We start from the raw sequence: 53,352 nt of genomic DNA on the forward strand, positions 1-53,352 counted from the left end.
CACCGTAGAACGTCTGGAATACGATCCGAACCGCACCGCGTTCATCGCCCTCATCAGCTATGCTGATGGCGAACAGGCTTACATCCTGGCTCCGCAGCGTCTTGCTGTCGGCGACAAGGTCATCGCCTCTGAAAAGGCTGTCGACGTAAAGCCCGGCAATGCGATGCCGCTGCAGTATATCCCGGTCGGCTCCATCATCCACAACGTGGAAATGAAGCCGGGCAAGGGCGGTCAGATCGCCCGCTCTGCAGGCACCTATGTTCAGCTGGTCGGCCGCGATGCCGGCATGGCAATCCTTCGCCTGAACTCCGGCGAACAGCGTCTGGTCCCGGGCTCCTGCCTGGCCACCGTCGGCGCCGTTTCCAACCCGGACCACGGCAACATCAATGATGGCAAGGCGGGTCGTACCCGCTGGCGCGGCAAGACCCCGCATAACCGCGGTGTCGTCATGAACCCGGTCGACCACCCCCACGGTGGTGGTGAAGGCCGCACGTCGGGTGGTCGTCACCCGGTATCCCCGTGGGGTAAGCCCACCAAGGGTAAGCGGACTCGCTCGAACAAGTCGACCGACAAGTTCATCATGCGCTCGCGCCACCTGAAGAAGAAGTAAGAGAGGTAGTCAGAAATGGCTCGTTCAGTATGGAAAGGCCCGTTCGTTGACGGCTATCTTCTCAAGAAGGCTGAGAAGGTTCGTGAAGGCGGTCGTAGCGAAGTGATCAAGATGTGGAGCCGTCGCTCCACCATCCTGCCGCAGTTCGTCGGTCTCACTTTCGGCGTCTACAACGGCTCGAAGCATGTGCCCGTCTCTGTCAATGAAGACATGGTCGGCCACAAGTTTGGTGAATTCGCTCCGACCCGGACCTATTACGGTCACGGTGCGGACAAGAAGGCGAAGAGGAAGTAACGATGGGCAAGGCAAAAGCCGAACGCCGGCTGAAGGACAACGAGGCGCAAGCCATTGCGCGCACGATCCGCGTCAGCCCCCAGAAGCTCAACCTGGTTGCCGCGCTCATCCGCGGCAAGAAGGTCGAGCGCGCTCTCGCTGATCTCGAATTCTCCCGCAAGCGCATTGCCGGCACGGTCAAGAAGACCCTGGAATCGGCAATCGCAAACGCTGAGAACAACCATGACCTCGACGTCGATCAGCTGATCGTCGCCGAAGCCTATGTTGGCAAGTCGATCACCATGAAGCGTTTCCACGCTCGTGGCCGCGGCCGCGCATCGCGCATCGAAAAGCCGTTCTCGCACCTGACGATCGTCGTGCGCGAAGTCGAAGCCAAAGGGGAGGCCGCATAATGGGTCAGAAAATCAATCCGACAGGTTTTCGCCTGGGCATCAACCGCACTTGGGATAGCCGCTGGTTTGCGGACAATGCTGAGTACAGCAAGCTGCTGCACGAAGACCTGAAGATCCGCGCCTACCTGATGGAAGAGCTCAAGCAGGCCGGCATCGCCAAGGTCGTCATCGAGCGTCCGCACAAGAAGTGCCGCGTTACGATCCACTCGGCTCGCCCGGGTCTGATCATCGGCAAGAAGGGTGCAGACATCGAGAAGCTTCGCAAGAAGATCTCGTCGATGACGAACTCGGAAACGCACCTCAACATCGTTGAAGTGCGCAAGCCGGAAATCGACGCAACGCTGGTTGCTCAGTCGATCACCCAGCAGCTCGAGCGTCGTATCGCTTTCCGTCGCGCGATGAAGCGCGCCGTTCAGTCGGCCATGCGTCTCGGTGCCGAAGGCATCAAGATCACCTGCGCCGGCCGTCTCGGTGGTGCTGAAATCGCTCGTACCGAATGGTACCGTGAAGGCCGCGTTCCGCTTCACACGCTCCGCGCCGACATCGACTACGGCACGTCTGAAGCTGAAACCGCTTACGGCATCTGCGGCGTCAAGGTTTGGATCTTCAAGGGCGAAATCCTTGAGCATGATCCGATGGCGTCTGAGCGTCGTGCACTCGAGGGCGATGCCCAGGGTCCGGCAAGCCGTGAACGCGGTGATCGTGGCGACCGTCGCCGCGAGAACGCTTGATTGAACGCTGGCGAAAGATAAGCTCGGAGAAGTAAGAAAATGTTGCAGCCAAAGCGTACAAAGTACCGCAAGCAGTTCAAGGGGCGCATCAAGGGCGTCGCCAAGGGCGGTTTTGATCTGGCATTCGGCGAATTCGGCCTGAAGTCTCTCGAACCCAACCGCGTGAATGCTCGCGAAATCGAAGCAGCCCGTCGCGCCATCACCCGCTACATGAAGCGTGCGGGCCGTGTATGGATCCGCGTGTTCCCTGACGTTCCGGTCACGGCAAAGCCGACCGAAGTTCGTATGGGTAAGGGTAAGGGTTCGGTCGAATACTGGGCATGCAAGGTCAAGCCCGGCCGAATGATGTTCGAGATCGACGGTGTGTCCGAGGAGATCGCTCGCGAAGCGCTCCGTCTCGGTTCGGCCAAGCTCTCGGTCAAGACGCGCTTCGTACAGCGCATTGCAGAGTGAGGATTGAGCCCATGAAAGCCGCAGACGTCCGCGCCATGAGCGCCGATCAGCTGAACGATGAGCTTGCGAAGCTGAAGAAGGAGCAGTTCAACCTGCGTTTCCAGAAGGCCACCGGCCAGCTGGAAAAGTCTTCCCGCATCCAGGAAGTTCGTCGCGATATCGCACGCGTAAAAACCATTGCCCGCCAGAAGGCGGCAGAAGCCAAGGCCTAAGGACCAGAAGAATATGCCGAAACGCATTCTGCAGGGCGTAGTTGTCAGCGACAAGAACGACAAGACTGTCGTTGTTCGCGTTGAGCGTCGATTCGCACATCCCTTGCTTCAGAAGACCGTCCGCCGGTCGAAGAAGTACAAGGCTCATGACGAAAACAACCAGTACAAGACCGGTGACGTCGTTTCCATCGAGGAATGCGCACCGATCTCCAAGGACAAGTGCTGGACGGTTATCTCCGCCCAGGCTTAATTTGACGAGTTTCTGCGCAGGGGCTTGCACCTTGCGCAGAATCTTGTATGAAGCAGGCCACTGGCTGGGAACGCCCCGTTACGGGCGTTCCTTTTGCTTTGAGCGCACGGAAGGTCCCGTATGGGAAACCACCCTGTATTTATCTTCCCGCGCACTCTCGAAATTTATCATAAGCCTGGATAGGGGGCGTATGCCCAACCGTTCGGGTTACAACAAGAAGGCGACCTGACATGATTCAGATGCAGACTAACCTCGACGTCGCGGATAATTCCGGCGCACGTCGTGTCATGTGCATCAAGGTGCTGGGCGGCTCCAAGCGCAAGTACGCTTCGGTCGGCGACATTATCGTCGTCTCGATCAAGGAAGCGATCCCGCGCGGCCGCGTCAAGAAGGGCGATGTGATGAAGGCGGTTGTCGTTCGCACCGCCAAGGACATCCGTCGCGCTGACGGCAGCGTCATCAGATTCGATAACAACGCTGCTGTTCTTATCGACAACAAGAAAGAGCCGATCGGCACCCGTATCTTCGGACCGGTTCCGCGCGAACTTCGCGCCAAGAACCACATGAAGATCATCTCGCTGGCTCCAGAAGTACTGTAAGGGAGCGGGAAGCGATGAATAAGATCCGCAAGGGCGACAACGTCGTCGTACTCTCCGGCAAGGACAAGGGCCGCACTGGCGAAGTCCTCCAGGTTCTGCCGAAGGAAGATCGCGCCGTAGTGCGTGGTATCAACATGGTGAAGCGCCATCAGCGTCAGACACAGACGCAGGAAGCCGGCATCATCAACAAGGAAGCATCCATTCACCTGTCCAACATTGCCATCGTCGGCAAGGATGGCAAGCCGACCCGCGTTGGCTTCCAGGTCGTAGACGGCAAGAAGGTGCGTGTGGCCAAGCGTTCGGGAGATGTCATCGATGGCTGAGGCAAAGTATGAGCCGCGGCTCAAGACCGAGTATGTAACGCGCATTCGTGCAGCGCTGCAGGAGCAGTTCTCGTTCTCGAACGAGATGCAGATCCCGAAGCTCGACAAGATCGTCATCAACATGGGCGTGGGTGAGGCAACTGCCGATTCCAAAAAGCCTTCTGTTGCAGCTGCCGATCTTGCAGCGATCGCCGGCCAGAAGCCGGTCATCACCAAGGCTCGCAACTCGATCGCAGGCTTCAAGGTCCGTGAAAACATGCCGATCGGCGCAAAGGTTACCCTTCGCGGCGCACGCATGTACGAATTCCTGGACCGCCTGATCAACATCGCGCTTCCGCGCGTTCGCGACTTCCGGGGCCTGAACCCGAAAAGCTTTGACGGCCGTGGCAACTTCGCCATGGGCATCAAGGAGCACATTGTGTTCCCTGAGATCAACTACGACAAGGTTGATCAGATGTGGGGCATGGACATCATCGTTTGCACGACGGCAAACACGGACGACGAAGCTCGGGCTCTTCTGAAAGAGTTCAACTTCCCGTTCCGCACGTAACCGTAACGACGAGCGTAGAAGAGGAACTTCCATATGGCGAAGACAAGCGCAGTTGAAAAGAACAAGCGCCGCCGCAAGTTGGTCGGTCAGCACGCCGCTAAGCGGGCCGCGCTGAAGGCGATCATTATGAACCAGTCGCTCTCGATTGAAGAACGGTTCAAGGCAACCTTGAAGCTGGCAGATCTGCCGCGCGATGGTTCCAAGACCCGTGTCCGCAACCGTTGCGAAGTGACCGGCCGTCCGCGTGCGTTCTATCGCAAGCTCGGCATGTCCCGTATCGCACTCCGCGACCTCGGCAATTCCGGCAAGGTGCCGGGCATTGTCAAGTCGAGCTGGTAAGGAGACGCGCAAATGACGATGACTGATCCGTTGGGCGATATGCTCACCCGCATCCGCAATGGCGCCGCACGCCGCAAGAGCTCGGTTAACACCCCGGCCTCGAACCTGCGCGCCCGCGTTCTCGACGTTCTGCAGGCCGAAGGTTACATCCGCGGCTACAGCCAGGTCGATTACGGCAATGGCAAGTCCGAGCTCACGATCGAACTGAAGTACTACGAAGGTGCTTCGGTCATTCGCGAAATCGGCCGTGTCTCCAAGCCGGGCCGCCGAGTTTATGTCTCGGTTAAGTCCATCCCGCAGGTCGCGAACGGCCTCGGCATCACCATCCTTTCGACTCCGAAGGGTGTGATGGCCGATCACCAGGCTCGCGAACAGAACGTTGGTGGTGAGGTTCTCTGCTCTGTCTTCTAAGACAGCGCAGGGGAACTCCATAGCGAACAGACAGGATAAAAACTATGTCTCGTATCGGTAAAAAGCCCGTTCCGGTTCCGGCTGGCGTGACCGCCACTGTCGAAGGCCAGAAGGTCTCCGTCAAGGGCCCGAAGGGTGAACTCTTCTTCGTCGCGAATGACGAAATCTCCGTGAAGCTCGAAGACAACGCTGTTGTCGTACAGCCGGTCAACAACTCCAAGGACGCTCGTTCCAAGTGGGGCATGTCCCGCACGATGGTCGAGAACATCCTGAAGGGTGTCAAGGACGGTTACGAGCGTAAGCTCGAAATCAACGGCGTCGGTTACCGCGCGTCGCTGCAGGGCAAGAACCTGCAGCTGGCCCTCGGCTTCAGCCATGACGTCGTCTATGAGCCGCCGGTTGGCATCACCATTGCTGTTCCGAAGCCGACCGAAATCGTCGTGTCCGGCATCAACAAGCAGCAGGTCGGTCAGGTCGCCGCCGAGATCCGCGAATATCGCGGTCCGGAGCCCTACAAGGGCAAGGGCGTCAAGTATGCCGAAGAGCGGATCGTCCGCAAAGAAGGCAAGAAGAAGTAAGGATCGCGCGAAATGGCAAGCAGAAAAGAAGCACTTGTTCGCCGTGCGAACCGCGTACGGCGTCAGATCAAGGCGGTGGCCAATGGCCGTCCGCGTCTGTCGGTACATCGCTCTTCGAAGAACATCTACGCTCAGATCATCGACGATGTCGCTGGCAAGACCCTTGCGGCTGCCTCGACCCTCGATGGTGGCCTGAAGGCGGAGCTCAAGACCGGCGCCGACACCGCAGCAGCAGCTGCCGTCGGCAAGCTGGTTGCCGAGCGCGCAACCAAGGCTGGCGTCAAGGAAGTTGTCTTCGATCGTGGCGCCTACATCTATCACGGCCGCATCAAGGCCCTGGCAGAAGCTGCCCGCGAAGGCGGTCTCTCCTTCTGATCAAATTTCCGCCCGGGCTTGCGTCCGGGCGGATTTCCGGCTTAAACGCCGGTCACACCGGATTCCACCTTGACCCGCAAGGGCAGGGTGGAACTTTGCGTAATCTGCCGATTGCACCCGGAAAAGAAAAAGGAAAAGGACAATGGCACAAGAAAAGCGTGGTTCGCGCGATGATCGCCAGAACCGTGAAGAGCGCGATAGCGAATTTGTCGACAAGCTGGTCGCCATCAATCGCGTCGCCAAGGTAGTTAAGGGCGGCCGTCGCTTCGGCTTCGCAGCCCTCGTCGTCGTCGGCGACCAGAAGGGCCGCGTTGGCTTCGGTCATGGCAAGGCACGTGAAGTGCCGGAAGCCATCCGCAAGGCAACCGAGGCCGCCAAGCGCGAACTGATCTTCGTTCCGCTGCGTGACGGTCGTACCCTGCATCACGACGTCAACGGCCGTCATGGCGCCGGCAAGGTTCTGCTGCGCGCTGCCAAGGCCGGTACCGGTATCATCGCCGGTGGTCCGATGCGCGCCGTGTTCGAAACGCTCGGCATGCACGACGTCGTCGCCAAGTCGACCGGTTCGTCGAACCCCTACAACATGGTTCGCGCGACTTTCGACGCCCTGAAGTCTCAGGTTCATCCGAAGGACATCGCTGCTCAGCGTGGCCTGAAGTATGCTACCCTCCAGGCTCGCCGCGCTGCCTCTGGCAACGCTGCTGACGAATAAGAGGAGTCTGATCCATGGCCAAGGCTACGAAGAAGACTGAAGCAAAGACGATCACGATCGAGCAGATCGGTTCGCCCATTCGCCGTCCGGCAGTCCAGCGCGCAACGCTGGTCGGTCTGGGCCTCAACAAGATGCACCGGGTCCGCACCCTGGAAGATACGCCTTCCGTTCGTGGCATGATCCGTGCTGTCCAGCATCTCGTTCGCGTCGTCGACGAGAAGTGAGACGGGGGAAGTCATCATGAAACTGAATGAAATCAAAGACAACGAAGGCGCCTCCAAGGACCGTATCCGCGTAGGTCGCGGTATCGGTTCCGGCAAGGGCAAGACCGGTGGTCGCGGTGTGAAGGGTCAGAAGGCTCGTTCGGGCGTTGCCATCAACGGCTTTGAAGGCGGCCAGATGCCGATCTATCGTCGCCTGCCGAAGCGCGGCTTCAACAACATCTTCGCGTCGGAATACGTCACCGTATCGCTCGGCCGTATCCAGACCGCGATCGATGCCGGCAAGCTCGACGCCAAGTCGACGATCGACGCAGCAGCCCTCAAGGCTGCCGGTGTGATCCGTCGTCCGAAGGACGGCGTTCGCATCCTCGCCGACGGCGAGCTGAAGGCGAAGATCTCGGTCGAAGTCGCCGGCGCCTCCAAGGCTGCTGTCGAGAAGATCGAAAAGGCCGGCGGTTCGGCCAAGCTGCTCGCAGCTGCCGCAGAAGCCGCTGAATAAGTGACGAAACGATCGCCCGGGGTGCTTCACACCGGGCGATTTTGCTCCCATATGTGAGCCTCACGATCCCAGGACGGAATGGACGTCGTTTCGTCTTCCGGGTCATCTGGAAAACAAGGGTGTGAGGCATGCGGTTGCTCGCCAACTTCTCCCCGCGCCCTGTTTTCTGAAAGAACAGTTTGAACGAACAGCCTGCGGCCGCGACAGTCGCGCCGGTCGAGGTTTGCGGAGAATTTCATGGCTTCTGCAGCGGAACAACTGGCCTCGAACCTCAACTTCTCGACTTTCGCCAAGGCGGAAGATCTGAAGAAGCGCCTGTGGTTCACTCTGGCCGCATTGCTGGTCTATCGCCTCGGCACGCATATTCCGCTGCCTGGCCTCAATCCCGAAGCCTATGCGGCGGCCTTCCAAGGCCAGTCCGGCGGCATCCTCGGCCTCTTCAACATGTTCGCGGGCGGCGCTGTCCAGCGCATGGCGATCTTTGCCCTCGGCATCATGCCATATATCTCTGCCTCGATCATCGTGCAGCTGATGACCTCGGTCGTGCCCGCGCTTGAGAACCTCAAGAAAGAGGGCGAGCAGGGCCGCAAGATCATCAACCAGTACACCCGCTACGGCACTGTGCTGCTCGGCGCCCTACAGGCTTATGGCATTGCAGTCGGTCTGGAATCGGGGCAGGGCATCGTCGTCGAGCCGGGCATCTTCTTCAAGGTTTCGACCGTTCTGACGTTGCTCGGCGGCACCATGTTCCTGATGTGGCTCGGCGAACAGATTACCTCGCGCGGCATCGGCAACGGCATTTCGCTGATCATCTTCGCTGGCATCGCAGCAGGGCTGCCGACCGCGATTGCCCACACCCTCGAACTGGGTCGCACCGGCGCCATCTCGACCCTGCTGATTCTTGCCGTTATCGTCGTCGCCATCGGCGTCATCGGTTTGATCGTCTTCGTCGAGCGTGCCCAGCGCCGCCTGCTGATCCAGTATCCGAAGCGTCAGGTCGGCAACCGCATGTTCCAGGGCGACACCTCGCACCTGCCGCTGAAGCTCAACACCTCGGGCGTCATCCCGGCAATCTTCGCATCCTCGCTGCTGCTGTTGCCCGCGACCGCCGCAGGCTTTGCCGGCGGCGCCCAGATGCCCGCCTGGGCAACCACGATCATCGCCTCGCTCAGCCACGGCCAGCCGGTCTACATGTTGATGTACGCCGCCCTGATCGCCTTCTTCGCCTTCTTCTACACGGCCATCGTCTTCAACCCGAAGGACACGGCCGACAATCTGAAGAAGCATGGCGGCTTCATCCCGGGCATCCGCCCCGGTGACCGCACCGCCGAATACATCGATTACGTCCTGACCCGCATCACGGTCATCGGCGCGATCTACCTCGTCTTCGTCTGCATTCTTCCCGAACTCCTCATCGCACGCACCGGCATTCCATTAGCCCTTGGTGGTACGTCGCTTTTGATTGTTGTCAGCGTCACCCTTGATACTGTAGCACAGATCCAGGGACATCTGATCGCCCAGCAATATGAAGGCCTGATCAAGAAGTCGAAGCTGCGTGGAGGAAAGAGGGGACGATGAGACTGATTCTGTTAGGACCGCCGGGCGCGGGTAAGGGGACCCAGGCCCAGCGGATCGTGGAGAAGCACGGCATCCCGCAGCTCTCCACCGGTGACATGCTGCGTGCCGCGGTTTCCGCCGGCACGGAGGTTGGAAAGCGCGCCAAGGCCGTCATGGACGCCGGCAAGCTGGTTTCCGACGACATCGTCATCGCCATCGTGTCCGAACGCATCGATGCGCCTGACTGCGCCAACGGCTTCATTCTCGATGGCTTCCCGCGCACGCTGGTTCAGGCGGATGCGACCGAAGCCATGCTGTCGGGTAAAAAGATCGAGCTGTCGGCCGTGATCGAGATTCGCGTCGACGACGAGATCCTGGCCGATCGCATCGCCGGCCGTTACACCTGCGCCAACTGCGGCGCTGGCTACCACGACGAAAACCTGAAGCCGAAGGTGGAAGGGGTCTGCGACAAGTGTGGTTCCACGCATTTCAAGCGCCGTCCCGACGACAACAGGGAGACGGTCCGCACCCGCCTCCAGGCTTATTACAAGGAAACCTCGCCGCTGATCGGCTATTACCACGCCAAGGGTAAGCTGCATTCGGTGGACGGCATGGGCGAGATCGATGCCGTCACGGCCGAGATTGAAGCCATTCTCGCCCGGGTCTGACCCGAGCGGTTCCAAGAATCTTCGTGGGATCGGTTGCTTTTGTCGACTGATTCCGCTAAAGACCGCGCCAACTCGCGACATGACTGCGATCGGCGCGTTCTTCCTGCGACGGAAGACGGGTTCGATCGTTTTGACGTGTTGAGAACCCGATTTGTAATTGCGGCTCATTCGGGCCGTGTAACGAGACACCACTTGCCGGATGGCAACTGGAAGCAAGGAGAATAGGCGTGGCACGTATCGCTGGCGTCAACATCCCGACTGCGAAGCGCGTTGTTATTGCGCTGACCTATATTCACGGGATCGGACCGAAGTTTGCACAGGAAATCATGGAAAAGGTCGGCCTGCCCGCTGAAAAGCGCGTACACCAGCTGACCGACGCCGAAGTTCTGGCCATCCGCGAAACCATCGACCGCGACTATCAGGTCGAAGGCGATCTTCGTCGCGATACCGCGATGAACATCAAGCGTCTGATGGACCTCGGCTGCTACCGCGGCCTGCGTCATCGTCGCGGCCTGCCGGTTCGCGGTCAGCGCACGCACACCAACGCCCGCACCCGCAAGGGTCCGGCGAAGGCGATCGCTGGTAAGAAGAAGTAATTTTTCGCGGCATTCGGAAAAGGGCAGTGGGCGTCAGGGTGACCTGGTGCCCACTGCCTTCATCCTATTGCCTCGATTGGTGTAGCCGCTGGCATTACGGCGGTGCTTAGATCAACTGAAAGGAAGACCATGGCCAAGGAAGCCACACGCGTTCGCCGTCGCGAACGTAAAAACATTTCGTCGGGCGTTGCTCACGTTAACTCGACCTTCAACAACACGATGATCACCATCACCGACGCACAGGGCAACGCCATTGCCTGGTCGTCTGCTGGTGCCAAGGGCTTCAAGGGTTCGCGTAAGTCGACCCCGTTTGCTGCCCAGATCGCTGCTGAAGACTGCGCCAAGAAGGCCCAGGAACACGGCATGAAGTCGCTGGAAGTGGAAGTCTGCGGTCCGGGTTCGGGTCGTGAATCCGCTCTGCGCGCCCTCCAGGCTGCCGGCTTCATGATCACGTCCATCCGCGACGTGACCCCGATCCCGCACAATGGCTGCCGTCCGCGCAAGAAGCGTCGCGTCTAATCATTCTTCGTCTTGCCGGGCAGGCGTTTTCGCCTTCCCGGTGCTTCTCATATTCGGCCGTCACGATTGAATGGTGATGGCGAACGGAAGGTAAAATCATGATTCAGAAGAATTGGCAGGAACTGATCAAGCCGAACAAGGTGGAATTTTCCTCCTCCGGCCGCACCAAGGCGACCCTCGTCGCCGAGCCGCTCGAGCGTGGCTTCGGCCTGACGCTCGGCAATGCTCTGCGCCGCGTTCTCCTGTCGTCGCTTCGTGGTGCAGCGGTTACCGCTGTCCAGATCGACGGCGTTCTGCACGAGTTCTCGTCTATCCCGGGCGTTCGCGAAGATGTCACCGACATCGTCCTGAACATCAAGGAAATCGCCATCAAGATGGACGGCGACGATGCCAAGCGCATGGTTGTCCGCAAGCAGGGTCCGGGCGTTGTTACCGCCGGTGACATCCAGACGGTCGGCGACATTGAGATCCTGAACCCCAACCATGTCATCTGCACCCTCGATGAAGGCGCAGAAATCCGCATGGAGTTCACGGTCAACAACGGCAAGGGCTACGTCCCGGCCGAGCGTAACCGCGCGGAAGATGCACCGATCGGCTTGATCCCGGTCGACAGCCTCTACTCGCCGGTCAAGAAGGTGTCCTACAAGGTGGAAAACACCCGCGAAGGACAGGTTCTCGACTATGACAAGCTGCTGATGACCATCGAAACCGATGGTTCGGTCACCGGTGAAGATGCAGTTGCTTTCGCAGCCCGCATTCTCCAGGATCAGCTCGGCGTCTTCGTCAACTTCGACGAGCCGCAGAAGGAAGTCGAAGAAGAGTCGGTCACCGAACTCGCCTTCAACCCGGCTCTGCTCAAGAAGGTCGACGAACTGGAGCTTTCGGTCCGTTCGGCGAACTGCCTGAAGAACGACAACATTGTCTACATCGGCGATCTGATCCAGAAGACCGAGGCAGAAATGCTGCGCACGCCGAACTTCGGTCGCAAGTCGCTCAACGAAATCAAGGAAGTTCTCGCTTCCATGGGCCTGCACCTCGGTATGGAAGTACCGGCATGGCCGCCCGAGAACATCGAAGATCTCGCGAAGCGTTACGAAGACCAGTATTAATAACAGTGAAGGCAGCCTCTAAATCTGCCTTTCCCCGTCAAACTGCGGGCGAATGCCCGTATGTGTCAGGAAACGGCAGCCTCTGAGACAGAGCCTGCACTTAAAGGAGAATAGCCATGCGCCACCAGAAAGCCGGCCGCAAGCTGAACCGTACCGCCAGCCACCGTAAGGCGATGTTCGCCAACATGGCGGCTTCGCTCATCCTGCATGAGCAGATCGTCACCACCCTGCCGAAGGCGAAGGAAATTCGCCCGATCGTCGAAAAGCTCGTCACCCTCGGCAAGCGCGGCGACCTGCATGCTCGCCGTCAGGCGATCTCGCAGATCCGCGACGTCTCCGTCGTTGCCAAGCTGTTCGACGCCATCGCAACGCGTTACGCCACCCGCAACGGCGGCTACCTGCGCATCATGAAGGCCGGTTTCCGCCAGGGCGACAACGCCGCCATGGCCGTCATCGAGTTCGTTGAACGCGATGTCGACGCCAAGGGCGCAGCTGACAAGGCCCGCGTCGCCGCTGAAGCCGAAGCTGAAGCAGCGTAAGTTTCCTCCCGTAAGGGAAGGATGAAAAAAGCCGGGTGAGCGATCACCCGGCTTTTTTGCGTTGGTTGCGTGGGTTTCTTGATCAAGCCGCGAGACCGTGAGCCACCGGCTCGTCGCTCCGCCAAAGATGGAACAACCGGCATCTCCCGGTGTTTGCAAAACGGCACACAGGAGATTTCATGACGGCCGCAGCCAGCATAGACAGTTTTGATTGTATCATCATCGGCGGTGGCCCCGCTGGCCTTGTGGCGGCAACCTATCTCGCGCGTTTCCGCCGGAACGTGCTCGTCCTTGACGCAGGCGAAAGCCGTGCGAAATGGATCCCGCGAACACACAATTGCCCCGGCTTTCCCGACGGCATCAGTGGCGTGGACTTGCTGGACCGTTTGCGGGCGCAGGCCCGGCGTTATCAGGTGCCGCTCGAAAAGGCGTTGGTAGACCGTGTCGAGGAGAGCGAGGCCGCAGGCTTCGTAGTCACCTTGGGCGAGCGGACTCTCACCGCGCATCATATCCTTCTGTCAACCGGCGTCGTCGATCATATCCCCCGCGTGCCTGATGTGGAAGATGCGATCGCCCGCGGCGTGATCCGTCTCTGTCCGGTCTGCGATGGTTACGAGGTCATCGACCGTCGGGTGGGCGTGCTGGGGTCCGGAAGCCATGCCTTGCGCGAGGCAGGCTTCCTCAAGGCCTTCACCGATGACGTGACCATCATCGCCGACAATCCCGCAAGGCTGCGCGAGGAGGCAAGCGAAAACGGGGATACCGGCGCATTCCCGGTCCTGTCTGGTGTCGCTGGCATGCGAGTGTCTGACGCCGGTTTCGAGGTGACAACAGAGCAGGGGAGGCGTGAGGTCTTCAACAGTGTCTATCCGGCCCTCGGCTGCTCGATCCGCTCGCAACTCGGGACAAGTCTCGGCGTCCACCTCGACGATCTCGGCCACATCACGGTGGACAATCATCAGGAAACCTCGAGAAGAGGCATCTACGCAGCCGGCGACGTTGTCCACTCGCTCAACCAACTGGCCGTCGGTTTCGGTCAGGCCGCCACGGCAGCAACGGCGATCCACAACCGGTTGAGGGAAGGTTAGTCCGGCTCCACCGAATCAGCCACGCGCTCGCCGCGAATGGCAGATGCATTTATGGGGTGGAGCCCAGGCGGCCTTCGCCAGCGTCGTCATGAGCGATCAGAGATCACAGATCACAGTGGTGGGTTTTCAGCCTCCAGAGGACGAGCTCGGCAAGCCAGGACCCGCTCCCTCAGAAACGCCCGCTCCGTCTCGTTGCCGCTGAGCCCAGCGGCCCGCCCGAACGCTTGCCCGGCGTCTTCCATCCGTCCCAACCGAAACAGGAAGTCACCTTTGGCCGCATAGAACGGGGAATAGACAGCAAGCTGCGGCTCCGCCTCGATCTCCGCCAGCAGCGCCAGCCCCGTTGAAGGTCCGAACGCCATGGCATGCGCCACCGCCCGGTTCAGCGCCACCACGGGCGAGGGGACGCGGTCCAGCAGCCGGTCATAGAGCGCAGCACTCAGCGCCCAATCGGTCTCGGCAAACCGCGCCGCCCGCGCATGTACGGCGGCGAGCGCCGCCTGCAGCGCATAGATCCCGTCCTCTCCACCCAGTCGCTTCACCGTCGCCAGCCCTTCGAGACCGCGCTGAATCAGCAATCGGTCCCAAAGCCGGCGGTTCTGCGTTTCCAGCGTCTGCGCGCTGCCATCAGGTGCCAGCCGCGCCTTGAAGCGCGAGGCCTGCAGCTCCATCAGCGAAAGCAACCCATGTGCTTCCGGCTCCCCAGGCGCAAGGCCCACCAGGATGCGTCCCAGCCGCATCGCCTCGTCGCAAAGCTGCGTCCGCATCAGATCTTCGCCCCGGCTTGCCGCATAGCCCTCGTTGAAGATCAGGTAGATCACCTCCAGCACCGAGGCGAGGCGGGCATCGCGCGCCTCGCCCACAGGCACTTCGAAGGTAACATCGCCCTCACGCAGGATCTTCTTTGCCCGCACTATCCGCTGCGCCACCGTCGTTTCCGGGGTGAGAAAGGCCCGGGCGATTTCCTCCGTCGTCAGGCCACCGATGACCTTCAGCGTCAGCGCCGTGCGCTGGTCGCGGGAGAGGAGCGGATGGCAGGCGGTGAAGATCAGCGACAGCCGCTCGTCACCGATCTCGTCGTCGAGTGCGGCCTCGATGGCCGCATGCTCGTCTCTGCGGCCGGTCTCGATGTCATGGGAAAGCGAGGCTTCGTGCCGCGCCATCATCCGCCTCCGGCGCCAGAGATCGACGGCCCGGCGTTTCGCTGTCGTCATCAGCCAGCCGCCCGGATTGGGCGGGATGCCGGAGGTCGGCCATGTCGCAAGTGCTGAAACCAGCGCCTCCTGCGCCAGCTCTTCGGCAAGGCTCAAGTCCCCGACATATCTTGCGAGCCCCGCAGTGAGCCGGACTCGCTCCATGCGATAGATACCCTCGATCTCCCGGCCAATGATCTCGCCCCTCTCGGGCGAAACCGCAATCGCATCTCCGTCTCGTGTCATGAGGCGGAGTATGGACTGGCTGCCCGTCCGGTCAACCGAAGACATCGCGGTCAGGCGTCGACGCTGGTCGTGTCGCCCGCTGCGGCCGCCGGGTCCATCCAGAAGATCTCCCAGACATGCCCGTCCGGATCCTCCACCGAGCGGCTCCACATGAAGCCGTGGTCCTGCGGCGGGTTGGGATCGGCGCGTCCGCCGGCGTGACTTGCCGCACCCACCACCCGGTCGACATCCGCATGCGCCTCGACGGTCAGCGCCAGAAGCGTCTGGCTCGTCGCCTTGGCGTCTGCAATCGGACGGCTGGTGAAGGTCCGGTAGAAGTCGTGTGTCAGGATCATCACTCCGATCGTGTCGGTCAGCATCATGCAGGCCGCATTTTCATTGGAGAATTGCGGGTTCTTCGTCGCTCCCAGCGCCTCGTAGAAGCGGGTGGAGACGTCGAGATTGCTGACCGGCAGGTTGATGAAGATCATCTTGGCCATGAGGACTCAGCCCTTCGACTTCTGTTGCGCCGCGAGCCCTTCGGCGGCGCGGTCGTGGCTCGCCTGGCCCTCGGGCGTGGCGATCTCGGCGAAATCCTCCATCTCATAGAACGGCCGGATCTCGATCTCGCTCGGTCCCATCATCGGATTGGGGCAGCGTTTGACCCAGGCGACCGCCTCCTCCATGTCCTTCACCTCCCAGATCCAGTAGCCGGCGACCAGCTCCCGTGTCTCGGCGAACGGTCCGTCGATCACCCGACGGTCCGGCCCGTCGAAGGCGACCCGCTTGCCCATCTTCGACGGCTTCAGCCCGTCGCCCGAGAGCATGATGCCGGCCTGGACCAGTTCCTCGTTGAACTTGCCCATATCCTCGAACAGCTTCGGCGGCGGCATGATGCCTTCTTCGCTGTCTTCCGTCGCCTTGACCATCACCATCACACGCATGTCGTCTCTCCTCTCGTTCTGAAGGACCGCTTTTGCGATCCTGCCCCTCAACGAACGAACTAACCCGATTTCGACACGGCATGCGAAAAAAATCTTTGCCGGCATCTGCTGTTCCAGCAGCGGTTCACTTCGGAATGTGGATGGTCGCCCGAATGTGTTTGAGCGAAGCAACGATCGTGAAGGTCATGATAACCAGCAGCGTCCACGAGCTCCATTTGCCCAGATGCACCGTCGACCAGGCCCCGAGCTGGTTCGGATAATGCCAGATGGTGAAAAAGGTCGAGATATTCTCCGCCACCCAGATAAAGAAGCCGATCAGGATGAAGGCGATGAGCATCGGCATCTGCCGGTCGCGGTCGAAGGGCCGGAAGATCACCGTCGTGCGCGCATAAAGCCCGATCGCGAGTGCGGCCAGATACCAACGATAATCGCCGATATAGTGGTGGGTGAAGAAGTTGAGATAGATGGCGAGTGCCACGAGGGTCGCCATCCAGTAGGGTGGATGATGGCGGATGCGCACATCGAGGAGCCGCCAGGCCTGGATGATATAGCTGCCGACGGCCGCATACATGAAACCGGAAAACAAGGGCACGCCGATGACCTTCGTATAGGCGAAGTCCTGATAGGACCAGGAGGGATTGGCACCTGATGTCTTGAACGCTTCGAGCACGAAGCCCACGACATGGAACAGGCAGATCGCCTTCAGCTCGTCCGTGGTCTCGAGTTTGGTCCACACCATCCAGATCTGGATGGCAAGCGCGATGATCAGAAGTACGTCATAGCGTGGAATGCCGAAAAGCCCGGCCCGTGGCACGGCGAAGATCGAGACGAAGAACAGCCCGGCAAAGAGGCAGGCCCGCGCCTCCTTGATCCCGAACAGCAGAAATTCGACGACGAAGCGCCTGAAGCCGGTGAGGTCCGGATGCGGCGTGTGATCGATCAGACGTTGGTCGAGCCTGCTCAAGAGATCGGTTCGCCCGTCCGCCACCAGTGTCATCGCCGACCGCCTTCGCTGTTGCATTCCATTGCAACCTCACTACTAAGCGCTCATGGACGAAATCAAGGCATCGACGTCACTTCGGATGCGCCGGCTGGCGACGGCTGTCGGCATCATCGCTTGTGGCGTTACACTCCGTCTCGGCGGCTACGAGATCGGCCTGCCGTATTTCCTGGTGAAATACGGCGGCTCGACCCTCTGGGGCGCCATGGTCTTCTTCCTGGCTGCCACCCTTCTGCCACGGCAACCGATCGGCCGCCTGGCGGTCCTCGCCTTTGTCGTCGCAGCCCTCATCGAATTCAGCCGCCTCTACCACACACCATGGCTCGACGAATTCCGGCTGACACTCGCGGGCGCGCTGCTGCTCGGGCGGATCTTCTCCTGGTACAACATCCTGGCCTATGGCCTCGGCATCGCATTGGCCGCCTGGCTTGAACGGCGGCATCTCGAACGGTCGCCGTTCGGCGCAGCCTGAGGCACGCGCGCGACCGCTCAATACCGCGTCGTCAGATCCGTCAGCCAGAGCGGCGAGAGTTCGACCAGCACCGTCTCCACCCGCTTGTCGAACCCGCTCACCACCAGCACCCCCGTCACGAGCAGCAGCACCCCGAACAGCGCCTTGCCGCGCTGCCCGATGGTCATCAGCTGTCCGCGCGTCCGCTGGATGGCCGCCTTGGAAAGGGTTCCGATCAGCAGAAGGGGAAGGGCTGCCCCGATCCCGAAGGCCGTCATGGTGATCACCACCTGGCCCAGATTTTCGCCGCGGGCAGCAAGCAGCGAGGCGGCCCCGAGCGTCGGGCCGACGCAGGGGCTCCAAACCGCACCGAGCAGCAGGCCGACGAGAAACTGTCCCTTCAATCCGCTCTCATCGACGAGGCCGAGTTTGCCCTGTGACCAGTTCGCCGCCGGTCCCGCCGCCATCGCAAATCGGGCCTGAGCGGCCGGCACCAGAAGCAGCACGCCCATCGCCATCAGCAGCAGGCCGCCGGTGACACGGAACACGGTGAAATCGAGCCCGATCGAAAAGCCGACCAGCGCCACGAACAGCCCGATCACGACAAAGGACAGGCAGAGCCCCGCCGCCAGGGCCACGGGACCGAAACGATGCCTGTTCACCGCAGCACCCAGCACGATCGGTACAAGCGGCAGCGTGCAGGGATTGAGCAGCGACAGCACGCCGGCAAGAAACGCGAGAATGCCGCCGCTCAGCATGATGTCACCGCGTCAGGGTCGTCGCGAACAGCGCCTCGACGGATTGCGGATTGGTGTCGCCCACGGTCCGCTGCGTCTCAGTCGCCCCATTGAAGGCGATCAGCGTGGAGCGGCTCTGCGCCCCGAGACTGCGCATCTCGTCCTTCTGCGTATCGACATCCACCTGCAGCACCAGCACATCGGCAAATTCCGGCTTCTTCGCCAGTTCGCCGATGATCCGCTGCTGCGCCTGACAGGTGCTGCACCAGCTCGCCGTCACATCGACCACGACAGGCTTGCCCGCCGATTTGGCCGCTTCGAAAGCAGCCGTCTCAAACGGCTTGATCTCGAGCGCCTGCGCCATGCCGGCGGCCAGCGTTACACAGACGGCAAGCGTCGCAGCCGCCAATCTCTTCCCATAGGTCATGCGCATGAAAAACCCCTCCCTTGGTTGTCTCAAAAGATGTCTTGTTCGTCTAAAGCGATTGGCCCGCCCGAGCCGCCGCTTACCGCGCCCGCACCACGCCCCGTTTCGCCCGCCTTCGCTCCATGATCCGTGGCCGCACCAGCCGGTAACCGAGCAGCACGATCGCCACCACGATGTAGAAGGCCGGCTCGGCCGAAATCACCTTCAGCGACAGCGCATAATGCAGCACCGCGACGATCAGCACCGGATAAACCAGCTTGTGCAGCGTGTTCCAGCGCGGCCCCAGCCGCCGGATCGAGGCTCTGTTGGAGGTGACCGCCAGCGGGATCAGCATCAAAAGTCCCGCCATGCCCAGCATGATATAGGGACGCTTCAGGATGTCGCCGGCAATCGACGAGAAGATCAGCCCGCGATCCAGCGTCAGATAAACGGTGAAATGCGCCAGCACATAATAGAAGGCGAGAAGCCCGAGTGCGCGCCGATAGGCAATGAGGTTAATGCCGAACAGATCGCGCAACGGCGTGACAGCCAGCCCCAGACAGAGAAACCGGAGCGCCCAGAGCCCGAGGAGATGCTCGAAAGCCCTGACTGGATCGGCCCCCAGCCCGCCGAAGATACCGAGATAAAAGGCATACAGCCCTGGCGTTAGTCCGACCGCATAAAGCGCCCAGATGGAGGCCGGCTTGTAGTGGGCGGGCAGGGCAGGGAATGCGAGCATGGCCATCAGTAGAATTTCGTCAGGTCCATGCCGGCGTAGAGGTTCGCGACCTCATCGGCATAGCCGTTGAACGGCAGCGTATCGATGCGCGCGCCGCCGAACAGCCCGTCCGCCTCACCGATCCGCCGTTCCGTGGCCTGGCTCCAGCGCGGATGATCGACCGCCGGATTGACGTTGGCATAGAAGCCGTATTCGGATGGCTGCAGCTTGTTCCAGGTCGAGGGCGGCTCCTTGTCCGTCAGCGTGATCTTGACGATCGACTTGATGCCCTTGAAGCCGTACTTCCAGGGCACCACGAGCCGGATCGGCGCGCCGTTCTGGTTCGGCAGCGTTTCTCCGTAAAGTCCGGTCGCCAGGATCGCCAGCGGATGCCGCGCCTCGTCGAGCCTGAGGCCCTCGACATAGGGCCATTCCAGTGCCTGGAAAATCCCGGCCTGTCCCTGCATTTCCTCAGGTCTTACAAGCGTCTCGAAGGCGACATACTTCGCGGAGCCGAGCGGCTCGACCCGATCGAGCAGCGCGGAGATCGGGAAGCCGATCCACGGGATCACCATCGACCAGGCCTCGACGCAGCGCATCCGGTAGACGCGCTCCTCCATCGGGAATTCTTTCAGGATGGTCTCGATGTCGATGACCTGCGGCTTCGCCACCATGCCCCCGACCTCGATCGTCCAGGGACGGGTGTTGAGCGAGCCGGAATTGCGCGCCGGATCTTCCTTGCCCGTGCCGAATTCGTAGAAATTGTTGTAGCTGGTCACGTCCTCTTTCGAGGTCAGCTTGTCGTCCACCTTGTAGGCGCTCGGCTTGGCCGCAAGCGGCTGGATGAGCTGCGCAGCGCTCGCAATCGAGGGCAGGGCGGCTGCGCTCACGCCGCCTGCTGCCGCAGCGATGAACTCACGGCGCTTGAGATAAAGCGACTTCGGCGTGATGGCGCTTTCGGCGATGGGGGTAGGGCGGTAGCGGGACATGATCGACCTCGTAAAGCTCCGGAATGCCTTCGATATGACATAGGAGACGGACCGCAGGAAAACAGAGTTTCACTGTCGGGGAAAGAAGTCGTGCGGGAACAATTTCGTGTAGGCTCTGACAGAACGTGACGTGTAAGAAATCCCGCTCCGGCGCGACTGAGGTTACTCGCACCAGCTCAGCTTGTGTCCTTCCCAGCGATGCGCAAGCCCCTGGGCAATCAAGGTATCGCCGATCGACTGGCCGTCCTGCATCACCACGCGCAGCTTGCGGCCATACTTGTCGGTGTCCCGCCGCTCTTGTTGCTCGAGTGTCAGGCCCGTGCCGTTCAGTGTCTCAAGCAGCGCCACCTGCGCCTGATGCCCGAGCTGCCGTTCGCGTTCGCAGGCGGGCTGGCTGATCTCCGGCGTATTGATGTCGGAGATCCGGTATTTCACCCCCTCGTACCAGAAGGTGTCGCCATCGACGACGCAGTTGATGCGGGTCGCCGAGGCGCAGATCGAAAACGTGGCATGGATGGGATCGGCCCGGGAAGAAATCGAGCCGGTCGTGGAGAAATCGATCAGGCTCGCTGCATCCGCAAGGATCGTCGCAGGAGCCAGCCGCGGAGCCGGGATCAGACCCGAATAGATTCCGATCCCGCCAATGAGCAGAATGGTCGCCAGCCGCAGGGGAATGAAGTCGGTCGGCCGCCTCTGTGAACGGGGTGGAGGCGGCGGTCCGGCCAGTTTCTGCCGGGCATCCTTGAGCAACAGCACGCGGGCGGGTTTCCGAGTCATCATGACGCCTCCTTCTCGCCGTTAAAGAATAGGTGAGAGGTCTTGCGTCGGGCTTAATGCGATCACTCAAATGCGATTGGTTGTGCGGACTTGAACCGCCCCAACCAGACCGATTTGCCGAAAGCTACCAGTGGCAGGATGGCTGCCTTGGCTTGAATTTTTCCAAAGAAGGGTGTTGCGCACCCAACCACCATACGCACGCCCGCAGGCTCATCTCAATCACTGAAATGCCGATGAACGCGGCCGCCGCGTGAAGGGCGGGTGCGGACCTCGCCGGCAAAGCTGCCGGCAAACGCTGTCAGCCGACTTCGGCTCCGAAGGACTGGTTGTGCCCGCCATTGCAGTCCCATTGCACGAGCCGCTCGCCCGGCCGTTTCGATGAGTTCGGCACGTCGAGGCAGCGGTTGCTGTTGACGTTGCGGAAGAACAGTCCTGTTGGCCCCGGAGTGACATGCCAGAGTTGGTTGGCCTGGCCGGTGCAACTCCATTGGATCACATCAATGCCATTGCCGCGCTGGCCGCCGCGCACGTCGAGGCAGAGCCCGCTGTTCTGGTTGACGATCTGATAGGCCTTGCCCTTCCGGTAAAGCATCCATTGCTGGTTTGCATTGCTATGGCATCCCCACTGGATCAGCTGGCCACCCGGTCGGGTATCGTTCTGGAATATGTCGAGGCAGAGCCCGCTCGCCATATTGCGCAGGAAGATCGGATAGTTCGGCAGCGTCTGCGCGCGCGCTGGCATAAGACCAGCAGCAAAGGCACTGAGGATCAGGAGAAGGCGAATGGTTCTGGTCATGTAAAATCCCTCGGACTCGCAAGTCCGGTGAGCTTAGAGCGACGACGGATCCCGGCTCTGTCCAAACTTTGCAGCTTGTCCAGTTGTCGGCAGAAATCACGTTTCAGAAAGCGTACCGCTTTTCCACCATCTGATGGTGATTAAGGCGGGCATATCGGCTAAAACGGCACCAAATGAATTCACGTCGTCATGCCATCTCCGCCGGCAGGGCGAGTAAAGACTAACGAGGATCCACCCATGCCCGCCTATCGTTCGAGAACAACCACCCACGGCCGCAACATGGCCGGCGCGCGCGGCCTCTGGCGCGCCACCGGCATGAAGGATGGCGATTTCGGCAAGCCCATCATCGCCGTCGTCAACTCCTTCACCCAGTTCGTGCCCGGCCACGTCCACCTGAAGGATCTCGGCCAGCTCGTCGCCCGCGAGATCGAAGCGGCCGGCGGCGTGGCCAAGGAGTTCAATACCATCGCCGTCGACGATGGCATCGCCATGGGCCATGACGGCATGCTCTATTCGCTGCCGTCGCGCGAGATCATCTCCGACTCGGTCGAATACATGGTCAACGCCCACTGCGCCGACGCCATGGTCTGCATCTCCAACTGCGACAAGATCACCCCCGGCATGCTCTCGGCCGCCATGCGCCTCAACATCCCCGCCGTCTTCGTCTCCGGCGGCCCGATGGAAGCCGGCAAGGCGATCCTGCAGGGCCGCAAGGTGGCCCTCGATCTGGTCGATGCCATGGTTGCAGCGGCTGACGACAAGATCTCCGACGCCGATGTCGATGAAATCGAAAAGGCAGCCTGTCCGACCTGCGGCTCCTGCTCGGGCATGTTCACCGCCAACTCGATGAACTGCCTGACCGAAGCCCTCGGCCTGTCGCTGCCCGGCAACGGTTCGACGCTGGCAACCCATGCCGACCGCAAGCGTCTCTTCGTCGAGGCCGGCCACCTGATCGTCGATCTCGCCCGCCGTTATTACGAGCAGGACGACGAAACCGTCCTGCCCCGCACCATCGCCTCCAAGGCCGCCTTCGAAAATGCCATGGCTCTCGACATCGCCATGGGCGGCTCGACCAACACGGTCCTGCACATCCTGGCCGCCGCCCATGAAGGCGGCATCGACTTCACCATGGACGATATCGACCGCCTGTCCCGCCGCGTCCCCTGCCTCTCCAAGGTCGCGCCCGCCAAGCAGGACGTGCATATGGAAGACGTCCACCGCGCCGGCGGCATCATGCGCATCCTCGGCGAACTCGACCGTGGGGGCCTGATCAACCGCGACTGCCCGACCGTGCATGCCGAAACGCTTGGGCATGCCATCGACCGCTGGGACATCACCCGCACCAATTCCGAAACCGTCCGTGAATTCTTCAAGGCGGCTCCGGGCGGCGTTCGCACAACCCAGGCCTTCTCCCAGGCCTCGCGCTGGGACGATCTCGACACCGACGGTGAAAAGGGCGTCATCCGCTCGGTCGAACATCCCTTCTCCAAGGATGGCGGTTTGGCCGTCCTCAAGGGCAACATCGCGCTCGACGGCTGCATCGTGAAGACGGCCGGCGTCGACGAGAGCATCCTGAAGTTCAAGGGCCCGGCCCGCGTCTTTGAAAGCCAGGATTCGGCCGTCAAGGCGATCCTGTCGAACCAGATCGTCGCCGGCGATGTCGTCGTCATCCGCTACGAAGGCCCGAAGGGTGGCCCCGGCATGCAGGAAATGCTCTATCCGACGAGCTATCTGAAGTCCAAGGGCCTCGGCAAGGCCTGCGCACTCGTCACCGACGGCCGCTTCTCCGGCGGCACCTCGGGTCTCTCCATCGGCCATGCTTCGCCGGAAGCCGCCCAGGGCGGCGCGATTGGCCTGGTGCGCGAAGGCGACCTGATCGACATCGACATCCCCAACCGCACGATCAACCTCGTCGTCGACCCGGCAGAGCTTGAGCGCCGCCGCGCCGAACAGGATGCCAAGGGCTGGCAGCCCGCCGAAAAGCGCAAGCGCAATGTTACGACAGCACTCAAGGCCTATGCCGCGTTTGCGGCCTCTGCCGACAAGGGCGCCGTGCGCCAGTTGCCGGAATAAGCTGAGACCATAAAGGCAGGAGGCGGTCACCCGCCTTCTGCCAGGACTTCCCGTTTGACCGTGATGCAGCCTTGGCTGCAATCGGCCGCAGAGACGCAGCTTTCCTGAAGTCCCTCTCGCCCTGAAGTTTCCACCGCGAGGAGCCCCGATGACCGTCCCCTTCAGCCTTGTCGGCATCGACCATGTCGTCTTCATCGTCGATGACATGGAAAAGGCGCTCCGCTTCTATCACGAAGTCCTAGGCTGCCGACCGGGTTACAGCTATCCTGCGCTTGGGATGGAGCAGGTCTGGTGCGGCGCGGCCCTGATCGTGCTCTGGGACATCACCCATCCGGGCGGCCAGAAGGCCGCCCCACCCGTGTCGGGCGGCCGCAATGTCGACCACATCTGCATCGCCACCGGCCCCTTCGACCATGACGAACTGCGCGCCCATCTCGCCCGCCGCGGGGTGACGATCGACCGGGAGGCCATGCACGGCGGCGCCCGCGGCATGGGCCACTCCTTCTATGTGAAGGACCCCTTCGGCAACACGATCGAGATCAAAGGCCCGGCGGAATATCCAGACGGCCGGGTCTGAGGTTTACTCTCTGCCCCACCGTCACGCCCGGCGGCGGCCAAAGCGTTCCCCTTTGTCCGTATCCGTCACCCTCGGGCTTGTCCCGAGGGTCTGCCGAGCGATGACATTGAACGCGGTAGATGCTCGGCACAGGGCCGAGCATGACGAACCCGCACTTCGCACCGCCTCGGATCATAGTCGCCATTCCGCATGCGAGGGCGTACCGGGCAAGGTGCATTAATCCCGGTAACTCGGATCTTCCCTATCCAGACACGACTTCAGGTAGGCGAAATGCTTTTCCGCCATGCCGCGGTACGGAATCCAGCCATCCGAGGTGCCCTGCGCGATCTCGTCCGACAGCACCGCCAGCGGCTTGCCGGTCGACAGTGCCAGCACCATCGTCTGCGCCGCCTTCTCGAAGAAATACAGATCCTCAAACGCATCTGCCACCGTCTCGCCGGCAACCGACACCCCGTGATTGCCCATGACCAGAACCGCCTTGCCCCGTATCATCTCCGCAAGCCGCTCACCTTCCTCCGCCGCATCCGCGATGCCACCAAACGAGAGGTCGTAGCCGATCCGCCCGAAGAAACGCGCCGTGTTGTTGTCGAGCGGCAGAAGCGTCGGGTCCTTCAGGCAGGAAAGCGCCACGGCATAAGGCGAGTGGCAATGCAGGATGACGCGCGCCTCTGGCAGCATCCGGTGCAGCGTACCATGCACGGTCCAGGCCGACGGGTCGGGCGCGTTCGGCCTGTTCATCACGTCGGGATCATCGGCATCGAGCAGCAGCAGATCGCTCGCCTTCACCGTGGCGAAATGCTGCCAGCGCGGATTGAGCAGGAATTTTCGCCCACTGGTCGAAACCGCCGCGCTGAAATGATTGCCGACCGACTCGCTCCAGCCGAAGCGGTGACAGAGCCGGAAGGCGGCCGCGAGGTCCTGACGCAGCGTTTTCAGCGCTGCGTCGTCGAGCATGTCGTTTCCGGAAGCCGCGATATTCATGCCTTGAACCGTCCTTCCGTCGTCAGCGCCCGATAGGTCGAGCGCATTTCTTCGCGGTCGGCATAACAGCCGCGCAGATAGCGATCGCCGCTGGTCGCCGAATAGGCCATGCGCCCATGCACGATCCGATGGTTGTCGAACACCATACATTCGCCGGCCTTCATCAAAAACCGCATCATGAACCTGTCGTCCTGCAGCATCTTTCCGAAGCGGCAGAAGGCCGGATAATAATCGTCGAGCACGGTCTGCGGCAGGTCGAACAAATCGGCCATGTGCTGGCTGATCGTGAGCCCCGAGACCTCGCCGTGTTTGTCGAGCTCGATCACCCGCTGCCGCGAGCGCATGTCATAGGTGTCATGCTCGCAATAGAAGGGAATGTCGATTTCCGACAGCAGCTTGAAGCCATCAGGATCGATCTCGCGGAAGGCATTCGCCACTGCCACGCCGTCCGAATAGATGCTCATCCCGCCCTCGACGGTATTGGCCCGGCAATGCAGGAACTGGATGCCCGGCGCATGCTCCTCCGCAGGTGTGTCGGTGTGAAGCTCCAGTGCCTTTGCCGTATAGGCGGTGTTCGTCGGGTTGATGTGTGTCTTCACGTCAAAATATTCGCCGAAGAAGGTTGGCCGCACATGCCCCATCAGCTTGACGGTATCGGTCAGCCCCTGATCGCTGTCGGGCATGCCGGTCACGATCGTCAGCCCCTCGACGATCATCGCTTCGAGCCATTTCGCCACCATCTTCGGGTCCTGCATCAGTTCCGGCTGCGAGAAACGGGGAATGTCGGGATAGTGGTCGCTGAACCAGGCCTTGCGCGGCAAGTCGGCCGGATCCGGCCGATGTTTGCCCTCCGTGTAGAGTGCGAGCAGCGAAAGCGGAAAGCGCGACACATGGTTTTCGCCCGCCCAGCGGATCACAAGCGCATCACCCTCGATCTCCGCACGATCAGCCCGCGGTGCCTCCGACAGATGAAAGATGTCGAAGCTGCGCTCGCGCGTCTTGCTGTCGAAGGACGAAGGACAATTGTCGCGCAGCCAGTAGTAATTGAAATAGGCCTGTTTGCCGTCGGCGAGCGGCACATGCAGGCCCTTCTCGGCGAGTGTGACGGACCCTGTCGCAACATGCATGTTCATGGCGGATTTCCTTAAGTCTGAACGACCAACGAGCGGATCGGATTTGACGATCATCATCCGACTTTGCAGGCGAGACCAGACCGATTATGCTTATGCTGAGTTAAGCTGGAGGTTAAGTTGAGCCGTCTTCCGCCCCTGCGCCTTCTGACCACCTTCGAAGCCGTCGCCCGGCTCGGCTCGATGCGTGAGGCGGCAAGCGCCTTGAACGTTACCCAGCCCGCCGTGACGCAAGCGCTGAAGGCGCTGGAAGACCATGTCGGCGCCATCCTGATTGACCGCTCGACGCGGCCAGCAAGGCTCACCGAAGCCGGCCTTGAACTCGCCCGCGCCACCCGCGATGGCCTCGACCTCATCGCCGACACGATCGAGGAAATCCGCACCAGCACCGGCCTAGAAGATCAGCGCCTCACCGTCGCCTGCACCATGGGCCTCGCCACCCACTGGCTGATGCCGCGCCTCAGCGATTTTTACGCCCGCCATCCCGGGCTCTTCGTCAATGTCCAGGTCCCGCCCACGGACCTGCCGCAGATCTGGCCCGGCACCGATCTCGTGCTGCGCTACGGTCGTGGCACCTGGACCGACGGTGAGACGCTGCGCCTCTTCAACGAAACCGTCTGCCCCGTCGGCCGTCCGGCTCTGGTCGAGAGCCTGCTGGCAAAAGGCGAGGGGCTGGAGACCGCCCCGCTCATCCATGTCCGCACCGTCGAGGCCCGCCACTGGGAAGGCTGGACCGATTATCTGGCGCGGCGCGGCCTGCCCAAACCACGCGGCCCGTCCCACATCTTCGACAACTACGTCCAGGCGGTTCAGGCAGCCCTCGACGGCCGTGGCCTGATGCTCGGCTGGCGATCCATCACCGACACCCTCGTCGCCGACGGCAGCCTGAAACCCTGGCCCGAAGGCGCGGTCGACCTTGGCACCGCCTACTTCGCGACAGTGGCACCTGCGGCGGCAAAACGTCCGGCGGTCAAGGCCTTTGTGGCCTGGTTGGGGGAGGGGACGGAGAGCGCCCTTGCGAAATAAGGAAATTAGGCAACTAGGTAAATAACGCGGGCCGCGAGTAGAGGGCTGGCTACGAAGTCGGGCGCGTTTTCTGAAAACTGTCGAGCGCCTTCACCCTCTGCCACCAGTCACCGAGGTTGCGGCGTTCAAAAAACATCTCCCGCACCTCCGGGACCTCGAGCGCATAGTTGATCATCGACGCCAGATAGAGGTCAGCCAGCGTGAGCGCGTTTCCACACATCCACCGCTGGTCGGCAAGCAGGTCGGCGAGAACATCGAGTGAGATCCTGGCGATGGCACGCGCTTTCTCCACGCGGCCTCCATCCGGCGCTTCCCGTCGCTTTGGCTTTTCGATGCATTCGACATAAAGCCCCCAGACCATCTGCGGATACACATAACCATCCGCAATACTGACAATCTGGTTCATGCGGGCGCGTGTTTTGGCATCCGCAGCCTGAAGCGGCGGCCCGTCGAATGCCTCGTCGATATAGCGGGTGATGGCGCCGGTCTCGTAGAGGTGGAAATCGCCGTGCGCGAAGGCCGGTATCTTGCCGAAAGGGTGCCGGGCCAAGTGGTGATCGGGTATTCCGTCTTCGGCAAAGATATCGACCGGCACCAGGTCATGCGCCACACCTTTTTCCAGAAGCGCAAGGCGGGCGATGCGCACGTAAACGCTGTAATCGGCACCATAGAGCTGAGGTCGTGTGCTGCTCGCAGTCTCCGTCACCTTCGCTCCTCATGCGTCGATTGCTGCATCTTCTGAACTGCGGCCTTTAGAGGGTTTAGGTGCCGTTCCAGCACCGACCAGATCACGTCATCCGCAATCTTGTGATACTCGTGCCGGAGCACATTCCCGATGCCGTGGATTTGTTTCCAGGGCATGTCCGGTGCTAACGTGAGCAGGTCGTCCGGTATATGCCGCGATGCTTCGGATATGATTTCGAGAGCCCGTTGCACGGCGAGCCTGAGCAGCCAGTCCTGCTTGAAATCTGCAAGCGATTTGCCGGCGGTGTGTTTTTCGATGCCTTCGATTGCATCCAGGATCTCTGCGAAGACTGCGTCTACCCTGCGTCCGGTCATCAAAACACCCGCAGCGCGGACCGCTCGATATCGGCGCGCAGCATGGGGTGCAGGCTGTTTCTTGTGGTAAGATCTACGGCAATCGAAAGTTCCTGCTCCAGAAACTGCTGGATGCCGATGAGTTCGATCAGGGAAAATTTCTGGTCTGGATCATGATCAATGAACAGATCGAGGTCGCTCGTCGGCTTCGCCTCATCGCGGGCCGTCGAGCCGAATACGAAGAGCGCAGTCGCGCCCATGCCACGGACCGTTGGGGCAAGCCGCTTGAGATGCGATATGGCTTCAACCTGTTTCATGCAAGGATGTTAGCACACGGCACGTTGTCCGTCACTTCGGCCGCTGCACGCCCTCATACACCGTCGCGAGCTGCGCCATCCGCGCCGCATAAGCGGCCGTCAGGCAATCGACATCGCCTTTGCATTCGCCGCGCTTCGTCAGCCATTCGATCTGCTGGTCCTGCAATTCGCCACGCGCGCCCATGGCGAGCAGGCCGGACAGGAGCTCGAAGGTCGTCACCATCTTCACGTCCATGTCGTTGAGCGACAGTGTCTGGCAGATCGCCGCCTCGTCTTCGGCGAGGTCCGGCTTCTTGCAGTCGAAGCTTGCGGCATGAGCGGGCAGGGCGCCCGCCACCATGGGCCCGGCAAGCAGCGCGAAAATCAGCGCGCGGGTGGCGGCTGCATGGGGATCGGACATAATGACCTCGTTCTGGTTCGGCAACGGAGGCTGAACGCCCCTGGCGCGGTCACGTTCCGTGCGCCGTGCGCATGGCAGCCTCTCACGATGCGGTGAGGCAGCGTCCGAGGGGCTTTGATCGTTCTGATGGCGTCCCTAAGTTGCACGGGATGAACAGAAGAACCCTCCTCGCCGCGGCGGCAGCCCTCCCGTTCTGCGCGGCTGCCCGCGCCTTCGCCCAATCGACAGACTCGGGCGCATTGTCCTCCGCCGATCTCGACGTGATCCGCCAGCGCATCGGCGCTCTGCTCGCCGAGGCCCGCCGCCTCGAGACCCTGGAAACCGTCATCGTCACCCGCAACGGCGAACGGCTCGGCGAGCGCGCCTATGGCGACAGCTCGCTCACCGGCTCCACCAACATCAAGTCGGCTTCGAAATGCGTGGTCTCCGCGCTCGTCGGCATCGCCATCGACAAGGGCCTTCTCGATGGCGTCGACCAGAAGATCGAAACCGTCCTGCGCTCGGAATTCCCGAAAAATCCCGATCCACGCCTGTCGAAGATCACCATCGGCCATCTCTTGTCGATGCGCGCGGGCCTCGACCGCATGTCCGGCCCGAATTATGGCCGCTGGGTCGCAAGCCGCAACTGGACCCGCTTCGCGCTGGCCGCCGACTTCATCGACGAGCCGGGCGGTGGCATGCTCTATTCCACCGCCTCCACCCATCTGCTTTCGGTCATCCTCACCAAGGTTTCAGGCAAGCCCACTTTGGCGCTGGCGCGAGATTGGCTTGGTCCGTTGAAGGGTTTCCGCATCGGCGCCTGGGACCGCGATCCCCAGGGCTATTATCTCGGGGGCAATCAGATGGCCATGACGCCGCGTTCGCTCCATGCCTTCGGCGAACTCTATCGCCGCGGCGGCGTCACCGAGGACGGCACCCGGCTGATCTCTGAATCCTGGGTCCGCGAAAGCTGGATCCGCCGCACCAACTCCGTCTTCAACGGCGATGGTTATGGCTATGCGTGGTTCCTGAGGGAGATGAATGGCGAGCAGGTCAACTATGCCTGGGGCTACGGCGGTCAGATGCTCTACATTGCCCCGAGCCTCGGCCTCACCGTCGCCATGACGTCCAACGAGGCAGCCCCATCGGCCCGCACCGGCTACCGCGACGAACTGCACGGGCTGATGTCCAGCATCATCGGCATCGTCAGGACTTGAGGCGTCGCTGCTTTATCCCCATCTGCGATCACACTTCCTTGGTTCTGCCTATTTCAGGACGCAGGAACCGTGTTTAGAACATCCATGATCCATTGAAGGGTTCTTGCATGCCGCGTCTCAGCCGTTTCCTCTCCTTTGCCCTTGTTCTGACCGTTGCCGCAACGCCGCTGGCGGGTACCACCGTGCTTGCTCAGGACAAGGTCGTGCCGCAGAACCAGCTCGACATGCAGATGTCCTTCGCCCCGCTGGTCAAGCAGACGCGCGGCGCGGTCGTGAACGTTTATGCCGAGCGCATCGTCCAGAGCCGCTCCAATCTCTTTGCCGGTGATCCCTTCTTCGAACAGTTCTTCGGCCAACGCATGCCGAACCGGACGGAAAAGCAGTCCTCACTCGGCTCAGGTGTCATCGTCGAGGCGAACGGTACGGTCGTCACCAACAACCACGTCATCGATGGCGCCGACGACATCAAGGTCGCACTCGCCGATGGTCGTGAATATCCAGTCAAGGTGGTGCTGAAGGATGATCGCCTCGATCTCGCCGTGCTAAAATTCGATGCGCCTGAAACCATGCCGACTCTGCCGATCGGCGATTCCGATTCAACCGAAGTCGGCGATCTCGTGCTGGCCATCGGCAATCCCTTCGGCGTCGGCCAGACGGTGACATCAGGCATCGTCTCTGCGCTCGCCCGCAACCAGGTGACGGAAGGCGATTTCGGCTTCTTCATTCAGACCGATGCCGCAATCAATCCCGGCAATTCCGGTGGCGCGCTGGTCAACACCAAGGGCGAACTGATCGGCATCAATACGGCCATCTTCTCGCGCGGCGGCGGCTCGAACGGCGTCGGCTTCGCCATCCCGGCAAACCTCGTGCGCGTCTTCCTCGATGCCGCCGATCGTGGCGATGCGAGCTTCGAAAAGCCTTATGTCGGTGCGAGCTTCGAGCCGGTGACATCGGATGTTGCCGAAGCACTCGGCCTGAAGACGGTGCGCGGCGCGCTCGTCGTGCGCATCGCCGAAGATGGGCCAGCCGCCAAGGCAGGCCTGAAGCCCGGCCAGGTCGTGACCGCCGTTAACGGCATCCCCGTCGAACATCCCGACGCCCTCGGCTACCGCCTGACCACGGCAGGGCTCGGCAAGACCGCTGAACTCACAGTGCAGGAGGATGGGAAGGAAAAGAAGATCCCACTGACGCTGGCCGCCGCCCCCGAAACCCGCCCGCGTGACATTCAGCTGATTGAGGGGCGCAATCCCTTTGCCGGCATCCGTGCTGGCAACCTTTCGCCGCGTCTTGCTTATGAACTCAAGATGGCCTCGGAAGTTGCCGGCGTGGTCGTCACCGAAGTGGTCCGGGGCTCGCCCGCCGCCCGGCTCGGCTTCCAGCCGCGCGACATTGTCGTCGCCGTCAATGGGGAGGACATCGCCTCGGTTGAAGACCTCAAGAAGATCGCCGAAAGCGATCCGGGCTTCTGGCGGGTCGAGATCGAACGCGACGGCCAGCGCATCCGGCAGATCTTTCGATGAGTGATCTCTTCGCGCCGCAGATGTCGAAGGAAATGGCCGAGCGGCGTCCGCTTGCCGATCGTCTGCGGCCGAAAAACCTGTCGGAAGTGACAGGCCAGGAACACCTGACCGGCGAGGATGGCGTGCTTGCCCGGATGATCGCCTCGGGCTCCCTCGGCTCGATGATCTTCTGGGGGCCGCCCGGCACCGGCAAGACCACCGCCGCGCGGCTCCTGTCGGGCGAGGCGGGCCTCGCCTTCGAGCAAATCTCGGCCATTTTCTCCGGCGTCGCGGATCTCAAGAAGGTGTTCGAAAGCGCCCGGCTGCGGCGAATGGAAGGCCGCCAGACCCTGCTCTTCGTCGACGAGATCCACCGCTTCAACCGCGCCCAGCAGGATAGTTTCCTGCCTGTCATGGAAGACGGCACCGTCATCCTCGTCGGCGCCACCACCGAAAACCCGAGCTTCGAGTTGAACGCCGCTCTTCTGTCGCGGGCGCGGGTGCTCACCTTCAAGCCGCATGACGAGGCGAGCATCGAGACGCTGTTGAAGCGCGCCGAGGAGACGGAAGGCAAGCCGCTGCCGCTCGACGCGGATGCGCGGGCCACCCTGATCCGCATGGCCGATGGCGACGGCCGGGCGTCCCTGACGCTGGCCGAAGAAGTCTGGCGTGCCGCCCGTCCAGGCGAAATCTTCGACACCGAAGGGCTGGGCCGCATCGTCCAGCGCCGCGCGCCTGTCTACGACAAGGGGCAGGACGGCCACTACAACCTGATCTCCGCGCTCCACAAGGCCGTGCGCGGCTCCGATCCGGATGCCGCCCTCTACTATCTCTGCCGCATGTTCGATGCCGGCGAAGATCCGCTCTATCTCGGGCGCCGGCTCGTGCGCATGGCGGTGGAGGATATCGGTCTGGCCGACCCCCAGGCCCTGGTCGTCTGCAACGCCGCCAAGGATGCCTATGATTATCTGGGCTCGCCGGAAGGCGAGCTGGCGCTGGCCGAGGCCTGCGTCTATCTGGCGACGGCCCCGAAATCGAACGGGGTCTATGTCGCCTACAAGGCGGCGATGCGGGCGGCCAAGGAATACGGCTCGCTGCTTCCGCCCAAGCACATCCTCAATGCCCCGACCAAGTTGATGAAGGCGGAAGGCTACAACGAGGGCTATCGCTACGACCACGACGAGCCCGACGCTTTTTCCGGCCAGGACTATTTCCCGGAGAAGATGGGCCGGAAGACCTTCTACGATCCGCCGGAGCGCGGCTTCGAGCGGGAGATCCGCAAGCGGCTGGATTGGTGGGCGAAGCTCAGGCGTGAACGCGGAGGTTGAATTCGGCCCGCCGGCTTGTGTATCGTCATTTCATTTTAAGCTCATTTTAAAGCGCGCTGCTGTAGGTTCGCCTGATGCTATATTTCAGGAATTCGAGCATGCCGCATCTTCACAAGTATGTTGAACCTTCGGCCCCGACGACTGCGCGCCAGCGCTTCGGCCTCACGGCGCTGGTCGCGATCTTTTCGGCCATGCTCATCACGCTGTCGGCCCTGTCTCTCTTCTTCGTCGGGGGAGTGGCTTCGAAAACGGCAGACAAGATTGCCATTGAAAAACAATATGTCCTGTTCGAAAACGCCCTGCGTGACCGCCAGAACCTGATGGCCCGCGATCAGCTGGGCCTCGCCCGCTGGGACCGCTCGGTCAAATACGTGACGCTCAGGTTCCGGGAAACCTATGTCGAGGAGGAGCTGGTATCCTCCCTCTGGCACGACTTCGGCCACGAGCGCAGTTTTCTCGTCGGGCCGGGCGGCCGGCTGCTGATGTCGGCCTGGCAGGACCAGGTCGACTTCACCCAGCGCACACTCGCCGACGGCGACAGCCTGCTCGCTCTGGTCGATCTCGCCATTGCCCGCCATAACACCAATCGCACGACGATCGAGGGCGGTTACGGCCAGCGTCCCGTGCAAGCCTCCCAGGTGGAGGAGATCGCCGCCTTTGGTTTCATCGAGATCGACAGCGAGGTGATGATCGCGAGCGCCATGGCGATCGTGCCGGACGACGGCGAAGTGGCCCTGCCGGACGGGCCGCCGATCATTCTCGTCTCGGCGCGACCGGTCAATACGAGTTTCATCGATGACATCAATTCGCAGCTGAAGCTCACCAATGTCACGTTCGACCGCCACGGCAACGGCCTCATTCCCGTCATCGATGTCGAGGCGCGCACACTCGGAAGCTTCTCCTGGGACCTCTATCTGCCGGGCAGGGACATCTGGCCCGTGGTCGTCCCGCTGACCTTCGGCCTCTGCGGAGTGATGCTGATCGCTACACTCGTGCTCGGCCGTTACATCCACCTTCTCTCGGTGCGCCTGGAGGCGAGCGAGCGGCGCAATCGCGACCTCGCGATGCGTGACGCCTTGTCGGGTCTCGCCAACCGCCTCTGTTTCGATCAGGCGCTGAATTCCGCCTCCGAGCGTCTCGCCCATGCGCCCTTCGCCGTCATCGCCTGCGATCTCGACCGCTTCAAGGCGGTGAACGACGTCCACGGCCATGCCGCCGGCGACGAGGTGATCCGCGTGGTCGCGGAACGCCTGAAAGAGGCCGTCGGCGATCAGGGTCTGGTCGGTCGCACCGGCGGCGACGAATTCGTGATCCTGATGTCCGCCTTCCGCGACCGGGCGCGGCTGGCGCTGCTGGCGCAGCACATCATCACCTCGATTTCCCGGCCCATCGTGTTGCCGGACGGCGCCGTGGTCGATGTCGGCATCAGTCTCGGCATTGCCGCGGCACCCGACCAGGGCATTTCTGGCCGCGAAATCATGGCGAGTGCGGATCAGGCGCTCTACGCGTCGAAGGAGGGCGGACGTGGCCGGGCCTTCTTCGCCGAGGATCTCGATGAGGCGGCCCGAAATCTCGCCGGCCATGCCGCGGAGGCGGTGAATGCGGCCTGACCTGTCGCGCCGCCACCTGCTGGCGCTGCTGGCGGCGACGACGCTTTCGGGCCTGGTGTCACCGGCCATGGCGGCCGGTGCTGCAACCCAGGGTGCCGCCAGCATAGCCGCCGAACCGAAGCGCCGTGGCAAGGGCACCCGCGTCATCGTCATCGGAGCCGGCATGGCGGGTCTCGTGGCTGCCGCGCGCCTGGTGGAGGAGGGGGCCGAGGTCGTGGTGATCGAGGCCCGAAACCGCATCGGCGGGCGCATCTTCACCGATCGCAGCCTCGGTGTTCCGGTCGAACTCGGCGCCGGCTTCATCCACGGCTTCAACGGCAATCCGCTGGCGGATCTTCTCGACCGGTCTGGCAGTCGGCCCTTCTTCATCGATGAGGACCGGGCCGTGCTGCTTGAGGACGGCGGCATAGAGCCGGAGGAATTCGAGCTCGACGACCTCTGGGACGATGTCGACACGATCATCGAGGATGCGGCGGAAGAGTCCGATGGCAATCCGGACACCTCGCTGGCCGAGATCGTCGATATTCTCGATCCGGGCCTGGCGAAGGAGCCGATCGGCGGCTGGGCGCTCACCGACATGATCGAAAACGACGTCGGCGCACCGCTCGATGCCATCTCCGCCCTGCATTTTGATGGCGACGAGGCCTTCGACGGACCCGACGTCGTGGTGAAGCAGGGGTACGACACGCTGCTGGCGCCGCTTGCCAAGGGGCTCGACATCCGCCTCGGCGAAACGGTTCTGCGTATTGCCACGGGCAAGCATGGCGTCACCGTCGAAAGCGACAAGGGCCGTCATCGGGCGGCTCATGTCGTGGTGACCGTGCCGCTCGGGGTTCTCAAGGCGGGCAGCATCCGCTTCGAGCCGGCTTTGCCAGAGGCGCATAGGCAGGCGATCGACGCGATTGGCTTCGGCAATCTCGGCAAGGTGTCGGTGCGTTTCGACAGGGCCTTCTGGCCGAAGGATGCTCATTACATCGGCTACGTCGCCCGCGAGCGCGGCCGCTATGCCGAAATCGTCAACCTGATGCCGAGCCACGATGCCGCCGCGCTGACGCTGGTGGCGAGCGGCGCCTATGCCAAGACCCTGGACGCGATGGACGATCGGGCCGTGGCTGCCGACGTGATGCAGGCGCTCGGATCGATGTTCGGGGTTCAGCCGAAGCCGCCGAGCGGGCTGGTGCGCCATGTCTGGTCCACGGATCCGCTCGCCCGCGGCACCTATTCCTTTACCGCGACCGGAACCCTGCCGGCGCATTTCGACGCCCTGGCAAAGCCTGCGGGGCAGGGGCTGTGGCTTGCCGGCGAACACACGCTCTTTGCCTATCACGGCACGGCGCACGGGGCCTTCCTGAGCGGTCAGCGCGCGGCCGACGCGATCCTCGCCAGTCTCTGAACCCGCTCCGGTATATGAAACCGGAAGGTCTTCGAGGCCGGAAAATATTCGAGAAGCCGGAGCGGCTGCATCTGCCGACCACCACGCGGGCGCTCGACCTGGCGAGGCCCACCCGACGAGGCTCATCGGGTAATTGCGAGCCGGTCAGGCGCATTCATGCGTGGATTTTTCGCGCGAGGCGCGGCCTGTCGTGCCGGACGCCGGATCAGGAGGCCCGCTGCTTCGGCTGAACGTTCGGAGCCGCCGTCATCTTGACCTTGCTTTCAGCCAGCCCGTGATGGCCTTCCATATCGACGATCAGATGCCAGTGACCGCTTTCCGGAATGACGATGTTGAGCGGCGACTTCTTCGCCACGCCCCCCAGAAACTTGAAGTCGAGCGTTTCCTTGAAGCGCTGGAAATTCGTCGGCGTCATCAGGCGCACATTGTTGACGGCCGAGAGCGTCACTTCGATGATCGTGCCGGCGCGCCGTTCCTTGAGGTCGTAATGGGTGAAACGAAAGGTCGGTTTGGACATCGTGTCCTCGTCTCCAGGCGGTCTAACTTGTCGATCATCCTATACCTGCGGCCGTTAAGGAACGGTTTGGCGGCGGGCGGCGTGCATGGCTGACCGGAGACTTTTTTGGGACGATGCGTTCACCCAAATGAAAGCAGGGCCGACACTGTCGACCCTGCTCGGCTGTGTTTTGAGGTAACGGCTGCCCGTTAGCGATGGGTGCCGATATTGGCTTCGGCCCGCGGTTCGCCGACCGACATGGCCTTGAAGAACGGAACCAGCTGCCAAAGGGCCGACAGGCCGACCAGTACGTAAACGATGGTCGCGAGCGTCGTATCCTGGCCACCGAACAGGGCAGCGACGAGGTCGAAATCGGCAAGGCCAACAAGCAGCCAGTTGAGGCCGCCGACGATAACGAGAAGCAGGGTGATGAGGTTGAGCGCGCGCATGGGGTTCTCTCCGTTGGTGTGGAGTGAAGCTAACAGTTTCAACTGCAATTGGTTCCGGGGCGGTCCTCATGCTGAGGTGCCGCGTAAGCGCGGGCCCCGTGCTGAGGTGTCCACCATCACCCAAGTGCGGAACGAACCCTCGGCAGATCCTCGGCACATCCTCGGGTTAAACCCGAGGATGGGGATGACGGCATGTGGGGTGGGCCCAGTGTCCCCCGCCAGCGGTTTCGGAGTGTTGCGACGCTTGCGGAGGATACCCCTCCTCTCCGCGATCGTCATCCTCGTCCTCGGGTTTAACCCGAGGATGTCCCGAGGATCTGCTAGCGTGTCTGCAGTCTCAAGGCGCAAGGCAGCCGCACATATTCGGACTGTCAAAAACCCCAAGCTTCGCCGCCGGTCGGGATCGTCTCCCTCCGGGTGGCTTGAAACTTGTCTCGGACGAGGCGCCAGAAGCAACCTGTCTAAGTATATATGTGGCTCCTTCCGGCGCCTCGTTCGGCGTCTTTTCCCGCTGCATGCGTCCCTCTGGCAAGGCGGCGACGGTCCTCGGGATCCTCGGGCTTGACCCGTGGACCGAGGATTGACCGGGCGTAGGGTCCGGCTTTGACAGAGTCCTCCCGAAGAAGTGTCTGCCATAGCCTGGCCGGTGGCCCGGGAGGTTCCCGCCGGATGGTGCACCATGCCGACCGGGACCCTCGCCCGGGGGATGCGGCCCTGGTCATGTGCGACCTCGGTCCTCATCCCCGCCGTTTGTTTCGCCCCGCTGTCTGGGTGTTCGCGACAGCGCGGGCGCCTTGTCTGTGTGCCTCTGAGGCACGTCCTTCCGATCAGGGTATCCAGGTTTTGGGGGCATCCGTCCCCATCACCCTCGTCAAGCCCTTCGTCCGGAGGGAGACCGTTGCAGCGGGCCGGGGATTTGTGCCTGCGACAGCACGTCACCCCGGCGCCGGCCCCGCCTCGCCTGACATCGCATCGTCAGGTGTATCCGAGGGCGGGACGGAGCTGAGTCTACGGGAGGAAAAATGGGCGGGGATGAAAAAACATGTCGGGGTTTGATTTCGTTAGAGAATCTCTCGAAGTCGTCCCCCTTTTTTGCCACTGATGCCGCGTTTGTGGCCTTGCCCCTCACCCTACCCTCTCCCCGCAGGCGGGGAGAGGGGGGCGCAAGCATCGGCCGTCTCGGCCTTCTCCCCGCCTGCGGGGAGAAGGTGCCGGCAGGCGGATGAGGGGCAGAGGCGGCAAGCGCGACGTCATCTGTTGGCGGGCTTGTGTTTGGATCCTCGGGTCATCCTCGGGTTTAACCCGAGGACGAGGATGACGACCTTTGGGGGTGGGGTGGGTATTCTCCTCAGGCTTCGTGCGATGAAGACGGTAGAGGAGGATACCCGCAGCCTCCCCACCCTCCGTCATCCTCGGGCTTGACCCGAGGATCCAGACACAAGCTCTCAAATGCCCGATCAGGGCCAAACCTCAGATTTCGCAAGGGGGGGCTCGGTGAAGGTGGTGCCCTCGAAACTGTGCCCCTCTCCGGGAAAATCTGAAGTTTAGGCGGCTTGCGCACGCCTAAGCCTTCGATTTTCCGTCCTTCCCCGCATGGGGGGAGGTGGGCCTCCCAGAACGAATTCGGCCCGAGGTTTCCCCCGGGCCGAAATCTCACTCTATTCTCAACTGATCAGCTGCACCCACTCGTCGCGCCACACGTGTCGCACTTCTCGCACGTGCCATTCCGCACCATCGTGAAGTTCTGGCATTCCGAGCACATGTTGCCCGTATAGCCTTGCGCGATGGAGCGCATGCGGCGGGAGGCCTCGAGCTTTTTGGCTTCGGCCTTGGCAGCCGCTGCCTCGTCGGCGGCGGCATCGGAGAAGAGGCTTTCTTCGGCGATCTCTTCTGCCAGTTCCACGGCGCGTTCCTCGTAGTCGCGCTTGAAGGACACGACTTCGGAGGTGGCGATCGCGGTGGTCACTTCCAGTTTTCGGGCGGTGGCGCCGGCGGAGAAGGCGGTGACGGAGGATGCCTTGGCGGGGGCGGCGGTGGCGGCTCCCTTGGGCTCGGCGCCGGCCGCAGCCGGCATGTGGCTGGAGACGAGCGTCGGCTTGTAGCCGCGGGTCAGACCCTTGGAGACGACGTCGGCCTTGCCTTCCTTGACGCCGCGGCCCAGCGCGGTCGCGGAGAAGTCGGAGGTGTCGACATGGGCGAGGTCGCTGCGACCGAGATAGGAGATCGCAAGCTCCCGGAAGACGTAGTCGAGGATCGACGTCGCATTCTTGATCGCGTCGTTGCCGGTCACCATGCCGGCCGGCTCGAACTTGGTGAAGGTGAAGGCGTCGACATATTCCTCGAGCGGCACGCCATATTGCAGGCCGAGCGAGACGGAGATGGCGAAGTTGTTGATGAAGGCGCGAAGGGCCGAGCCTTCCTTGTTCATGTCAAGGAAGATTTCGCCGAGGCGGCCGTCGTCATATTCGCCGGTGCGCAGGAAGATGGTGTGGCCGCCGATCTTCGCCTTCTGGGTGTAACCCTTGCGGCGGGTCGGCAGCTTTTCCTGTTCGCGCACCACCCGCTCGACGATGCGCTCGACGATGCGTTCGGTGATGGTGACGGCCTGGGCGGCGGCCGGCTGCTGGATCAGGTCTTCGAGCGCATCCTCATTGTCCTCGTCCTCGATGAGGGAGGCATTGAGCGGCTGGCTGAGCTTCGAGCCGTCGCGATAGAGCGCGTTGGCCTTCAGTGCCAGCTTCCAGGACAGCATGTAGGCGGCGCCGCAGTCTTCGACGGTCGCTTCGTTCGGCATGTTGATCGTCTTGGAGATCGCACCCGAGATGAAGGGCTGGGCCGCCGCCATCATGCGGATGTGGGATTCGACCGAGAGATACCGCTTGCCGATCTTGCCGCAGGGATTGGCGCAATCGAAGACCGGCAGATGCTCGGCCTTGAGGAAGGGGGCGCCTTCCAGCGTCATCGCACCGCAGACATGGATATTGGCGGCTTCGATGTCCTTCTTCGAGAAGCCCATGTGCTCCAAGAGGTTGAAGCTCATGTCGGCGAGCTGCTCGTCGGAGACCTTGAGGGTTTCCTTGAGGAAGTCGGCGCCGAGAGTCCACTGGTTGAAGACGAACTTGATGTCGAAGGCGGCCTTCAGCGCGCCGTTGACGGCTTCGATCTTTTCGTCGGTGAAGCCCTTGGCCTTCAGCGTCGAGGGGTTGATGCCCGGCGCCTGGTTCAGGTTGCCATGGCCGACGGCATAGGCGTCGATCTCGGCGATCTGGCTTTCCGAATAGCCGAGCGTGCGCAGCGCTTCCGGAACGGCCGCGTTGATGATCTTGAAGTAGCCGCCACCGGCGAGCTTCTTGAACTTGACCAGCGCGAAGTCGGGCTCGATGCCGGTCGTGTCGCAGTCCATGACGAGACCGATCGTGCCGGTCGGCGCGATGACCGAGACCTGGGCATTGCGGTAGCCGTGCTTTTCACCGAGCTCGAGCGCCTTGTCCCAGGCCGCCGTGGCATGGGCGATCAGGGCCGGATCTGTGCAGTCGGCATGAACAAGCGGAACCGGGTTGACCGAGAGGCCTTCATAGCCGTCCGACAGACCCTGGGCGGCGCGGCGATGGTTGCGGATGACGCGCAGCATGTTGTCGCGGTTCGGCGCAAAGCCCGGGAAGGGGCCGAGTTCCGAGGCGATTTCGGCAGACGTCGCATAGGAGACGCCGGTCATGATGGCGGTGAGCGCACCGCAGATGGCGCGGCCTTCGGCGCTATCGTACGGGATGCCCGAGGACATCAGGAGGCCGCCGATATTCGCATAGCCGAGGCCGAGCGTGCGGTATTCATAGGAGAGTTCGGCGATCTGGCGCGACGGGAACTGCGCCATCATCACGGAGACTTCGAGAACGACGGTCCAGAGGCGGACGGCGTGTTCGTAGTCGGCGATGTCGATCTTCTTCGTCTCGGCATCCTTGAACTGCAGGAGGTTGAGCGAAGCCAGGTTGCAGGCCGTGTCGTCGAGGAACATGTATTCCGAGCACGGGTTCGACGCGCGGATCGGGCCGGCAGCCGGGCAGGTGTGCCAGTCGTTCATCGTCGTGTTGAAGTGCAGACCCGGATCGGCCGATGCCCAGGCGGCGTAGGAGATCTTCTCCCAGAGGTCGCGGGCCTTCAGCGTCTTCATCACCTTGCCGTCCTTGCGGGCGGTGAGGTTCCACGTGCCGTCATTCTCGACAGCGCGCAAAAAATCGTCCTTCAGCGAGACGGAATTGTTCGAGTTCTGGCCGGAGACGGTGAGATAGGCTTCCGAATCCCAGTCGGTGTCGTAGGTCTTGAACTCGAGATCCTTGTAGCCCTGCTGGGCGAACTGGATGACGCGCTTGATATAGTTTTCCGGAACCTGGTCCTTCTTGGCGGCGCGGATTTCGCGCTTCAGGGCCGGGTTCTCGTTCGGGTCGAAGCAGGCGCCGTTGTCGGCCTCGCAGTTGACGCAGGCCTTCATGATCGCCTTCAGGTGACGGCCGACGATCTTGGAGCCGGTGACGAGGGCGGCAACCTTCTGCTCTTCCTTCACCTTCCAGTCGATATAGGCTTCGATATCGGGATGGTCGATGTCGACGACGACCATCTTGGCCGCACGGCGGGTGGTGCCACCCGACTTGATGGCGCCCGCTGCGCGGTCACCGATCTTGAGGAACGACATGAGGCCGGAGGAGCGACCGCCGCCGGAAAGCTTTTCGCCTTCGCCGCGCAGATAGGAGAAGTTGGAGCCGGTGCCGGAGCCATACTTGAAGAGACGGGCCTCGCGGACCCAGAGGTCCATGATGCCGCCTTCGTTGACGAGGTCGTCTTCGACGGACTGGATGAAGCAGGCATGCGGCTGCGGATGTTCATAGGCCGACTTGGACTTCACCAGCTTAGCCGTGAAGGGGTCGACATAGAAATGGCCCTGGCCGGGGCCATCGATGCCATAGGCCCAGTGCAGGCCGGTGTTGAACCACTGCGGGGAGTTTGGCGCGACGCGCTGGGTGGCGAGCATATAGGCAAGCTCGTCCTTGAAGGCGGCAGCGTCTTCTTCGGACGAGAAATACTTGCCCTTCCAGCCCCAATAGGTCCAGGTTCCGGCCAGGCGATCGAAGACCTGGCGGGCATCGGTTTCGGAGCCGTAGCGCTCTTCAGCGGGCAGGGCCGCGAGCGCCTTTTCGTCGGCGACCGAGCGCCAGAGGAAGGAGGGAACGTCGTTCTCCTCAACCTTCTTCAGGATCTTCGGCACGCCGGCCTTGCGGAAATATTTCTGGGCGAGAATGTCCGCCGCCACCTGGCTGAACTGGGCCGGGACGTCGATGTCGGCAAGACGAAATACGATTGAGCCGTCGGGGTTCTTGATCTCGCTGATGGCCTTGCGGAACTCGATCTCCGCGTATGCGGACTGTCCCGGTTTGGTGAAGCGACGTTCAATGCGCATCTGCCTGTGTCCCTCGATCTTGGGCGCCGGAAATCGGCGCGAAAAATGGCGTCCGTCTGCACGCGTCAAACCGCGCAGCCGGTGTTTCGTTCGTCTGAAGGGTGATTCATCCGAAGACTACGACACCCTGTATCTTGTGGTGATGATGGCTGCAAACGCTAAATATAGTATTAACAGTTTATTGCTGCCAGACATAGACCCCGCTTGGCGGTCAAAAATCGCACAGAAATCCTAGCGTGGGCGACGTCCTCAGAACGCCGTTCCACCTCGAAGAAAGCCGCCACAATGTTTGATGAAACCCAGCCTCGTTAATGCCCGGTCCAGTCGCCGCCGCAACACGATCCATTAACATCGACGTGACTGATTCCGTCAAGGGGTGGTCCATGAAGGAAATGTTAACGCTATATCTTGTGGCTGCCTTCTGTGGATAACGGGCAAAAGGCGGAAGCCACGGGAATGACTGCGCTTTCCGCCGCGCCAATGGCCGGCTCGTCAGGCGATGTCGAATGTCAAGCGGCTGTCATGAATATTTTAGCGTTTCGACGTGGCACACAAATCCTGGTAGCCAAGTCCCTGATTTCGACGCTGGTGGGCGATTTTCCGGGTCGATAAAAGCTGGGGATGACGGCCGGTGAAGCGATGCGCAGGCCAGAGCTTTCGATCTGTGACCCGATCCTTGAATTCGTCACAGTGCAGTGCAGCAGTCTCCCGAATTTGATGCCCAGATGGCAACGAATTCGCAAGATGTGCCCCCTAAATTAGGGAGAGACCGTGTGGAATGAACTCCATGCCCGGCCGGAGCGGCCACCTGCCAGGATGGCGGGACTGCAAGGAGATTCCCCCATGTCGATCGCCAATCTATCCATTTTGAAGAAGGTGAGCCTCGTCGTCGTCCTGATGGGCGTGGCCGCCGCCGCCATTGCTGCCGTCGGTGCCCAGGGCCTGTCATCCCTCGGCACGGCTCTGAAAGACACAGGCGCCCGCGAAGAGGTGGCCCGCGAAGCCATGGACCTGCGCGTCGATATCATCGCCATCTCGCGCATGACCTATCAGCTGGCGCTGGCGCCAGAAAAGGCAGCCGATTTTGCCGCCGAGACCGACAAGCGTGCCGGCGAGATGCTGGCGCGTCTGCCGAAGATCGCCTCGACCGCCAATGCGACCGAAAGTCAGCTGCTCGACAAGATCAAGGGTACGCTGGACGCCTATTTCACCCAGATCCGCGCCATGGTCGCCGTTGCCGGCTCGGATGCCGGCAAGGACCCGGCCGTGATGAAGGCCGAACTTGCGAAAGCGCTGGACGCCCAGAAGGTGGTGACCTCGGCCGTGAAGGAATATTCGACGCTGTCTGCAACGACGCTCACGGCCTCGCGTGACAATGCGCTGGCCGCATCCAGCTTCACCATGCTGGTCCAGATCCTGACCGCAGGCGTCTGCATTGTGCTTGGCGTCGCCATCAGCTTCGTGCTTGCCCGCCGCGGCATCGTCAATCCGATCCGCAGCCTGACGGCCGTCATGTCGGAAATGGCCGGCGGTCAGCTGCCGAAAGAGATCAGCGGCACCGATCGTCGGGACGAAATCGGTGAGATGGCCCGTGCGCTGGAAGTCTTCCGCACCAATGAAGCGCAGATGCGCGCCATGGAAGCTCAGGAAGCCGCACTCACCGCCCAGAGCAAGGACCTTCAGTCCTCGATCAGCGTGATCGTCAAGGCTGCGGCTGCCGGTGACTTCTCGCAGCGCATCTCCAAGGCCTACGAGGATGCCGACCTGCAGCGCTTTGCCGGTTCCGTCAATGAACTGGTCGAAAATGTTGATCGCGGCATCACCGAAGTCCGCCGCGTCATCGCGGCACTCGCCGATGCCGATCTGACGCATGAGATGGAAGGTCAGTTCCAGGGCGCCTTTGCCGAACTGCAGGGCAACGTCAACCAGACCATGGCCGTGCTGCGCCAGACGATGCAGAACATCCTGACGGCGGCAGGCACGATCACCGGCAATTCCGGCGAGCTGTCGTCGGCGGCCAACCAGCTTGCTCGCCGCACCGAACAGCAGGCAGCTTCGCTCGAAGAAACCGCCGCAGCGCTGGAGGAGATCACCACCACGGTCAAGACCTCGACCCAGCGCGCCAACGAAGCCTCGCACATGGTCCGCGAGACCAAGGAAAGCGCCGGCAAGTCGGGTGACATCGTCCGCAATGCGATTGACGCCATGGGCCGCATCGAGCAGTCGTCCAGCAAGATCAGCCAGATCATCTCGGTGATCGACGAGATCGCCTTCCAGACCAACCTCTTGGCGCTGAACGCCGGCGTCGAGGCGGCCCGTGCCGGCGAAGCCGGTCGTGGTTTCGCCGTCGTCGCGCAAGAAGTGCGCGAACTGGCCCAGCGTTCGGCCAACGCGGCCAAGGAGATCAAGACGCTGATCAACACCTCCGCCGAAGAGGTCAAGGGCGGAGTCTCGCTGGTCCTGTCCACCGGCGATGCGCTGCGCGAGATCGAAAACCTCGTCAACCGCGTCAACGACCATGTCGTGACGATTGCGCGTGCGGCGGAAGAACAGTCGGCGGCGCTCGGCGAGATCAACACCTCGGTCAACCACATGGACCAGATGACCCAGCAGAACGCGGCTATGGTCGAAGAAACGACGGCAGCAAGTCAGGTTCTGGCTGGCGAAGCACGCCAGCTCCAGGCCCAGCTCGCCCGCTTCCAGCTGGATGCCGGCCAGTCCAACTCTACCGGTTATCGCACGGCAGCATAAGATCCTTCGCGAATTGGCTAAATAGCAAAGAAAGGAAGCGCCGCAGCGATGTGGCGCTTCTTTCGTTTGGAAGATGGAACGGGCTATGTACCATGACTTGAAATCGCCCTCAGGCATAGCGCGGGGCAAGGGAAACCGAATGCTTGAGGAGGTGCAGGGCCATGAAGCTGTTGATACTGGGTGCGACCGGTTTGGTCGGAAGCCGCGTTCTGGATCTGGCGCTCGCCGATCCTCGGGTCACATCTGTGACCGCCCCTAGCCGGAGACCACTGCCCAGGCGGCCAGGGCTATTGGCCCCGGTCGTGGATTTTGAGGCGCTGCCGCAGGATCCATCGATCTGGACTGTCGATGCCGTCATCTGCGCGCTCGGTACCACGCTTAAAACGGCCGGATCGCGCGAGCGTTTCCATCGCGTGGATCACGACTATCCCGTCGAAATCGCCAAGCTTGTAAAGGCCAACGGTGCGCGGATCTTCGTGCTCAACTCGGCAAAGGGGGCTGACGTGAACTCGCTGTTCTTCTATAGCCGGGTGAAGGGCGAGACAGAGCGGGAAATACAGGCGCTCGGATTCGAGAGCACAGTGATCGTCCGCCCCGGCTTGATCGACGGGCCTCGGACAGAGCCTCGCCCTCTTGAGGCATGGGCGGGGAGGGTGCTTTCGCTGTTGAAACCGATCCTGCCACGTTCGGCGCGGGCCAATCCGGGGGAGGCAATCGCCCGGGTGATGCTCGACGCGGCGTGCGCTGCAAGGCCGGGCGTCACCGTCGTGCCCTCGCAGGATCTGCTCTAAGGGCACGACGTTTTTCTCCTTGTCGGCAGTGGCCTCAGTTGAAGCGACCGAGCGGCAGCTGGCGGGTCACATCGCTGACCTGCGGCGTGCTGATCCGGCGGTAGCGCGCCTCGACGAAGTTGTAGATGCCAAAGGCAGCAAGGCCGAGGGCGACGATTGCGTAGATGATTCCGCCGAAAGGTAGCTCATGCACCCAGGCGAGCGCATCGGCCATGCCGCCGGCCTGCTGAGGATCGACGGTGAACGCGGCATAGACGAAGAAGACGCCGATAATGCCGAAGACCGCGCCGCGGGCGACGAGACCATAGATCGAGACGAGCACGGCCGGCGAATTCTTCTCGGCGTCGAGCTCGAGGTAGCGCCCGAACTTGCGCTTGATGCCCTTCATCGCCGTCACCACGCCGCCAACAATGAAGCCAATGCCGATGATACCGGCCAGATAACGTCCAAAGGGCTGGGCCATGACCCAGGCGGCAAGTCCCTCTTCGCCACCAGATCCGCCGCCGCCTGACATCTGCAAGGCCATGCCGAGGCTTGTCAGCGCAAGGCCGGCATAGGTGATGGCGCTGCCGAACAGGGCAGCCCTGACGGCATAGCCCTTCATGTCTTCATCCTGTCCATCGGCATTGGCGAGCGACTGCGCAAGCCGCCAGGCGACAAAGCCGGCAAGCCCGATCCCGATCAAGGCGATCCAGATCCGTCCGAAGGGCTGCTGCAGGATGGCGGTGAGTGCCGATTTTGTGTCCGCTTTGCGACCGGCGAAACTGGAGAAAAGCGCAAGGCCGGCCACCATCAGGAAAACGATGCCGCGCGCGCCATAGCCGGCGCGCGCCAACAGGTGAAATTTCGACCGTGTGTTCATGGAACCCTCTCCTATTCGTGGGGAGGAAACGGAGGAGAGAGGGCGGGGTTCCCTGATCCTTTGAAGAGACCCTGATAGCTGCGGAACCGCGGGCGTGCGAACGGGTTACCCTGAGGAGAAATTGGCAAGGCGAGGACAATCTTATGGCGATCGAGCCGAGTGATGAGCAGCGGCAGGCTCCCGACCAGAACGACTATGCACCAAAGACCGCATCGGGTGCTCAACCCGGCTTTGTTCTGTCGGCCTGGTCACTTGTGCTGGGCGCCGTCTTTCTCGTTCTGATCCTCGGCGGCTTGCTGGTGATATGAGCAGACGCAACGCTCGTCGAAAAACTCAACCAATCGGTTGACAATAATTGTTCGGCGGCGCATCTTCAACCACATGGTTGAATTACGTAATAACCCTCTCGATACGATCTTTCACGCGCTGGGCGACGAAACCCGTCGCCGTATGCTGGCGGCCCTTTCGGACGGCGAGCGGAGCGTTGGTGAACTGGCGGAGCCCTTTGCCATGTCGCTTGCGGCGGCTTCCAAGCATGTGAAGGTGCTGGAAAACGCCGGCTTGATCCGTCGTGAGGTGAGGGGACGCACCCATCTCTGCCGGCTGGAGCCGGGACCGCTTGCCGGTGCCCACCAGTGGCTGAGCGCCTACGAGCACTTCTGGACCGGCCGGCTGGATGTCCTCGAGCGGATCCTGCGCGCGCACGACGCCGCACCTTCCCGCAACGATGACAAGGATGGAGAGTGACGATGACGGAAAGACTGGCTGTGAATGCCTATGGGCGGCTGGCTGAGCCGCAGACTTTGGTGATCGAGCGGCTTTTGCCGGGACCGGCTTCGCGGATCTGGGCTTATCTCACCGACAGCAATCTGCGGCGGCAATGGCTGGCTGCGGGCGCGATGGAGGAGAAGGCAGGCGCTGCGTTTGAGCTCGTCTGGCGCAATGACGAACTGACCGATCCGCCGGGGAGCCGACCGGAAGGTTTTGGCGAGGAAATGCGCATGAAGAGCCGCGTCCTGGAACTGCAGAAGGACAAGCGGCTTGTCTTCACCTGGGGCGAAAGCGGCGAGGTCTGCTTTGATCTGAGGCCCGAGGGCGATGAGGTCTTGTTGACCGTCACCCATCGCCGCATTTCCGATCGCGCCAACCTGCTGATGGTCGGGGCCGGCTGGCACATGCATCTCGACATTCTCCAGGCCCATGTCACAGGCGGCAGGACGGCGCCCTTCTGGGACGGCTGGTTGAAGCTGAAGGGCGAGTACGACACGCGGCTGCCAGCCTGAAAGGCTGGTTTCTGACGGAGGAAGCCTCCCCGGCGACGGGGAGGCTTCGTTGTTGCGGCTGAAGATCACACTCTTTACGGCGTGGCGGGGTTGGAGGGCGGCGCGGTCGGTTGGGCATCTTGGACTGCGCCCTCCGGTTCCGTCGCCGGCACATCCGTCTGTGGCGGCGTCGTCGAGGGTGGTGCGAGTGTGCCATTGCCCGGATCGACTGGCGGGGCCGGGGTCGGGGCAACGGCCGGATCCTCGGCCGGGGCCGTGGCGCCGGGGGTATTGCCTGAGGTGCCGGCTGGGGCGCCGTCGGGGGCAGGTTGCACGTCCGTTAACGGTGCTGCGGTATCGGTACCGTCGCTCGACGCCGGTGCAGGGGTCTGCTGCGCATTGGCAGCCGGCGAGCCCTGCGGCATCTGGTCGGTTCCGATCGGTTCGGCCGGAGGGGTCGCGCCGTCTGCGGTTACCCGCCAGACGGTATTGCCGGCATCGTCAGCAACGAGTAGCGCGCCGGTTCCGTCGAAGCCGAGACCGACGGGCCTGCCACGGGCCTCTTCCTCGCCATTCAGGAAGCCGGTGAGGATGTCCTGCGGCTTGCCAGAGGGCTTGCCGTTTTCGAAGGGCACGAAGAGCACCTTGTAACCGTTGAAATGATCGCGGTTCCAGCTGCCGCGATTGCCGACAAAGGCGCCGTTGGCATAGGGACCCGGCATGCCCATGCCATAGGAGAAGGTCAGACCAAGCGCGGCCACGTGGCTGGACAGCGCATAGTCCGGCTTGATCGCCTGCTCGACCATGTCGGGACGCGGCGGATGCAGGCGCGGATCGACATGCTGGCCATAATAGCTCCAGGGCCAGCCATAGAAGGCGCGGTCCTTCACCGAAGTCATGTAGTCGGGCACCAGGTTGGGGCCGAGCTCGTCGCGCTCGTTAACGACGGTCCAGAGTGCTCCGCTTTCCGGGTTGAAGGTCAGCCCGTTCGGGTTGCGCAGGCCGGACGCATAGATGCGCGAGGCGCCGCTCTCACGGTCGATCTGCCAGATCGCGGCACGGCCCTTTTCCGCCTCCAGTCCGCGCTCGCCGGCATTGGAATTGGAGCCGACCGAGGCATAGAGGAAGCGACCGTCCGGGCTGAGCGCCAGATCCTTGGTCCAGTGGTGGTTGATCGGGCCCCCGGGAAGCGGCGACACGATGCGGGGCGGCGTGGTGATCTCGTTCTGGCCGAGCCTGTAGTCATAGGCGAGCACCGCATCGGCGGCGGCGACATAGAGCGTGTCGTCGGCAAAGGCGAGGCCGAAGGGCGAGTTCAGATCCTTGAGCAGGTCGTGGCGCTCGTCGACGGTACCGTCCCGGTCGCTGTCACGCAAAAGGGTGATGAGGTTGGTGGGCTTCGGCTCGCTGCCACCGCCGCCCGACGCGATGCTCATGATGAAGCCGCGGATGATGTCCTTCGGACGCTCGACGGGCTTGCCGGGGGGCGCCTTGCTCTGCACCACGAGTACGTCGCCGTTCGGCAGCGTATGGACCGTGCGCGGATTGGAGAGGTCGCGCGCGTAAGCCGTGACCGTGAAGCCATTGGCGGCCGTGGGTGTCTCGTCCTCGCTCCAGCCGACGACCGGCGCGACCTTCAGGTCGGGCACGAGGCTCTGACTGGGCTCCGGCAAGGCCGGGTCCGCGCCGATCTGCGTGCTGGTGTCGAAATCGTCGTCGCTGTCGCTGCAGCCGGCAAGGGCGAGAACAAGAAGGGCGGTGGAGGCGAGTGCTGCACGGTGAAGCCGCGTCTGCTTGCGGGGTGAAGACGGGGTCATGGGATCCTCCAGGCATTGGCAGTTCGGGTTCCGGCATTGAGATAGGCGGCCGCGATCATCGCGAGCAGCGTGACAGCCGATGCGATGAGCCCTGCGGGAACGATCGCCGTCCAGCCGTCGCCGGCATGGATGAAGCTGTTGACGAGCGCCAGAAGCAGCACGGCGATGAAGGCAAGCACGGCACCGAGCGACGGGCGAAGCGCCCGGGTGGCGGGACGGACGTAGTCGATCAAGCCCGCGATCAGGGCCAGCGCCCCCATGACCAGACCGAAAAACAGGAGCCAGTCGGAAAAATTGCTCCACATCAGGTTGGAGGTTCGCCAGTAGATGATGTCGGTCAGCAGCGTCAGCGTGAAGCAGACAAAGGGGAAGGGCACGAAGATCGCGGAGAATGGATAGGCGTTCGACGCGGCGGGGGGAGATTGCAATGCAGCCATGATGGATCTCAGCCTGTCTGGAGGTGGGACATGGCTTTGATACGGCTGGCGGTGGTGATTTGTTCCCTCACAAAACCGGCAGCTGTCGGATTGCATCGACGCGCGAGACTGGAAGCCCGTTGGTCCTGACGCAAAACGGCCGCCCGGAGGCGGCCGATCTGTGGGTGCTGCTTCGGCGACAAGCCGGAAGCTTCGGGCATTTCAGGATCAGAGCGCATCCATATTGATGCCGACGGTGACGGCGCCGATCGGCGTGCCGCTTTCGTCGCTGATCGTCACCGAAGCCTGCGACTGCAGGGCCTGGGTGGACTCGTCCTTTTCGACGTCGTCGACGAAGATCGCATCCTTGCCGGCGCCGAAGCTCTTTTGAAACTTGGCTTCGTCACCCTGCCAGTAGTCGGAGGTCGTGTCGCTCTGGCCGACATTGAGACCCTTGGCATCCATCACGAAGACTTCGGAAATAACGCCATTCGAGCCGGCCTGCTTTTCCTGCAGGAACTTCGACAGGTCGTTGCCGAGCACTTCCGAGATCATCGGTTTGTCGGCTGCCTCGACTTCGGCGCGCCACTTCTTGTCGAGCGCATCGATGTCCCCGTCGCTGAGGCCGCTCGTCTTTTCGTTCTGCGCCTTGATGGCGCTGATCACGGCCGGGTCGGAGAGCCACGGCACGACATTTTCCTTCAGATAAGCGGTAACCGGTGCCACATGCGCCTCTTCGGCAAGACTGGTGCCGGCCATGAAGGCCATGGCGCCGAGGGCAATGATGCTGGTCAGGATAGGCTTCATCGGACGTTTCCTCATGTCTGGTTTTGGTGGAGACCCGATGGGCAACCTCCCGGATCTCCATGGGAGGTAAGTGAGGTAAGCAAGAGTTCAGGCGACGCGGCGCATCTCTTCGCTGACGCCGTCGAGATCGAAGCGGTTGGCGGCCTGTTGCAGCACACGGCTCTGGGTCAGCAGTTCGTGGCAGGCGGCCGACGTCTCCTCGACCATGGCGGCATTCTGCTGGGTTGCCTGATCCATGCCGTTGATCGCCTGGTTGATTTCCTGCAGGCCGGAGGACTGCTCGCGGTAGGAGGCAACCATCGCCATGATGGTTTCGGTGATAGTGCCGATGCGGCCTTCGATCTTGAGAAGGGCTTCGCCGGTTTCGTTGACCAGACTGACGCCGCCGGCGACCTCGGTGCTGGATACGGCGACGAGTTGCTTGATTTCCTTTGCCGCATTGGCCGAACGCTGCGCCAGCTCGCGCACTTCCTGGGCCACGACCGCAAACCCCTTGCCAGCCTCACCGGCACGGGCTGCTTCGACGCCGGCGTTGAGGGCGAGCAGGTTGGTCTGGAAGGCGATTTCGTCGATGACGCCGATGATCTGGCCGATCTGGGACGAGGAGCTCTGGATCCGATCCATGGCGCCGATGGCGCGGCGCACCACTTCTGCGCTCTCGCGGGCTTCCGCCTTGGCCTCGCCGACCATCTGACCGGCCTGCTCGGCCTTGCGCGACGAGGTCTGAACGGTCACGGTGACCTCGTCCAGAGCCGCTGCCGTTTCTTCGAGCGTCGCCGCCTGCTGTTCGGTGCGTTTGGCCAGCTGCTGTGTCTGGTCAGCCAGTTCGCCGGCGCCGTTCTCGACGGCGATGGATGCCGTCTTGATCGAGCTGATCGCTGCCGTGACGCTCTCGACCATCGCGTTGAAATCCTGGCGCAACTGGGTGAATTCTGGCCCGAGGTCCTGCAGCCGTGCCGCAAGCTTGCCCTGCGCCAGCAGGGCGAGCGCATCGCCGACCCGCTCCATGATCAGCCGCTGGGTTCGGGCGCTCTCCTCAGTGAGCTCGGAGTTGCGCGCCCGTTCACTGTCGATCGTGCGTTGCTGTTCCTCGGCCCGCTGGCGGTCGGCAAGGGTGGCGATGGCATCGCGCCGGAACTGTTCGAGCGCACGGGCGAGGAAGCCGATTTCGTCGCCGTTTTTCTGGTAGACGACAGGCGTTTCGAGGTCTCCGGCCTGCAGCGCCGAGATACGGGCGCTAAGGGTGCCGAGGGGCGTGCCGACAAGGCTGCGCATCGCGATGAGGAAGGCGAAGATGGCGACCGTAATGACTGCCGTCTGCGCGCCGATCGATACCATGGCATTGCGCTTCACCGTGGCCTGCATCTTCTGAGCGGACCAGGTTGTGTAGACATAGCCGGAGATCTTGCCCGCCTTGTCCCGCGGCAATGGAGCGATGACGGAAACGACGCCGGATCCAAGATTGCTCTCGTCGAAGACCAGGGCTTCAGGGGACGATTTGAGTGCCGCTGTAATCGCGTCGTCCGCAGCGAGGCCCTCGACGCCGTCGCGGCGCCAGCTGTTGACCATCTTGAGGTCTGCGGTCAAAGCGGCGAACTGGACGAGGTCGAGATCCGGATTGTCGCGGTAGAGTGTGTAGGTTTCGGCAACGGCATCCGCTTTGCCCCATTTGACGCCGCCGGCGGCAAGAGACGCGAACTGATTGGTGTCCTTGCCCCAGCTGGCTTGAGACAGGCCGAGCATGGTGCGGCTCTGGTCGACCCAGTTGTAGGTAGCGAGGCCGACGATCCCCACCAGGTTGATGACGACAATCAGCGTCGCCA

At 62.2% G+C, this 53,352-nt stretch carries 62 protein-coding genes (2 of these 62 only partly in view); 38 read left to right on the forward strand and 24 right to left on the reverse strand.

The features are described from left to right. The 24 genes from rplB to FJQ55_RS08320 all read left to right on the forward strand — a co-directional run. On the forward strand, positions 1–610 hold the 3' portion of the coding sequence (rplB, locus tag FJQ55_RS08205) for a 50S ribosomal protein L2 (protein WP_140827115.1). It extends 227 nt beyond the left edge of the window; the window shows 610 of its 837 coding nt (coding positions 228–837); the start codon falls outside the window, past its left edge; the stop codon is at positions 608–610. Positions 611–625: 15 nt separating this feature from the next. Beyond that, the gene (rpsS, locus tag FJQ55_RS08210; RefSeq protein ID WP_062282885.1) at positions 626–904 is read left to right on the forward strand and encodes a 30S ribosomal protein S19; all 279 of its coding nucleotides are present in this window, start codon (positions 626–628) and stop codon (positions 902–904) included. Between the two features lie 2 nt (positions 905–906). After that, positions 907–1,296 carry a 50S ribosomal protein L22 gene (gene rplV, locus FJQ55_RS08215; RefSeq protein ID WP_062282888.1) on the forward strand — a complete coding sequence of 130 codons (390 nt, stop codon included), beginning with the start codon at positions 907–909 and terminating at the stop codon, positions 1,294–1,296. Next, a complete protein-coding gene (gene rpsC, locus FJQ55_RS08220; protein WP_140827116.1) occupies positions 1,296–2,027 on the forward strand; it encodes a 30S ribosomal protein S3 in 732 nt (243 codons plus the stop codon). The genes rplV and rpsC overlap by 1 nt, the downstream gene beginning before the upstream one ends. Positions 2,028–2,066: 39 nt before the next feature. Next, the gene (gene rplP, locus FJQ55_RS08225; protein ID WP_009109534.1) at positions 2,067–2,480 is read left to right on the forward strand and encodes a 50S ribosomal protein L16; all 414 of its coding nucleotides are present in this window, start codon (positions 2,067–2,069) and stop codon (positions 2,478–2,480) included. A gap of 11 nt (positions 2,481–2,491) precedes the next feature. Beyond that, complete coding sequence (rpmC, locus tag FJQ55_RS08230) at positions 2,492–2,692, forward strand: 50S ribosomal protein L29 (RefSeq protein ID WP_028735898.1); 201 nt, start codon at positions 2,492–2,494, stop codon at positions 2,690–2,692. Between the two features lie 13 nt (positions 2,693–2,705). Continuing rightward, complete coding sequence (gene rpsQ / locus FJQ55_RS08235) at positions 2,706–2,942, forward strand: 30S ribosomal protein S17 (RefSeq protein WP_062282893.1); 237 nt, start codon at positions 2,706–2,708, stop codon at positions 2,940–2,942. 230 nt (positions 2,943–3,172) lie between these two features. Continuing rightward, positions 3,173–3,541 carry a 50S ribosomal protein L14 gene (gene rplN, locus FJQ55_RS08240; RefSeq protein ID WP_003495199.1) on the forward strand — a complete coding sequence of 123 codons (369 nt, stop codon included), beginning with the start codon at positions 3,173–3,175 and terminating at the stop codon, positions 3,539–3,541. Positions 3,542–3,555: 14 nt separating this feature from the next. Further along, positions 3,556–3,864: a 50S ribosomal protein L24 gene (gene rplX / locus FJQ55_RS08245; RefSeq protein ID WP_110793258.1), complete on the forward strand. Its 309-nt coding sequence runs from the start codon at positions 3,556–3,558 to the stop codon at positions 3,862–3,864. Further along, positions 3,857–4,414, forward strand: a complete 558-nt coding sequence (gene rplE / locus FJQ55_RS08250; protein ID WP_062282899.1) for a 50S ribosomal protein L5 — start codon at positions 3,857–3,859, stop codon at positions 4,412–4,414. Before rplX ends, rplE begins: the two co-directional genes overlap by 8 nt. Positions 4,415–4,447: 33 nt before the next feature. Beyond that, the gene (gene rpsN / locus FJQ55_RS08255; RefSeq protein WP_062282902.1) at positions 4,448–4,753 is read left to right on the forward strand and encodes a 30S ribosomal protein S14; all 306 of its coding nucleotides are present in this window, start codon (positions 4,448–4,450) and stop codon (positions 4,751–4,753) included. Between the two features lie 12 nt (positions 4,754–4,765). Then, the gene (gene rpsH, locus FJQ55_RS08260; protein WP_062282905.1) at positions 4,766–5,164 is read left to right on the forward strand and encodes a 30S ribosomal protein S8; all 399 of its coding nucleotides are present in this window, start codon (positions 4,766–4,768) and stop codon (positions 5,162–5,164) included. 44 nt (positions 5,165–5,208) lie between these two features. After that, positions 5,209–5,742, forward strand: a complete 534-nt coding sequence (gene rplF, locus FJQ55_RS08265) for a 50S ribosomal protein L6 (protein WP_140827117.1) — start codon at positions 5,209–5,211, stop codon at positions 5,740–5,742. 12 nt (positions 5,743–5,754) lie between these two features. Beyond that, positions 5,755–6,117: a 50S ribosomal protein L18 gene (gene rplR, locus FJQ55_RS08270; protein ID WP_062282912.1), complete on the forward strand. Its 363-nt coding sequence runs from the start codon at positions 5,755–5,757 to the stop codon at positions 6,115–6,117. Positions 6,118–6,259: 142 nt separating this feature from the next. Further along, the gene (rpsE, locus tag FJQ55_RS08275) at positions 6,260–6,829 is read left to right on the forward strand and encodes a 30S ribosomal protein S5 (RefSeq protein WP_140827118.1); all 570 of its coding nucleotides are present in this window, start codon (positions 6,260–6,262) and stop codon (positions 6,827–6,829) included. A 14-nt stretch (positions 6,830–6,843) separates the two neighbouring features. Next, positions 6,844–7,053: a 50S ribosomal protein L30 gene (rpmD, locus tag FJQ55_RS08280; protein ID WP_062282918.1), complete on the forward strand. Its 210-nt coding sequence runs from the start codon at positions 6,844–6,846 to the stop codon at positions 7,051–7,053. Positions 7,054–7,069: 16 nt separating this feature from the next. Further along, a complete protein-coding gene (gene rplO / locus FJQ55_RS08285; RefSeq protein ID WP_140827119.1) occupies positions 7,070–7,549 on the forward strand; it encodes a 50S ribosomal protein L15 in 480 nt (159 codons plus the stop codon). A gap of 237 nt (positions 7,550–7,786) precedes the next feature. Then, entirely contained in the window at positions 7,787–9,127 is a 1,341-nt protein-coding gene (gene secY / locus FJQ55_RS08290; RefSeq protein ID WP_140827120.1) for a preprotein translocase subunit SecY, read from the forward strand. Continuing rightward, complete coding sequence (locus FJQ55_RS08295) at positions 9,124–9,774, forward strand: adenylate kinase (protein WP_140827121.1); 651 nt, start codon at positions 9,124–9,126, stop codon at positions 9,772–9,774. Before secY ends, FJQ55_RS08295 begins: the two co-directional genes overlap by 4 nt. A 227-nt stretch (positions 9,775–10,001) precedes the next feature. After that, the gene (gene rpsM, locus FJQ55_RS08300; protein ID WP_062282930.1) at positions 10,002–10,370 is read left to right on the forward strand and encodes a 30S ribosomal protein S13; all 369 of its coding nucleotides are present in this window, start codon (positions 10,002–10,004) and stop codon (positions 10,368–10,370) included. A gap of 129 nt (positions 10,371–10,499) precedes the next feature. Beyond that, positions 10,500–10,889: a 30S ribosomal protein S11 gene (gene rpsK, locus FJQ55_RS08305; protein WP_015915761.1), complete on the forward strand. Its 390-nt coding sequence runs from the start codon at positions 10,500–10,502 to the stop codon at positions 10,887–10,889. A 98-nt stretch (positions 10,890–10,987) separates the two neighbouring features. Further along, positions 10,988–11,998 (forward strand): DNA-directed RNA polymerase subunit alpha, encoded by a 1,011-nt coding sequence (locus tag FJQ55_RS08310; RefSeq protein WP_062282933.1) that lies wholly within the window; start codon positions 10,988–10,990, stop codon positions 11,996–11,998. Between the two features lie 116 nt (positions 11,999–12,114). Continuing rightward, a complete protein-coding gene (gene rplQ, locus FJQ55_RS08315; protein ID WP_062282936.1) occupies positions 12,115–12,537 on the forward strand; it encodes a 50S ribosomal protein L17 in 423 nt (140 codons plus the stop codon). A 179-nt stretch (positions 12,538–12,716) separates the two neighbouring features. Further along, positions 12,717–13,625: an NAD(P)/FAD-dependent oxidoreductase gene (locus FJQ55_RS08320; protein ID WP_140827122.1), complete on the forward strand. Its 909-nt coding sequence runs from the start codon at positions 12,717–12,719 to the stop codon at positions 13,623–13,625. A 110-nt stretch (positions 13,626–13,735) separates the two neighbouring features. On the opposite strand, the gene FJQ55_RS08325 is transcribed toward FJQ55_RS08320, so the two are convergent. The 4 genes from FJQ55_RS08325 to FJQ55_RS08340 form a co-directional block, all read right to left on the reverse strand. Continuing rightward, positions 13,736–15,064: an RNA polymerase sigma factor gene (locus tag FJQ55_RS08325; protein WP_140827123.1), complete on the reverse strand. Its 1,329-nt coding sequence runs from the start codon at positions 15,062–15,064 to the stop codon at positions 13,736–13,738. 50 nt (positions 15,065–15,114) lie between these two features. Continuing rightward, positions 15,115–15,543, reverse strand: coding sequence for a VOC family protein (locus FJQ55_RS08330; RefSeq protein WP_140827124.1), 429 nt, complete (start codon positions 15,541–15,543; stop codon positions 15,115–15,117). Between the two features lie 6 nt (positions 15,544–15,549). After that, positions 15,550–15,987, reverse strand: a complete 438-nt coding sequence (locus tag FJQ55_RS08335) for a YciI family protein (RefSeq protein ID WP_140827125.1) — start codon at positions 15,985–15,987, stop codon at positions 15,550–15,552. Between the two features lie 124 nt (positions 15,988–16,111). Continuing rightward, complete coding sequence (locus tag FJQ55_RS08340) at positions 16,112–16,984, reverse strand: DUF817 domain-containing protein (RefSeq protein ID WP_140827126.1); 873 nt, start codon at positions 16,982–16,984, stop codon at positions 16,112–16,114. A gap of 52 nt (positions 16,985–17,036) precedes the next feature. Here FJQ55_RS08340 and FJQ55_RS08345 point away from each other — a divergent pair, with 52 nt between their 5' ends. Then, a complete protein-coding gene (locus tag FJQ55_RS08345) occupies positions 17,037–17,459 on the forward strand; it encodes a ribosomal maturation YjgA family protein (RefSeq protein WP_140827127.1) in 423 nt (140 codons plus the stop codon). A gap of 17 nt (positions 17,460–17,476) precedes the next feature. On the opposite strand, the gene FJQ55_RS08350 is transcribed toward FJQ55_RS08345, so the two are convergent. From FJQ55_RS08350 to FJQ55_RS08375, 6 genes are all read right to left on the reverse strand, one after another. Then, positions 17,477–18,196: a cytochrome c biogenesis CcdA family protein gene (locus FJQ55_RS08350; protein ID WP_140827128.1), complete on the reverse strand. Its 720-nt coding sequence runs from the start codon at positions 18,194–18,196 to the stop codon at positions 17,477–17,479. Positions 18,197–18,200: 4 nt separating this feature from the next. After that, entirely contained in the window at positions 18,201–18,608 is a 408-nt protein-coding gene (locus FJQ55_RS08355) for a thioredoxin family protein (protein ID WP_140827129.1), read from the reverse strand. 73 nt (positions 18,609–18,681) lie between these two features. Further along, positions 18,682–19,326 carry a protein-methionine-sulfoxide reductase heme-binding subunit MsrQ gene (gene msrQ / locus FJQ55_RS08360; RefSeq protein WP_140827130.1) on the reverse strand — a complete coding sequence of 215 codons (645 nt, stop codon included), beginning with the start codon at positions 19,324–19,326 and terminating at the stop codon, positions 18,682–18,684. Beyond that, positions 19,326–20,288, reverse strand: a complete 963-nt coding sequence (msrP, locus tag FJQ55_RS08365; protein WP_140827131.1) for a protein-methionine-sulfoxide reductase catalytic subunit MsrP — start codon at positions 20,286–20,288, stop codon at positions 19,326–19,328. Before msrP ends, msrQ begins: the two co-directional genes overlap by 1 nt. Positions 20,289–20,450: 162 nt before the next feature. Further along, positions 20,451–21,068 (reverse strand): thermonuclease family protein, encoded by a 618-nt coding sequence (locus FJQ55_RS08370; RefSeq protein WP_246085053.1) that lies wholly within the window; start codon positions 21,066–21,068, stop codon positions 20,451–20,453. A 295-nt stretch (positions 21,069–21,363) separates the two neighbouring features. Then, complete coding sequence (locus FJQ55_RS08375) at positions 21,364–21,861, reverse strand: RICIN domain-containing protein (protein WP_140827132.1); 498 nt, start codon at positions 21,859–21,861, stop codon at positions 21,364–21,366. Positions 21,862–22,098: 237 nt separating this feature from the next. On the opposite strand from FJQ55_RS08375, the gene ilvD reads away from it, so the two are divergent. Both ilvD and FJQ55_RS08385 read left to right on the forward strand, forming a co-directional pair. Continuing rightward, positions 22,099–23,934: a dihydroxy-acid dehydratase gene (ilvD, locus tag FJQ55_RS08380; RefSeq protein WP_140827133.1), complete on the forward strand. Its 1,836-nt coding sequence runs from the start codon at positions 22,099–22,101 to the stop codon at positions 23,932–23,934. A 148-nt stretch (positions 23,935–24,082) separates the two neighbouring features. Then, positions 24,083–24,511, forward strand: a complete 429-nt coding sequence (locus tag FJQ55_RS08385) for a VOC family protein (protein WP_140827134.1) — start codon at positions 24,083–24,085, stop codon at positions 24,509–24,511. Between the two features lie 216 nt (positions 24,512–24,727). Here FJQ55_RS08385 and FJQ55_RS08390 read toward each other — a convergent pair whose 3' ends face one another. Continuing rightward, on the reverse strand, positions 24,728–25,492 hold the full coding sequence (locus tag FJQ55_RS08390; protein ID WP_140827135.1) for a class II aldolase/adducin family protein: 765 nt from the start codon (positions 25,490–25,492) through the stop codon (positions 24,728–24,730). Further along, positions 25,489–26,625 (reverse strand): TauD/TfdA family dioxygenase, encoded by a 1,137-nt coding sequence (locus FJQ55_RS08395; protein ID WP_140827136.1) that lies wholly within the window; start codon positions 26,623–26,625, stop codon positions 25,489–25,491. The genes FJQ55_RS08390 and FJQ55_RS08395 overlap by 4 nt, the downstream gene beginning before the upstream one ends. 117 nt (positions 26,626–26,742) lie before the next feature. Here FJQ55_RS08395 and FJQ55_RS08400 point away from each other — a divergent pair, with 117 nt between their 5' ends. After that, positions 26,743–27,648, forward strand: a complete 906-nt coding sequence (locus tag FJQ55_RS08400) for a LysR substrate-binding domain-containing protein (protein ID WP_140827137.1) — start codon at positions 26,743–26,745, stop codon at positions 27,646–27,648. A 49-nt stretch (positions 27,649–27,697) separates the two neighbouring features. On the opposite strand, the gene FJQ55_RS08405 is transcribed toward FJQ55_RS08400, so the two are convergent. Genes FJQ55_RS08405 through FJQ55_RS08420 form a run of 4 tightly spaced genes read right to left on the reverse strand, consistent with a single transcriptional unit; the run spans position 27,698 to position 29,403 of the window. Further along, complete coding sequence (locus tag FJQ55_RS08405; RefSeq protein ID WP_140827138.1) at positions 27,698–28,354, reverse strand: glutathione S-transferase family protein; 657 nt, start codon at positions 28,352–28,354, stop codon at positions 27,698–27,700. Beyond that, positions 28,351–28,707 carry a HepT-like ribonuclease domain-containing protein gene (locus tag FJQ55_RS08410; RefSeq protein ID WP_140829164.1) on the reverse strand — a complete coding sequence of 119 codons (357 nt, stop codon included), beginning with the start codon at positions 28,705–28,707 and terminating at the stop codon, positions 28,351–28,353. Before FJQ55_RS08410 ends, FJQ55_RS08405 begins: the two co-directional genes overlap by 4 nt. Then, on the reverse strand, positions 28,707–29,003 hold the full coding sequence (locus tag FJQ55_RS08415; RefSeq protein ID WP_140827139.1) for a nucleotidyltransferase family protein: 297 nt from the start codon (positions 29,001–29,003) through the stop codon (positions 28,707–28,709). Before FJQ55_RS08415 ends, FJQ55_RS08410 begins: the two co-directional genes overlap by 1 nt. A gap of 31 nt (positions 29,004–29,034) precedes the next feature. Further along, positions 29,035–29,403: a lysozyme inhibitor LprI family protein gene (locus FJQ55_RS08420; protein ID WP_140827140.1), complete on the reverse strand. Its 369-nt coding sequence runs from the start codon at positions 29,401–29,403 to the stop codon at positions 29,035–29,037. Positions 29,404–29,552: 149 nt separating this feature from the next. Here FJQ55_RS08420 and FJQ55_RS08425 point away from each other — a divergent pair, with 149 nt between their 5' ends. The 5 genes from FJQ55_RS08425 (at position 29,553) to FJQ55_RS08445 (ending at position 36,429) form a co-directional block, all read left to right on the forward strand. Further along, complete coding sequence (locus FJQ55_RS08425) at positions 29,553–30,599, forward strand: serine hydrolase domain-containing protein (RefSeq protein ID WP_140827141.1); 1,047 nt, start codon at positions 29,553–29,555, stop codon at positions 30,597–30,599. Positions 30,600–30,706: 107 nt separating this feature from the next. Then, positions 30,707–32,119 (forward strand): DegQ family serine endoprotease, encoded by a 1,413-nt coding sequence (locus FJQ55_RS08430; RefSeq protein ID WP_140827142.1) that lies wholly within the window; start codon positions 30,707–30,709, stop codon positions 32,117–32,119. After that, positions 32,116–33,426 (forward strand): replication-associated recombination protein A, encoded by a 1,311-nt coding sequence (locus tag FJQ55_RS08435; protein WP_140827143.1) that lies wholly within the window; start codon positions 32,116–32,118, stop codon positions 33,424–33,426. The genes FJQ55_RS08430 and FJQ55_RS08435 overlap by 4 nt, the downstream gene beginning before the upstream one ends. Before the next feature lie 98 nt (positions 33,427–33,524). After that, positions 33,525–35,036, forward strand: coding sequence for a diguanylate cyclase domain-containing protein (locus FJQ55_RS08440; protein ID WP_161596967.1), 1,512 nt, complete (start codon positions 33,525–33,527; stop codon positions 35,034–35,036). Further along, a complete protein-coding gene (locus FJQ55_RS08445; RefSeq protein WP_140827145.1) occupies positions 35,026–36,429 on the forward strand; it encodes a flavin monoamine oxidase family protein in 1,404 nt (467 codons plus the stop codon). The genes FJQ55_RS08440 and FJQ55_RS08445 overlap by 11 nt, the downstream gene beginning before the upstream one ends. A gap of 205 nt (positions 36,430–36,634) precedes the next feature. Here FJQ55_RS08445 and FJQ55_RS08450 read toward each other — a convergent pair whose 3' ends face one another. The 3 genes from FJQ55_RS08450 to FJQ55_RS08460 form a co-directional block, all read right to left on the reverse strand. After that, complete coding sequence (locus FJQ55_RS08450; protein ID WP_140827146.1) at positions 36,635–36,946, reverse strand: DUF1883 domain-containing protein; 312 nt, start codon at positions 36,944–36,946, stop codon at positions 36,635–36,637. A gap of 188 nt (positions 36,947–37,134) precedes the next feature. Then, positions 37,135–37,374: a DUF378 domain-containing protein gene (locus FJQ55_RS08455; RefSeq protein ID WP_140827147.1), complete on the reverse strand. Its 240-nt coding sequence runs from the start codon at positions 37,372–37,374 to the stop codon at positions 37,135–37,137. 1,672 nt (positions 37,375–39,046) lie between these two features. After that, positions 39,047–42,823 (reverse strand): vitamin B12-dependent ribonucleotide reductase, encoded by a 3,777-nt coding sequence (locus tag FJQ55_RS08460; RefSeq protein WP_140827148.1) that lies wholly within the window; start codon positions 42,821–42,823, stop codon positions 39,047–39,049. Between the two features lie 843 nt (positions 42,824–43,666). Here FJQ55_RS08460 and FJQ55_RS08465 point away from each other — a divergent pair. Next, positions 43,667–45,574, forward strand: a complete 1,908-nt coding sequence (locus tag FJQ55_RS08465) for a methyl-accepting chemotaxis protein (RefSeq protein WP_140827149.1) — start codon at positions 43,667–43,669, stop codon at positions 45,572–45,574. A gap of 161 nt (positions 45,575–45,735) precedes the next feature. Next, the gene (locus FJQ55_RS08470; RefSeq protein WP_140827150.1) at positions 45,736–46,365 is read left to right on the forward strand and encodes an NAD(P)H-binding protein; all 630 of its coding nucleotides are present in this window, start codon (positions 45,736–45,738) and stop codon (positions 46,363–46,365) included. Positions 46,366–46,399: 34 nt separating this feature from the next. On the opposite strand, the gene FJQ55_RS08475 is transcribed toward FJQ55_RS08470, so the two are convergent. Then, complete coding sequence (locus FJQ55_RS08475; protein WP_140827151.1) at positions 46,400–47,227, reverse strand: DUF1206 domain-containing protein; 828 nt, start codon at positions 47,225–47,227, stop codon at positions 46,400–46,402. A 143-nt stretch (positions 47,228–47,370) separates the two neighbouring features. Here FJQ55_RS08475 and FJQ55_RS23325 point away from each other — a divergent pair, with 143 nt between their 5' ends. The 3 genes from FJQ55_RS23325 to FJQ55_RS08485 all read left to right on the forward strand — a co-directional run bounded on the left by FJQ55_RS23325 (position 47,371) and on the right by FJQ55_RS08485 (position 48,510). Further along, the gene (locus FJQ55_RS23325) at positions 47,371–47,535 is read left to right on the forward strand and encodes a hypothetical protein (RefSeq protein WP_161596968.1); all 165 of its coding nucleotides are present in this window, start codon (positions 47,371–47,373) and stop codon (positions 47,533–47,535) included. Positions 47,536–47,608: 73 nt separating this feature from the next. Continuing rightward, on the forward strand, positions 47,609–47,974 hold the full coding sequence (locus FJQ55_RS08480) for an ArsR/SmtB family transcription factor (protein ID WP_140827152.1): 366 nt from the start codon (positions 47,609–47,611) through the stop codon (positions 47,972–47,974). A 2-nt stretch (positions 47,975–47,976) separates the two neighbouring features. Continuing rightward, positions 47,977–48,510, forward strand: coding sequence for an SRPBCC family protein (locus FJQ55_RS08485; RefSeq protein ID WP_140827153.1), 534 nt, complete (start codon positions 47,977–47,979; stop codon positions 48,508–48,510). A gap of 74 nt (positions 48,511–48,584) precedes the next feature. Here FJQ55_RS08485 and FJQ55_RS08490 read toward each other — a convergent pair whose 3' ends face one another. The 4 genes from FJQ55_RS08490 to FJQ55_RS08505 form a co-directional block, all read right to left on the reverse strand. Beyond that, positions 48,585–50,306: a PQQ-dependent sugar dehydrogenase gene (locus FJQ55_RS08490; RefSeq protein WP_140827155.1), complete on the reverse strand. Its 1,722-nt coding sequence runs from the start codon at positions 50,304–50,306 to the stop codon at positions 48,585–48,587. Next, complete coding sequence (locus FJQ55_RS08495) at positions 50,303–50,743, reverse strand: DUF2231 domain-containing protein (RefSeq protein WP_140827156.1); 441 nt, start codon at positions 50,741–50,743, stop codon at positions 50,303–50,305. Before FJQ55_RS08495 ends, FJQ55_RS08490 begins: the two co-directional genes overlap by 4 nt. 207 nt (positions 50,744–50,950) lie before the next feature. Continuing rightward, positions 50,951–51,529, reverse strand: a complete 579-nt coding sequence (locus FJQ55_RS08500; protein ID WP_140827157.1) for a hypothetical protein — start codon at positions 51,527–51,529, stop codon at positions 50,951–50,953. Between the two features lie 87 nt (positions 51,530–51,616). Next, on the reverse strand, positions 51,617–53,352 hold the 3' portion of the coding sequence (locus tag FJQ55_RS08505; RefSeq protein WP_140827159.1) for a methyl-accepting chemotaxis protein. Its footprint extends 40 nt past the window's final position; 1,736 of the gene's 1,776 nt are visible here — the last part of the coding sequence; its start codon lies beyond the right edge, outside the window — the gene reads right to left on this strand; the stop codon is at positions 51,617–51,619.

This window comes from Rhizobium glycinendophyticum, assembly GCF_006443685.1.
Taxonomy (GTDB): domain Bacteria; phylum Pseudomonadota; class Alphaproteobacteria; order Rhizobiales; family Rhizobiaceae; genus Allorhizobium; species Allorhizobium glycinendophyticum.

Excerpts from the sequence above, each read along its gene's own strand:
- rpsS (WP_062282885.1), top strand. The coding sequence starts at position 626 with ATGGCTCGTTCAGTATGGAAAGGCCCGTTCGTTGACGGCTATCTTCTC.
- rplV (WP_062282888.1), top strand. The coding sequence starts at position 907 with ATGGGCAAGGCAAAAGCCGAACGCCGGCTGAAGGACAACGAGGCGCAA.
- rpsC (WP_140827116.1), top strand. The coding sequence starts at position 1,296 with ATGGGTCAGAAAATCAATCCGACAGGTTTTCGCCTGGGCATCAACCGC.
- rplP (WP_009109534.1), top strand. The coding sequence starts at position 2,067 with ATGTTGCAGCCAAAGCGTACAAAGTACCGCAAGCAGTTCAAGGGGCGC.
- rpmC (WP_028735898.1), top strand. The coding sequence starts at position 2,492 with ATGAAAGCCGCAGACGTCCGCGCCATGAGCGCCGATCAGCTGAACGAT.
- rpsQ (WP_062282893.1), top strand. The coding sequence starts at position 2,706 with ATGCCGAAACGCATTCTGCAGGGCGTAGTTGTCAGCGACAAGAACGAC.
- rplN (WP_003495199.1), top strand. The coding sequence starts at position 3,173 with ATGATTCAGATGCAGACTAACCTCGACGTCGCGGATAATTCCGGCGCA.
- rplX (WP_110793258.1), top strand. The coding sequence starts at position 3,556 with ATGAATAAGATCCGCAAGGGCGACAACGTCGTCGTACTCTCCGGCAAG.
- rplE (WP_062282899.1), top strand. The coding sequence starts at position 3,857 with ATGGCTGAGGCAAAGTATGAGCCGCGGCTCAAGACCGAGTATGTAACG.
- rpsN (WP_062282902.1), top strand. The coding sequence starts at position 4,448 with ATGGCGAAGACAAGCGCAGTTGAAAAGAACAAGCGCCGCCGCAAGTTG.
- rpsH (WP_062282905.1), top strand. The coding sequence starts at position 4,766 with ATGACGATGACTGATCCGTTGGGCGATATGCTCACCCGCATCCGCAAT.
- rplF (WP_140827117.1), top strand. The coding sequence starts at position 5,209 with ATGTCTCGTATCGGTAAAAAGCCCGTTCCGGTTCCGGCTGGCGTGACC.
- rplR (WP_062282912.1), top strand. The coding sequence starts at position 5,755 with ATGGCAAGCAGAAAAGAAGCACTTGTTCGCCGTGCGAACCGCGTACGG.
- rpsE (WP_140827118.1), top strand. The coding sequence starts at position 6,260 with ATGGCACAAGAAAAGCGTGGTTCGCGCGATGATCGCCAGAACCGTGAA.
- rpmD (WP_062282918.1), top strand. The coding sequence starts at position 6,844 with ATGGCCAAGGCTACGAAGAAGACTGAAGCAAAGACGATCACGATCGAG.
- rplO (WP_140827119.1), top strand. The coding sequence starts at position 7,070 with ATGAAACTGAATGAAATCAAAGACAACGAAGGCGCCTCCAAGGACCGT.
- secY (WP_140827120.1), top strand. The coding sequence starts at position 7,787 with ATGGCTTCTGCAGCGGAACAACTGGCCTCGAACCTCAACTTCTCGACT.
- FJQ55_RS08295 (WP_140827121.1), top strand. The coding sequence starts at position 9,124 with ATGAGACTGATTCTGTTAGGACCGCCGGGCGCGGGTAAGGGGACCCAG.
- rpsK (WP_015915761.1), top strand. The coding sequence starts at position 10,500 with ATGGCCAAGGAAGCCACACGCGTTCGCCGTCGCGAACGTAAAAACATT.
- FJQ55_RS08310 (WP_062282933.1), top strand. The coding sequence starts at position 10,988 with ATGATTCAGAAGAATTGGCAGGAACTGATCAAGCCGAACAAGGTGGAA.
- rplQ (WP_062282936.1), top strand. The coding sequence starts at position 12,115 with ATGCGCCACCAGAAAGCCGGCCGCAAGCTGAACCGTACCGCCAGCCAC.
- FJQ55_RS08320 (WP_140827122.1), top strand. The coding sequence starts at position 12,717 with ATGACGGCCGCAGCCAGCATAGACAGTTTTGATTGTATCATCATCGGC.
- FJQ55_RS08325 (WP_140827123.1), bottom strand. The coding sequence starts at position 15,064 with ATGACACGAGACGGAGATGCGATTGCGGTTTCGCCCGAGAGGGGCGAG.
- FJQ55_RS08330 (WP_140827124.1), bottom strand. The coding sequence starts at position 15,543 with ATGGCCAAGATGATCTTCATCAACCTGCCGGTCAGCAATCTCGACGTC.
- FJQ55_RS08335 (WP_140827125.1), bottom strand. The coding sequence starts at position 15,987 with ATGCGTGTGATGGTGATGGTCAAGGCGACGGAAGACAGCGAAGAAGGC.
- FJQ55_RS08340 (WP_140827126.1), bottom strand. The coding sequence starts at position 16,984 with ATGACACTGGTGGCGGACGGGCGAACCGATCTCTTGAGCAGGCTCGAC.
- FJQ55_RS08345 (WP_140827127.1), top strand. The coding sequence starts at position 17,037 with ATGGACGAAATCAAGGCATCGACGTCACTTCGGATGCGCCGGCTGGCG.
- FJQ55_RS08350 (WP_140827128.1), bottom strand. The coding sequence starts at position 18,196 with ATGCTGAGCGGCGGCATTCTCGCGTTTCTTGCCGGCGTGCTGTCGCTG.
- FJQ55_RS08355 (WP_140827129.1), bottom strand. The coding sequence starts at position 18,608 with ATGCGCATGACCTATGGGAAGAGATTGGCGGCTGCGACGCTTGCCGTC.
- msrQ (WP_140827130.1), bottom strand. The coding sequence starts at position 19,326 with ATGGCCATGCTCGCATTCCCTGCCCTGCCCGCCCACTACAAGCCGGCC.
- msrP (WP_140827131.1), bottom strand. The coding sequence starts at position 20,288 with ATGTCCCGCTACCGCCCTACCCCCATCGCCGAAAGCGCCATCACGCCG.
- FJQ55_RS08370 (WP_246085053.1), bottom strand. The coding sequence starts at position 21,068 with ATGATGACTCGGAAACCCGCCCGCGTGCTGTTGCTCAAGGATGCCCGG.
- FJQ55_RS08375 (WP_140827132.1), bottom strand. The coding sequence starts at position 21,861 with ATGACCAGAACCATTCGCCTTCTCCTGATCCTCAGTGCCTTTGCTGCT.
- ilvD (WP_140827133.1), top strand. The coding sequence starts at position 22,099 with ATGCCCGCCTATCGTTCGAGAACAACCACCCACGGCCGCAACATGGCC.
- FJQ55_RS08385 (WP_140827134.1), top strand. The coding sequence starts at position 24,083 with ATGACCGTCCCCTTCAGCCTTGTCGGCATCGACCATGTCGTCTTCATC.
- FJQ55_RS08390 (WP_140827135.1), bottom strand. The coding sequence starts at position 25,492 with ATGAATATCGCGGCTTCCGGAAACGACATGCTCGACGACGCAGCGCTG.
- FJQ55_RS08395 (WP_140827136.1), bottom strand. The coding sequence starts at position 26,625 with ATGAACATGCATGTTGCGACAGGGTCCGTCACACTCGCCGAGAAGGGC.
- FJQ55_RS08410 (WP_140829164.1), bottom strand. The coding sequence starts at position 28,707 with ATGACCGGACGCAGGGTAGACGCAGTCTTCGCAGAGATCCTGGATGCA.
- FJQ55_RS08415 (WP_140827139.1), bottom strand. The coding sequence starts at position 29,003 with ATGAAACAGGTTGAAGCCATATCGCATCTCAAGCGGCTTGCCCCAACG.
- FJQ55_RS08420 (WP_140827140.1), bottom strand. The coding sequence starts at position 29,403 with ATGTCCGATCCCCATGCAGCCGCCACCCGCGCGCTGATTTTCGCGCTG.
- FJQ55_RS08425 (WP_140827141.1), top strand. The coding sequence starts at position 29,553 with ATGAACAGAAGAACCCTCCTCGCCGCGGCGGCAGCCCTCCCGTTCTGC.
- FJQ55_RS08430 (WP_140827142.1), top strand. The coding sequence starts at position 30,707 with ATGCCGCGTCTCAGCCGTTTCCTCTCCTTTGCCCTTGTTCTGACCGTT.
- FJQ55_RS08435 (WP_140827143.1), top strand. The coding sequence starts at position 32,116 with ATGAGTGATCTCTTCGCGCCGCAGATGTCGAAGGAAATGGCCGAGCGG.
- FJQ55_RS08440 (WP_161596967.1), top strand. The coding sequence starts at position 33,525 with ATGCCGCATCTTCACAAGTATGTTGAACCTTCGGCCCCGACGACTGCG.
- FJQ55_RS08445 (WP_140827145.1), top strand. The coding sequence starts at position 35,026 with ATGCGGCCTGACCTGTCGCGCCGCCACCTGCTGGCGCTGCTGGCGGCG.
- FJQ55_RS08450 (WP_140827146.1), bottom strand. The coding sequence starts at position 36,946 with ATGTCCAAACCGACCTTTCGTTTCACCCATTACGACCTCAAGGAACGG.
- FJQ55_RS08455 (WP_140827147.1), bottom strand. The coding sequence starts at position 37,374 with ATGCGCGCGCTCAACCTCATCACCCTGCTTCTCGTTATCGTCGGCGGC.
- FJQ55_RS08460 (WP_140827148.1), bottom strand. The coding sequence starts at position 42,823 with ATGCGCATTGAACGTCGCTTCACCAAACCGGGACAGTCCGCATACGCG.
- FJQ55_RS08465 (WP_140827149.1), top strand. The coding sequence starts at position 43,667 with ATGTCGATCGCCAATCTATCCATTTTGAAGAAGGTGAGCCTCGTCGTC.
- FJQ55_RS08470 (WP_140827150.1), top strand. The coding sequence starts at position 45,736 with ATGAAGCTGTTGATACTGGGTGCGACCGGTTTGGTCGGAAGCCGCGTT.
- FJQ55_RS08475 (WP_140827151.1), bottom strand. The coding sequence starts at position 47,227 with ATGAACACACGGTCGAAATTTCACCTGTTGGCGCGCGCCGGCTATGGC.
- FJQ55_RS23325 (WP_161596968.1), top strand. The coding sequence starts at position 47,371 with ATGGCGATCGAGCCGAGTGATGAGCAGCGGCAGGCTCCCGACCAGAAC.
- FJQ55_RS08480 (WP_140827152.1), top strand. The coding sequence starts at position 47,609 with ATGGTTGAATTACGTAATAACCCTCTCGATACGATCTTTCACGCGCTG.
- FJQ55_RS08485 (WP_140827153.1), top strand. The coding sequence starts at position 47,977 with ATGACGGAAAGACTGGCTGTGAATGCCTATGGGCGGCTGGCTGAGCCG.
- FJQ55_RS08490 (WP_140827155.1), bottom strand. The coding sequence starts at position 50,306 with ATGACCCCGTCTTCACCCCGCAAGCAGACGCGGCTTCACCGTGCAGCA.
- FJQ55_RS08495 (WP_140827156.1), bottom strand. The coding sequence starts at position 50,743 with ATGGCTGCATTGCAATCTCCCCCCGCCGCGTCGAACGCCTATCCATTC.
- FJQ55_RS08500 (WP_140827157.1), bottom strand. The coding sequence starts at position 51,529 with ATGAAGCCTATCCTGACCAGCATCATTGCCCTCGGCGCCATGGCCTTC.